Here is a 57671-nt window from a genome sequence, read left to right as displayed (position 1 = left end):
GCGGGCGTTCGCGCGGCTGGGGGAGAAGGGCGTCGACCTGTTCATGGTCGACTCCACCAACGCCGAGGTCCCGGGGTTCGTCGCGCAGGAGCGCGGCATCGGTCCGGTGCTCGACCAGGTGTTCGCCGAGTCGGGCAAGCGGATCATCGTCGCGTCGTTCTCGTCGCACGTGCACCGCGTGCAGCAGGTGCTCGACGCCGCCGCGGCGCACGGGCGGCGCGTCGCGCTCGTCGGCCGCTCGATGGTGCGCAACATGGCGATCGCGGCGGACCTCGGCTACCTCAAGGTGCCCGACGACGTACTGATCGACCTCAAGCGGGTCGGCGACCTGCCGGACGACGAGATCGTGCTCATGTGCACCGGCTCGCAGGGCGAGCCCATGGCCGCGCTGTCGCGCATCGCGAACAACGACCACAAGGTCTCGGTCGGACCCGGTGACACGGTGATCCTGGCGTCGTCGCTCATCCCGGGCAACGAGAACGCCGTCTTCCGCGTGATCAACGGCCTGACGAGGCTCGGCGCGCGCGTCGTGCACTCGGGCAACGCCAAGGTGCACGTCTCGGGCCACGCCTCGGCGGGCGAGCTCCTGTACTGCTACAACATCCTGCGGCCCAAGAACGTCATGCCCGTGCACGGCGAGGTGCGTCACCTCGTCGCGAACGCTGCGCTCGCGGTGCAGACGGGCGTGCCGGCGGACCGTGTGGTGCTCGCCGAGGACGGCGTGGTCGTGGACCTCGTCGACGGCGTCGCGTCCGTCGTGGGAGCCGTGCCGTGCGGGTACGTGTACGTCGACGGCTCGTCGGTCGGCGAGATCACCGACGCCGAGCTCAAGGACCGGCGCATCCTCGGCGACGAGGGGTTCATCTCGATCTTCGCGGTCGTGTCGTCGGCGGACGGCAAGGTGCTCGCGGGTCCGCAGATCCACGCGCGTGGGTTCGCCGAGCAGGACGCGGTGTTCGAGGAGATCCTCCCGGACGTGACGCGCGCGCTGGAGGAGTCGATCCTGGGCGGCGCCACGGACACGCACCAGCTCCAGCAGGTGATGCGTCGGGTCGTCGGACGCTGGGTGTCGAACCGTCTGCGTCGCCGGCCGATGATCATCCCCGTCGTGGTGGAGGCGTAGCGCCGAACGCGTCGCGGTGCCGGCTGGGGCTCGTGCCGTAGCGCGCCGAGAAGTGCTGCCGTAGCGCGGCCGCCGTCGTGTACCCGCAGGCGCGGGCGACGGACTCGACCGGCATCGTCGAGGTCTCGAGCAGCAGCCGGGCATGCGTGAGCCGCCGCTCGAGCAGCCACTGTGCCGGGCTCGTGCCCGTGCGGGCGCGGAAGCGGCGCGTGAACGTGCGTCGCGACATCGTCGCCTCGCGTGCCCAGCGGTCGAGGTCGAGCGGCGCGTCGAGCCGTGACGACGCCCAGGCCATCGCCGTCTCGAGAGGGTCGGGTCCCGGCGCAGCGGCGACGGGAGCGGGGATGAACTGTGCCTGCGAGCCGTCGCGGTGCGGTGCGAGCACGAGCGAGCGGGCCACGGCGGACGCGACCCGCTCACCGTGGTCCGAGCGGACGACGTGCAGGCAGCAGTCGAGCGCGGCGGCGACACCCGCGGACGTCACGACGTCGCCGTCGTCGCACCACAGCACGTCTGACCGCACCCGGACCGCGGGGTAGCGCGACGCGAGCTCGTCGGCGGCGTGCCAGTGGGTGGCGACCTCTCGACCGTCCGCGATCCCCGACGCGGCGACGACGAACGCACCGAGGCACAGTCCGACGACACGTGCACCGCGAGCGTGCGCGCCGCGCACGGCGTCGAGCAGCACCTCCGAGGGCTCGGCACCGAGGTCCCAGCTCGGCAGGACGACGGTGTCGGCCGTCGCGACCGCGTCGAGCCCGCGGCGCACGACGACGTCGTACCCGGCGGTGGTGGAGATCCCGCCGGGCCGCTCCGCGCACACGGTCACCCGGTACGGCAGCGTGCGCGCGGCGCGTTCGCCGGGCGTGCCGACACCGGGCGCGCCCGCGCCGGGCTCGAGGAGCGAGCCGTCGACCTGCGCGCCGAGCACGGCGGACGGTGCAGCGAGATGGAACGAGCTGATGCCGTGGAACGCGACGACCGCGACCTCGTGGAGCATGGCCCGATCTTATCGACAGACGTCTCCAGGGCCACTGTCGGCGGAGCAGCGGGGTGCGGCACCGTCGTCCCCATGACCACCACCACTGACGACGTCCTCACCACCGCCACCTTCGTCGGCGGTCCGACGATCGCGTTCACGTACGCAGGACGCACGTTCCTCACGGACCCGACCTTCGACCAGCCGGGCGACTACGACAACGGGGTCACGCTGCGCAAGCTCGTGGGCCCCGCCCTGCAGCCCGAGGCCCTCGGCCCGATCGACGTGGTCCTGCTCTCGCACGACCAGCACGCCGACAACCTCGACCACGCGGGTCGGGACGTTCTCGCACGCGTCCCGGTCGTGCTCTCCACACCGGACGCCGCGGCGCGGATCACAGGTGTTCGCGGGCTCGAGCCGTGGGAGCAGGTCGACCTGGGCGACGTCGTCGTCACTGCGGTCCCCGCGCGGCACGGTCCCGAGGGTGCCGAGGCGCTCACGGGTCACGTCACAGGTTTCGTGCTCGAGGCCACCGGGGAACCGACGGTCTACGTGTCCGGGGACAACGCGTCGATCGACGTGGTCGCCGCGATCGCCCGTCGCTTCGGAGGGATCGAGCTCGCGCTGCTCTTCGTCGGCGGGGCAGACGTGGGACGGTTCCCGGACGAGCCGCTCACGCTCGACGCCGCTCGCGCGAGCGCCGTCGCCGACCTGCTCGTCGAGGCGGTCGTCGTCCCCGTGCACCACAGCGACTGGGCACACTTCGTCGACCCGGTGTCTGCCGTCGTCGACCGTTTCGCGAGGGCAGGTCGAGCCGACCGGCTCGTCGTGGTCCCTCGCGGAGTCCCGACCGAGGTCCGGGGACGCCGTCGGCTCACGTGAGCGGGAGGTCGCTCGCCCACGCGCCGACGACGCCCGGCCCCGACCACCCGTGGACCTCTCGACCCTCGACGGTTCGGGCCGGCTCCCGGGGCGGCCGGTGCGTCGATCCCAGGACGTCGAGGTCGCGGACGTGCTCGAGCGATCCGGCTCCCGACTTCACCAGGGCCTCCTTGCGCGTCCAGAGGGCCGTGGCGTCGTTCTCGGGCCGGCCCCGGAGCCAACGACGTTCGCGGACGCTGAACGCGGAGGCGGGCACGGGACGCACGAGCTCGACGTCGATCCCCACCCGGACCGGGCCCGACCCGGCGCGTAGCGCGGCGATCGCAGCGACCCAGCCGCGCGTGTGGGAGAGGCTCACGCCGACGTCGGGCCGGTCCGCGAGCGCGGGGCGACCGTGCCCTCGCGCACCGCAGGTGTCGCAGCGCTGCACGAGGTCGACGTCGTGCGCCTCGATCCCGAGCGCCGTCGCCGCGCACTCGCGCACGAGCACGTGCGCCGCGGTGAACGCGGCGCGGTCGGCCGGGTGCACGAGCCGGTCGCGCCGGGTGCGTTCCGCGGGCGTCAGCAGGCGGTCGTCGGCCGCGTCGTCGGTGCGCACGAACCGGACGACCACGCGCTCGCTCACGTGACGAGCGCGGCGATCAGGGCGCCGACGTCGTCGGCGACCGGCCGACGGACCAGCTCGCCGTGCGACGCGGCGACCTCGACCACGCGCAGCTCGCCGCGCACGTGCGCGGCCCAGCCTCGCGGGTCGAGCCAGGTCTCGGGCCGCGGGGCGCCCGCGACCACGAGCGTCGCGTCGCCCTCCAGGACGTCGTGCGCCGACGTCCGCACGATCCTGCTCGCCTCGACGACCGAGACGACGCACCCTCGGAGCGTCGCCTCCGGGAGCGAGCCGACCGCGCTGCCGGACGTGCGCAACCGCTCGAGCACCGCGTCACGGTCCAGCGGCTCGTCGGGGGCCGCGTCGAGGCCACCGAGCCGCAGCACGCCCACGAGCGTGTCCTGCTCCGTGGGCTCCGCGAGGTGCGACCACTGCTCGGCCGGGTAGGCGTCGAGCAGGACGACCGCGCCCACGTGCTGCCCGTCGGCGCGCGCGGTCGCGGCGACCTGGTGCGCCGCCATGCCGCCGAGCGACCAGCCCGCGACGTGGAACGGGCCGTCGCCCACGACCGTGCGGATGGCCGCGAGCTGCCGTGCGGCGAGCGCGTGCAGGTCGGCCACGGGGTCGGGTCGTCCCTCGGCGAGCCCCGGGGCCTGGACGGTGTGCACGGGCAGGTCGGGCGGCAGCGAGCGCAGCAGACCGGCGTAGCACCAGCCGAGCCCGCCCGCCGGGGGCAGCAGGAACAGCGGCGTCCGACCGGCGCCCGGCCGCAGCGTGAGCACCTCGTCGATCGCGTGGCCGTCTCCGGCCCCGTCCCCGAGGAGTCGTGCCAGCGCGCGCGGGGTGGGGTGCGCGAAGGCGTCGGCGATCGTGAGCCGTCTGCCGAGGTCGTCGTCGAGCGCCGCCACGAGCCGCAGCACGGACAAGGAGTCGCCCCCGAGGGTGAAGAAGTCGTCGTCGCGCCCCGCGGACGCGAGACCGAGGACGTCGGCGACGGCCGCGCACACGCGTTGCTCGAGGAACCCGGTGGGCCCGGAGCCCGCCGTGGCCTCGGGGGCCGGCGGGTGGGTGCGCGCGAGCGCGGGGCGGTCCGCCTTGCCGCTCGTCGTGACGGGGACCGCGTCGACGGGCACCCAGTGGTGCGGAAGGAACGACGCGGGCAGGCGTGCCTCGGCAGCGGCGCGCAGCGCACCGACCACCGCACCACCGTCGGACCCGGCCGTCGGCACGAACCACACGACGAGCTGCTCGCCGACCATCCCCGCGACGACCGCGTCGGTGCCCGGCGTCCCGGCCACCGCCTGCTCGATCTCACCGAGCTCTACGCGCTGTCCCCGGAGCTTCACCTGGTCGTCGACGCGTCCGAGGTACCGCAGCGCGCCGTCGGGTCGCCACGCCGCGAGGTCGCCCGTGCGGTACATCCGACCGCCGGGCCGGAACGGGTCGTCCACGAAGCGCTCCGCCGTGAGGTCCGGCCGTCCCGCGTACCCGGCGGCGAGCTGGACGCCGCCGAGCCAGAGCTCGCCGGTGGCACCGACCGGCAGCGGGCGTCGCCGCTCGTCGAGCACGTAGCAGGCCGTGTTCCACACGGGGCGCCCGATCGGCACGTCGTCCTCGTCGCCGACGCAGTCCCAGCTCGTCACGTCGATCGCGGCCTCGGTCGGGCCGTAGAGGTTCACGGGCGTGACGCCGAACGACTCGCGCGCGCCCTGCACGAGGTCGGGGGCGAGCGCCTCACCGCTCGTGACCAGGGTGCGCACACGGCCCTGCGCGACGCGCTCGCGGCTCGTGCGGTCCGCCAGCAGCGCGCGCAGCATCGAGGGCACGAAGTGCAGCGTCCCGATGTGGTGCGTGACCACGAGGTCGGCGATCGCGCGCGGGTCGCGGTGGGCGCCCGGATCGGCCACGACGACCGTCGCGCCCACCTGCAGCGGCCAGAACAGCTCCCACACGGACACGTCGAACGAGATCGGGGTCTTGTGCAGCACCCGGTCGCCCGCGTGCAGCGGGAGGTGGTGCTGCATCCACGCGAGGCGGTTGTCGATCGCGCGGTGGCCGACGACGACGCCCTTGGGGCGACCCGTCGAGCCGGACGTGAACAGCACGTACGCGGGCGCGTCGACGTCGTCGGGGATCTCGACCGGGCCGGTGCCGGCGGGGACGTCGTCGGGGGTCACGACGATCGTCGCGCCGGCGTCCTGCACCATCGACGCCGTGCGCGCGGGCGGCAGGTCCGGGTCCAGCGGGAGGTAGACGGCGCCGAGCAGCGCGATCGCGTGGACCGTCTCGAACAGCGCGAACGACCGCGGCAGGGCGACGCCGACGACGTCGCCCGGACCGACCCCGCGGTCGCGCAGGCCCGCCGCGACGCGCTGCGCCGCAGCGAGCAGGTCGTCGTACGTCCGTGACGCGTCGCCGTGCACGAGCGCGGTCGCACCGGGCGTCGCCACAGCCTGCGCGGCGAACCGCCGGCCCAGGGTCGCGGACGTGCGCGGGTGGTCGGTGGCGTTGAACGTGCCGACGACGAGCTCGCGCTCGCGCGGGCCGACGAGGTCGAGGTCGTCGACCTCGTCGGCCCGGCTCGCCCCGGCGAGGGTCTCGAGCCAGTCCACGAGACGCTCGGCGTGGCGCCGGACGTCCTCCTCGTCGTGCAGCGCGGGGTTCGCGTCGAGCTCGAGCCGCACGTGCCGACCACGCCCTGGCACGCCGCGGAGCGTCACCGTCATGTCCTCGACCGGTCCGGCCACGAGGTTGCGCACGGTTCCCCGCACGACCTCCCGCTCGGTGCCCTCCGCCGCACCGGCCGGCCGATCGTCCGACGGCGCCGCGAGCACGAGCTCCAGGTCGAGCGGGACGAGGTTGACCTGCACGCCGAACAGGCGCGCCCCTGGCCGCTCGCGCTCGAGCTCGCGCGCGAGGTCCTCCTGCCGCACGAACGGGTGCAGCCGCAGGTCCGCCTGCGCGCGTGCGGTCGCGTCGAGGACCGCGCCCAGCGGACCCTCTGCGGGGACCTCGACCGGGAGCACGTTGACCGCGGTGCACACGGTGCGGGCGGTCACCAGGGCGCCGACGCCCGCGAGGGACCGGTTCATCAGCGCGATCCCCACGCGCGACGAACGTGCCCTCGTCATGCGTGCGACGTAGGTCGCGACAGCCGCGACCAGCACGTCCTGCAGGCTCGCGCCCAGCCGCCTCGCGCCCTCGGCGACACGGCGCTGCCGGTCCTCGTCGAGCACCACGGTGTGCCGCACGGGGGCCCCGGACGGCCGGGCGGTGCGCGCCGTGAGCGACCCTGTGCCGGTGGCGTCCCGCAGCCGCTCGTGCCACCACCGTCGCGCCGCGTCGTCGGGTGCAGGCTCGGCCGCGACGACCGAGGCGAGGCTCGGGACGCTCCCGGGGGCGGCCCCCGCGTACAGCTCGGCCGCGCGTCGCAGGAGCTGCTGCGCGCCGTACCCATCGAGGACCACGTGGTGCGCGGCGTGGTACCACCAGTGCCGCCCGTCGGGCAGGGCGACGAGCGCCGTCCGCGTGAGCTCGCCGGCCATGACGTCGAGCGGCCGCGCGAGGTCCGCGCGCAACCAGTCGTGGGCGTCCTGCTCGCACCGCGCCTCGACGACCGCGACGGGCACCGGTGCGGCCGCGCGCACGCGTTGCTGCGGCCCGTCGGCCGTGATCCGCAGGTCCACCCGGAGCTGCTCGTGCTCCGCGTAGGCCGCACCCAGCGCCGCGGCGAGCCGTGCTGCGTCGGGGCGCCCGTCGAGCTCGGCCACCTCCGCGGTCGTGCAGCACGGGTTCGTGGGGTCCAGCTGGTGCGCGAAGAACACGCCGCGCTGCGCCGCGGTGAGCGGGAGCCACGCGTGGTCGGAGTCGTGAGCACCCGTCCGGGCGTCGGTCTCGGCGGCGCCCGGCGAGCCGGGCTCCCGGGCGGTGGCCAGGAGCGTCATCGGGCCGTCGCGGCGTCGCGCTCGTGCCCGCGCTCGCGCAGGTGCTCGATCGTGGGCCTGCGGGTGAAGTCGCCGAAGTCGACATCGAGCCCGGAGTCGGCCAGGTCGTCGAGCAGCTCGAACGCGACGAGCGAGCTGAGCCCGAGCTCGAACAGGTCGGTCCCCGGCTGCGCGAACGCCCGCTCGACGACCTCGGGCGGGAGCACGCGAGCGAGCGCGGAGCGCAGCACGACGTCGAGCTCGTCGTCGTCCGCGCCATCGAGGGTGCTCCCCAGCGCGGCGGCCTCGAGTCGCCGCACGACGTCGTCCGCCGTGGTCACCACACCGCAGCACGCCGCGACGTGGTCGAGCGTGCGCGCGTGCTGCTCGGCCCCGAGGTCGGCGACCGCGTCGGCCACCAGGAACGGCCGCACCTCGCGCTGGAACGCATCGAGCGCGGTCGCGGTGATGCCGATGTGCGCGTACACCCCGGTCAGCACCAGCTGGTCGCGGCCGGCGGCGGCGAGCCGGGCAGCGAGGTCGCTGCGGGCGAACGCGCTGTACCGGTGCTTGACGAGCACGGTGTCGCCGGGCTGCGGCGCGACCTCCGGCAGGATCTCGGTGTCCTGCGGTGCCGACGACATGCCCCGTCCCCACAGCTCGCGCTGCAGCCCCCGCTCGAGCGGGTCCTGGTCGCCGCGCTGCGCGGTGTAGAGCACGGGCACACCCGCGCGTCGTGCCGCGTCGAGCACCGCGGCCGTCGCGGCCACGGCGTCGCCGAGCGCCGCGCTTCCCGGGGCGTACGGCCGCGTGAAGTAGCGCTGCAGGTCGTGCACGAGGACGGCTGCGCGCGCGGGCTCGAGCGCCCAGTCGGCTCGGCTCGTGGGCAGCGGGCGTCGCGGCGGGACGGGAGAGGCGTAGTCGATCGACGTCGGCAGGGCCATGCTGGGCTCCGGGATGTGCGGGCGGTCGGCGACCGCGTGCGGGTGGGGTGCGCGTCGGGTCAGCGTGCGACGAGGCGTTCGGTGAGCAGCCGTCGCAGGTCCCGGCGGCTGTTCTTGCCGACGTTCGTCGCGGGCAGCTCGTCGACGACGACCACCTCGTCGGGGATCTTGTAGGTCGCCAGCCCCGCGGCGCGCAGGTAGGCGGCGAGCTCGGCCGGGGCGTCGAGCGCCGCCGGGGCGTCCGGCTCGAGCCGCACGACGAGGCACGCCCGCTCGCCCAGGTACGGGTCGGGCAGCCCGACAGCCACGGCGTCGCGCACGGCCGGGTGCGTGAGCACCACGCCTTCGACCTCGGTGCACGACACCTTCTCGCCGCCGCGGTTGATCTGGTCCTTGTCCCGGCCGGTCACGACGAGGTGCCCCGACGCGAGCCGCCGCACGCGGTCGCCCGTGCGGTAGAAGCCGTCGGCGGTGAACGACGCCTCGTCGGCCTCGCCCGCGCCGTAGTAGCCGCGGATCGTGTACGGACCGCGCGTGAGCAGGCTCCCCTCTGTGCCGTCGGGCACGTCACCGTCGTCCGCGTCGACCACCCTGATCTCGTCGTCCGCGCTGATCGGCCTGCCCTGCGTCGTGCGGACCAGCTCGTCGGCGTCGTCGTCCCGCGTGTAGCAGACCAGGCCCTCCGCCATGCCGAAGACCTGCTGGAGCCGTGCGCCGAGCACGGGCTCGATCTCGCCCGCCACGGCGTCGGCGAGCCTCGCACCGCCGACCTGCACGGTGCGCAGGCTCGACAGGTCGGGCGACCGGCGCCGGGCCGCCGCGAGCCATGCCTGCGCGAGGGGTGGCACGAGGGCGGCGGTCGTGACCCGCTCGCGCTCGATCAGCCGGAACGCGGTGCGCGGGCTCGGGTCACGCGCGAGGACCACCGTGCCGCCCGCGTGCAGCACGCCGAGGACACCGGGCGAGCTGAGCGAGAAGTTGTGCCCGGCGGGCAGCGTGACCAGCGCGACCGTCGATGCGTCGACGTCGCAGATCTCCACCGACGCCCGGACCGAGTACAGGTAGTCGGCGTGCGTGCGGGGGATGAGCTTGGAGACGCCGGTGGTCCCGCCGGACAGCTGGAGCAGCCCCAGGTCGTCGGCGTGCGTGCGGGGGACAGGGGCGGGTACGACGGTGTCGGCCGGGCCCCACCGCTGCACGTCGACGACGACCGGTGGCCGCAGGCCGCGCTCGGCGACCCGGCTGCGCACGAGAGCCGCGATAGCGAGGTGGTCCGTCCCGTCGGTGTCGCCGCACACGACGAGCGCGGCGGCGTCGGCCACCGCGCAGAAGTGCGTGAGCTCGAGCTCGCGGTGACCGGCGAGCGCCATCACGGGGACGGCGCCGAGCAGGAAGCACCCGAGCACGACGGCGACGTGCTCGGCGACGTTGGGCAGCGCGACGACGACGCGGTCACCCGGTTCGACGCGTGCGGCGGCGAGGCGGCCGGCCGCGAGCCGGGCCTCCTGCCCGAGCCGGGCGTAGGTCCAGCGCACCTCGCCCCCGCGCGATCCCGTCGCGACGAGCGCGAGCCGGTCCGCGAACCGGTCCGTGCGGTCGGTCACGAGGTCGGCGAACGTCTCGTCGGTCCAGTACCCGGCGGCCCGGAACCGTCCGCGCTCCTCGACCGGCCACGTGACGAAGGGAGCGGGCGCCGACCTCACAGCCCCACCGCCCGCGCCATCGTCGACAGCTTGGCGCGCGTCTCGCGCACCTCGGCCCCCGGGTCGGAACCCGCCACGACGCCGGCGCCGGCGAACAGCCGCAGCCGGGCACCGTGCAGCACGCCCGCGCGGATCGTGACGGCGAACTCGCCGTCCCCCGCGCCGTCGACCCAGCCGACGCTGCCCGCGAGGTGGCCGCGCAGGTCGCCCTCGAGCTCGTCCACCGTGTCGAGCGCCGCCCTCGTGGGGACGCCGCCCACCGCGGGCGTCGGGTGCAGCATGCGGGCGAGCGCGAGAGCCGAGGGCGCCCCGGGCGCGAGCCGGCCGACGACCGGCGTCGCGAGGTGCCACATGGTGTCGGTGCGCACGAGGTGCGGCCGGTCGTCCGCGTGGAGCTCGACGCACAGCGGTCCGAGGACGTCGCGGATCGCATCGACGACGAACGCGTGCTCCGCGAGGTCCTTCGCGGAGTCCTGCAGCGCCTCGGCGCGCTCGGCGTCGACGCGCGGGTCGTCCGCGCGCGGGGCGGATCCGGCCAGAGGTGTGCTGCGGACCTCCGGGCCTGTGCGGCGCACCAGCAGCTCCGGGCTGGCCCCGAGCAGCAACGGCCCGCGCACGTCGTCGCCGAGCGGGAGGCAGAAGACGTGCGGACCGGGCGGGTCTGCGAGCAGGCGGGCGACGACGACGGCGGGGTCGAGCGGCGGCTCGCTGACGACGTCCAGGCACCGTCCCAGCACGACCTTCTCGAGCGCTCCGCGTTCGATCCGGTCCAGCGCGACGCGCACGTGCTCGGCGAACGTCGCCTCGTCGGGGACGGCCACGACGTCGTGGCGCAGCGCCGCGGCACCGGGGACGTCGGCGAGCGGCACCGCGGTGCCGGAGACGCGGACGGGCCGCGCCGCGACCCGGTGGGCCACGGCCGGACCGCCCGGTGCGAACGACAGCGACACGTACGCGCGCTCGTCGGTCCCGAGCCGGTCCGCGACCGCGCGCGCCCACGCCTCGTCCGAGCGGCTCGTCGTCCACGTGTCCAGGACGTCGCCGCCCGACGGGCCGTCCAGGCCGGTGAAGACGACGGGCGGCCGGGCGCAGGGCGCGTGCGCGGTGTCGCGCCGCGAGGTGGTCAGCGTCGTCACAGCGACGCACCTCCGTCGACGTAGAGCTGCTGGAGGGTCACGTGGCGGGCGTCGTCCGAGAGCAGGAAGCACACCGTGGCCGCCACGTCCTCGGGCTCGGCCAGCCTGCCGAGCGGGATGCCGACGCGGAACGACCCAGGGTCGCCCTCGACCGCCACGTGGGCTCCCACCAGCGGATCCGGCCACAGCGCTCGCTGCATCGGGGTGTCGGTGCTCCCCGGCTCCACGACGTTGCACCGGATGCCGCGCCCGGCGAGCTCGAGGCCCGCGCACCTCGCGAGCGCCGAGGTCGCGGCCTTCGACGCGGCGTAGGCGAGCATCCCGGTGCGCGGTACGCGGGCGGCGTTGGAGCTCACGACGACGACCGCCGCGCCGTCGCGCAGCAGGGGTGCGCCGCGCTGCAAGCAGTGCAGCACGCCCGTCGTGTTGACCGCGAGATGGCGGTCCCAGCTGGCCCGGGACACGTCGGCGAGACCGCCGGGCTCCAGCACCCCGGCGGCGGTGACCAGGCCCGCGAGCGGTCCGAACCGGTCGTGCGCCGTCCCCAGTGCCGCCGCCACCTCGCCGTCGGACGTCACGTCGGCCACCAGCGTCAGCACCGGGGCACCGGTCGTCCGCTCCGCCGCGGCGGCCGTCGCCGAGAGCCCCGTCGCGTCGCGGTCGACGAGCGCGACCGGCGCGCCCTGCGCCGCGAGCCGGAGTGCGACGGCGCGCCCGATGCCCGACGCCGCACCCGTGACGACGACGCCCCCTGGAGTCAACATATGACGATGATAAGGAGAGGCTTACCTACATCACAACGCCGCCCACGATCCGGACGGATGGGACGGCGGAGATCGAGCCCCGGCGCGTCGCGCGCGCGTGCCGACGCGTGGCGGCGCGCTGCAGCCCCTCGCGCAGCGACACGCACCGGCGCTCGCGGACGTGCGGATGCCGCCGGGCTACCTTGAGGACCATGGCGACTCGTACGTCCTCCTCAGGCGCCCGCCCCGGCGCTCGGTCCACGGCGTCGTCGTCGCGCTCGTCCGGCAGGAGCGCCGCCCCCGCGGCGCCCCGGTCGAGCTCCAAGCCCACGTCGAAGCCCACCTCCAAGCCCGCGGCCCCGCGCGGCGCGTCGAGCCGCCCCCAGAACCGCAAGCCCGCACCCCCCGCGCGTCCCGCGCTGCCCGTGCGGATGGTCAAGGGCGTCTGGATGGGCTGCGCGCACCTCATCGGCGGCACCGCACGTCGCATGGGTCACGGCGCTCGCGACCTCGATCCCGCGCACCGTCGCGACGGCGTCGCGTTCGCGCTGCTCGGCCTGGCGGTCGTGGTCGCCGCGCGCGAGTGGTGGGCGCTGAGCGGCACGGCCGGCGACGCGGTCCACTCGGTGGTCGCGGGCACGTTCGGCGTCGTCGGGGTCGTCGTCCCCGTGCTGCTGCTCATGATCGCGGTGCGCCTCATGCGGCACCCCGAGCGCGTCCAGGCGAACGGTCGCATGGGCATCGGCCTGGGCGCGATCCTGCTCGCCGTCTGCGGCATCGTGCAGATCTCGAAGGGCATGCCCGGGACCGACGACTTCCCCGCGCTGCGCGAGGCGGGTGGCATCGTCGGCTACGCGGTCGGCAACCCGCTCGCGAGCCTGCTCACCGCACCCGTGGCCGTGATCCTGCTGCTCCTGCTCGCGTTCTTCGGCGTGCTCGTCGTGACCGCGACCCCCGTGCACCAGGTGGTCCCGCGCCTGCGCAGCGGCTACCACCGCCTCACGGGCGCTCACCACGACGCCGACGGCGTGGCCGAGGACGGCGAGGACGACGACGCACCGCTCGTCATCAACGCGGGTCACACGGCGTTCGACGACGACGAGGAGCCCGCCCCTCGCAAGCGCCGCGGGCTCCTGCGGCGCAAGCCCGAGCGCGCGAGCGACGTCGACGAGCCCGACGAGGACCGCCTCGACGGGTACGACGGCGACGAGGCGTTCGTGCGCGCCGCGACGGTCGCGCCCGACGACGAGACGACGGTGCTCGAGCCCGCGCCCGACACCGTCCCGACGGCCGTGCTGGAGGAGCGTGAGCGCACCGGCGGCTCGTCGGCCCCGCTGGCCGCGCCCCCCACGACGCCCGTCCCACGCGGTGAGCAGCCGATGCTCGAGGGCGACGTCCTGTACACGCTGCCCTCGGAGGACTCGCTCGCGAAGGGTGCGCCGCACAAGGTGCGCTCGGCCGCCAACGACCGCGTCGTCGAGGCGCTCACCAACGTGCTCGAGCAGTTCGAGATCAACGCCCAGGTCACGGGCTTCACGCGCGGTCCGACGGTCACGCGCTACGAGGTCGAGCTCGGCTCGGGCACCAAGGTCGAGCGCGTCACGGCGCTGAGCAAGAACATCGCGTACGCGGTGGCCAGCGCGGACGTGCGCATCCTGTCGCCCATCCCCGGCAAGTCGGCGATCGGCATCGAGATCCCCAACACCGACCGCGAGACGGTCGCGCTCGGGGACGTGCTGCGGTCCGCGGCCGCGAAGCGCTCCGACCACCCGATGGTCATCGGCGTGGGCAAGGACGTCGAGGGCGGCTACGTCACGGCGAACCTCGCCAAGATGCCGCACCTGCTCGTCGCGGGCGCGACCGGCGCGGGCAAGTCCAGCTTCGTCAACTCGATGATCGTCTCGATCCTCATGCGCTCGACGCCCGACGAGGTCCGCATGGTGCTCGTCGACCCCAAGCGCGTCGAGCTGACGATCTACGAGGGCATCCCGCACCTCATCACGCCGATCATCACGAACCCCAAGAAGGCCGCCGAGGCGCTCGAGTGGGTCGTGCGGGAGATGGAGGCGCGGTACGACGACCTCGCGATGTTCGGGTTCAAGCACGTCGACGACTTCAACGTCGCGGTGCGGGCCGGCAAGGTCAAGCCGCTGCCCGGCTCGGAGCGCAAGATCGCGACCTACCCCTACCTGCTCGTGATCGTCGACGAGCTCGCGGACCTGATGATGGTCGCGCCGCGCGACGTCGAGGCCTCGATCCAGCGCATCACGCAGCTCGCACGCGCCGCGGGCATCCACCTGGTGCTCGCGACCCAGCGCCCGTCGGTCGACGTCGTCACCGGTCTCATCAAGGCCAACGTCCCGTCGCGGCTCGCCTTCGCGACGAGCTCGCTCACCGACTCCCGCGTGGTGCTCGACCAGCCCGGTGCGGAGAAGCTCATCGGGCAGGGCGACGCGCTGTTCCTGCCGATGGGCGCCGCCAAGCCGATGCGCACGCAGGGCGCCTGGGTCGCCGAGTCCGAGATCCACGCGGTCGTCGAGCACGTCAAGAAGCAGCTCAAGCCCGTGTACCGGCAGGACGTTGCGGTCGCGGCGGCGAAGAAGCAGGTCGACGAGGACATCGGCGACGACCTGGACCTGCTCCTGCAGGCCGCCGAGCTCGTCGTGACCTCGCAGTTCGGGTCGACGTCGATGCTGCAGCGCAAGCTGCGCGTCGGCTTCGCCAAGGCGGGGCGGCTCATGGACCTGCTCGAGTCGCGCGAGATCGTCGGCCCGTCCGAGGGTTCCAAGGCGCGTGAGGTGCTCGTGCAGCCCGACGACCTGCCGGGCACGCTCGCGATGCTGCGTGGCGAGCCCGGGGCGGACGAGGGCATGCCCGGCGACCCGCCCGTCGCGACGGACTACTTCGACGACGACGAGGGGGACGACGCCGGCTGGTCCGGCGCGGGCCGGTGAACGACCTCGTCGCGACGGGCGCCGCCCGGTCGTCGCAGCCGCCGAGCACGTCGCTCACGCCGCACGTCGCGGTGTCCGACACGGTCAGCACGGTGACGACCGTCATCGGCGCGATCGCGGTGGTGGCGCTGCTCGCGGTGCTCGTCCTGATGGCGCGGCAGCGGCGCGAGGTGCGGCGCGCGAACGAGGCGCTCGCGCTGTCCCGCGAGCTGCGGCACCGGTACGACGCGCTCCAGTCGGTGACCAAGGAGGGCGCGCTCGTCTCGTCGCTCACCGGCAAGGTGCTCGACATGTCGGAGCGGGCCGCGGCGATCCTCGGCCTCGAGGTGGCGTCGTCGAACGGGCGTCAGCTCACGGACCTGCCGATCGTCCTGGTCAACGAGGCGGGTCTCGCGATGAACCCCGCCGCGGTGCTCGGCCACCGCACGGGCACGGGGCACTCGGGCTTCACGGTCGATTCCGAGCTCGTCGGCATCGCACTGCCCGGAGGGGCGCAGGGCCAGGCGCGCATGGTGCAGGTGTCCAGCCAGCTGGTGCCTGCCGGCGACGGCGAGCAGCCGGCCGTGCTGACGACCCTGGTCGACGTCACGGGCCGACGCGAGGTCGAGGCCGCGCTGTCGCGCAGCGAGACGCAGTTCCGGGTCGCGATGGAGAACGCGCCGATCGGCATGGCGCTCGTCGACCTCGAGTGGCGTGTCGTCGAAGCCAACGCCGCGCTCGCCGAGCTCCTGGGCACGAGCGTCGCGGCGCTGCGTGGCTACCCGATGGCCGACCTGGGGACGCCCGAGACGCGTGACGCCGAGCGCGAGGAGGTCGAGCGGCTCCTGCAGGGCAGCCAGCACCGGTTCTCGCTCGAGAAGCGCTACCAGCGCGCCGACGGGCACCTCGTGTGGGTCGTGCTCGATGCCGCCCTCGTGCGCACGCCCACCGGAGCGCCCGACCACTTCGTCGTCCAGGTGCGCGACTCCACCGAGTCGCGGCTGCAGGCCGAGATGCTCACGCACCGCGCGATGCACGACCCGCTGACGGGCCTCGCGAACCGCACGCTGCTGCAGGAGGTGCTGCAGTCCGTGCTCGAGCAGCCCGGCGTGGTCGACCGCGTCGCGGTGCTCGCGTGCGACCTCGACGGCTTCAAGGAGATCAACGACCGCTACGGGCACGCTGCGGGCGACGAGGTCCTCGTGCACGTCGCCGGCGTGCTGCGGGCCGCGACCGCCCGGCGCGGGACGGTCGCGCGGCTCGGCGGCGACGAGTTCGTCGTCGTCGTGCAGGACATCGACGGCCCGAAGGCCGTGTTCGAGGTCGCCGCCGCGATCCACGCCGGACTGCAGGAGCCCGTGCGCGTCGCGCGCCGCCGGCTCGCGGTCGCCGCGAGCATCGGCATCGCGCTGGCGGACCCGGACATGGCCGACGGGGGAGCGCCGGCGATGCTCGCGGCCGCGGACGCCGCGCTCTACCGCGCCAAGGCCGCAGGGCGGGGCCGCACCGAGGTGTACGACCCCACGATGAGCCACATCTCCGGCGCCGGGCTGCAGAGCGAGCTCGCGGGCGCGCTCGAGGCCGGCGAGCTCGTCGCCCACTACCAGCCGATCGTCGACCTGGGCGACGCGCGCGTCGTCGGGTACGAGGCGCTCGTGCGCTGGCACCACCCGTACCGCGGGCTGCTGCTCCCGCAGGCGTTCCTGCCGCTCGCGCAGGAGGGCGGGCTCGCGGTCCAGCTCGGCCAGCACGTCGCACGGCAGGTCGTCGAGACCGTCGCGCGCATGCCCGACCCGACGAAGTGGGTGTCGGTCAACGTGTCCGCCGACCAGCTCGGCGACGGCGAGTTCGCGACGACGCTGCTCGCCGAGATCTCGCGGCACCGCGTCATGGCGGGACGGATCGTCGTCGAGCTGACCGAGACGTCGCTCGTCGCGTCCGGCACGCGCATCCGGCACGAGCTCACGCAGCTCTCCGCCGCCGGCGTGCCGGTGCTCCTGGACGACTTCGGCACCGGCCAGTCGCCGCTGTCCTACCTGCGCGACCTGCCGGTCGCGGGCGTGAAGCTCGACATGTCGTTCACGTCAGGGATCCCCGACGACCCCACCGCGGGCAAGGTCGCCCGCGCGCTCGGTGCGCTCGCGCGTGAGCTCGCGATGGTGACGATCGCGGAGGGCATCGAGCACATGGAGCAGGCGGACTTCCTGCACCGCAACGGCTGGCGGTACGGGCAGGGCTGGCTGTTCGGCAGCGCGCAGCCCGCGCAGAGCGTGCTGGCGGTCAGCCCTTCCGCATGACGACGACGGGCGCCGGTCCGGTCGGCGTCACGGGGATCGTGCGCTCGGGGGCCTCGTGCCCCGCGGCCTTCGCGACGCGTCCCTCACGCTGCGCGACCTGCTTGGCCGACAGCTTGCCCACCCCGTCGGTGATGTCCGGGAGCGCATGCACGCGGTGCCCGCCCAGGCGGTCCACCGTGACCCCGGTCCACTCCACCATGTCGATGCGCGCCGGTCCGGCCTTCGCGCCAGTGGCGGGATCGGCGGCGGGGCTCACGACGTGCGCCGTGAGGAAGATCCCCGAGTCGGTCTCCGGGACGCAGCACGCCGCGTCCTGGTTCGACACGAAGTTGCCGAGGCCGTAGGCCACCCACATGCCGCGACCGTCCGGGCCGCCCTGCAGGCGCGCGACCGGCTGCGGCACGTGCGCGTGGTGGCCGATGACCAGGTCGATCTCGCCCGAGTCGGCGAGCTGCTGGTCGATCTGCTCCTGCTCCGCAGTGGGCTGCGTCTGGTACTCGACGCAGCAGTGCACGCTCGCGACCACGAGGTCCGCACCCGCGGCACGGGCCTCCTTGGCCTGCTCGACCATCGTCGGCACGTCGATGAGCTCGACCGACCACGGCTTGTCGGCGTCGATCGGCATGCCGTTGGTCCCGTAGGCGGCCGCGATGTGCGCGACCGTGATCGTCTGCCCGGCGCGCTCGAGCCGGTAGAGCTGTGGCTGCGCCGCCTCCTTCGCGGTGCGTGCCGTCCCGGCGTGGCCCAGGCCGACGGCGTCGAACGCGTCGAGCGTCGCCGTGATGCCCGCGAACCCGCGGTCCACCGAGTGGTTCGACGCGGTCGAGCAGCCGTCCCAGCCCTGGTCCTTGAGCGCCTGCGCGATCTGCTTCGGCGCGCCGAACAGCGGGTACCCCGACGGCTTCTTGCCCGCGGGCGCGATCGGCACCTCCATGTGGCACAGCGCGAGGTCCGCGCCCGCCACCCAGTCGTCCATGCCCGCGAGGAGCTTGCCGAAGTCGTAGCCGTTCGCCGTCCGGGCCGATGCGTCCACGGGGAGGTGCGGCAGCACGTCACCCGCGGCGACGATCGTGAGCTGCGCGTCGGGCTCGGGCGTCGGTGCGACCGTCGGCGTCTCGTCCGGCGTCGCCGTGCTCGTCGCGCTCGGGACCTGCGGTCGGGCACCGGGCGACGGCAGCGCGGCGTCGGTCGCGGCGGGACGCAGGGCGACGGCGATGCCGCCGACGACGGCCAGGACGAGGGCGAGCGTGGCCAGGGACGCGACGAGTCGCGACCGGCGGTGCCGGCGGACGTGACGCGTCACATGGGGCCTTTCGTCGAAGGAGAGCCGCGGGGATTCTAGGCTGTGGGCGTGACCACCCCCGAATCGCCCTCGGTGTGGAACGCCGCGAACCTCCTGACGATGCTGCGCATCGCGCTCGTGCCGTTCTTCGCGTGGGCCATGCTCGTCGACGGTGGGCACAGCACCACCGGCCGCCTCGTCGCCGCCGGCATCTTCCTCGTCGCCGCCGTCACGGACCGCGTCGACGGCTGGTGGGCCCGGCGCACGGGGTCGATCACGGATCTCGGCAAGCTTCTGGACCCGATCGCCGACAAGCTGCTCATGGGCACCGCACTGGTCCTGCTGTCCTGGCTGGGCGACCTGTGGTGGTGGGTCACCGTCGTGATCCTCGTGCGCGAGCTGGGCATCACCGTCATGCGGCTGCGGCTCCTGCGCTACCTCGTCCTGCCGGCCTCGCGCGGGGGCAAGGTCAAGACGGTCCTGCAGTCGTTCGCGATCGGGCTGTACGTGCTGCCGTGGGACGCGCTGCCCGGCTGGGTCCACGTGGTGGCTGTGGTCTCGATGGTCGCGGCTGTGGTGGTCACCGTGGTCACCGGGGTCGACTACCTGCGGACCGCGGCACGCATCCGCCGGACGGCCGTCACCGTGCCGCCCGAGGTCTGACGCGACGTGCGAGGCGAAGCGCCCGACACGGCGGCCGAGCGCGCGCACGTGCTGCTCGACGCGCTGCGGGTGCGTGGGCTGACGCTCGCCGTGGCCGAGTCGCTCACGGGCGGGCTGGTCACCGCCCGCCTCGTCGACGTCCCGGGCGCGTCGACCGTGCTGCGCGGTGGAGTCGTCGCCTACGCGACCGACCTCAAGGCGACCGTGCTCGCCGTCGACCGCGACCTGCTCGACCGGCACGGACCCGTCCACCCGGAGGTCGCGGCCCAGATGGCCCGCGGCGTCGCGGTGGTGCTGGGTGCCGACGTGGGCCTCGCGACGACCGGCGTCGCGGGACCGGGACCGGCCGACGGGCACGATGCGGGCACCGTGCACGTCGCCGTGCACGTCACGGCACGTGCGGGCGACCCGACGACGGACGCGCACCGCGGCCTGGTCGTCGTCGGCACGCGCGACGACGTCAGGGCGGCCGCGACCGACGCCGTGCTGCAGCTCGCGCTCGACGTCGTCGGCACCCGCGAGGCATGAGGTCACCCGGACGGCCGTACGTCCGTGCGGCGGGGCGCGGGTGAAGATCTCGTGCCTGCGTCCCGGCCGCCACCGCGCACGGGAACACACTGGCCTGCCGCGTCGTTGCTAGGTCCGTGATGACAACCCGACCGCCGGCTCGGCCCGCACAGCGTCGTGTCGGTGGTGCAAGGTACGGTGACACAGCCGTGGTAGGCATGCACGGTCGGCGTGGTGCCGCGACGAGCGGTGACGTGGCCGGCGTCGGTGCACGTGATGAAGGTCGAGCAGTCGCGAGAGGGGGAGCCCCGATGGTCGTACTCCGTCGAGAGATCGGCGACGTGCTGCGGGATGCGCGGCAGCGTCAAGGGCGGACCCTGCGAGAGGTCTCGTCGGCCGCACGCGTCTCGCTCGGATACCTGAGCGAGGTCGAGCGCGGTCAGAAGGAAGCGTCGTCGGAGCTGCTGCACAGCATCTGCGAGGCGCTCGACGTCCCCATGTCGCTCGTGCTGCGCGAGGTGAGCGACCGGGTCGCGGTGGCCGAGGGGCTCCTGATCCCCGACACCGTGCCGGTGGACCTCGCGGCATCGCTCGACGGCGTGATCGACGCCGGTTGGGCGCGCACACGCGCGGAGCTCGCGCCGATCGGCTGAGCGCGGGCGTCTGCCGGACGCAGTCTCCTCGGACGGGCCGTCGACCTGTGTGGTCGGCGGCCCGTCCGTCGTTCCGGCCCCGGCTGCGCGCCCGGCCTGGACCCCGCCGGAACGGCTCAGGGGGACGGCCGGCGCTGGCACCTCGGGCAGTAGAAGATCGGGCGCTCCTGCGGCGGCCGGCGAGCCTGACCCACCGCGATCGGCGTGCCGCACCGCACGCACGGCCGACGCAGCCTGGCGTGGACCTTCTCGGGGCGCTCGTCGGCCAGGACCGAGCGCTGCATCTGGCGGCGCGCCACCAGCAGGAGCCGCGCGGGATCGGTGACCTGGTCCGCCGGGGTCCACGGCCAGATGCGCTCCGCGAAGAGTGACTCCGCGGTGTAGATCGTGCCGAGCCCCGCGGCGACCCGTTGGTCGAGGAGGACCTCCGCGACGGGCGTCGGTCCGGCGGCCGACCAGCGGCGCAGGATCTCCTCGACGTCGACCACGTCGTCCAGGAGGTCCGGCCCCAGGTGGCCGACGAGCGTGTGCTCCTGACGGGTCGGAACCAGGTCCATCATCCCGAGCAGTCGGCCGAACGCCGTCCAGGTGTCGTTGGCCAGCACGGCACGGACCTGCGGGGACCTCGCCGCGGCACGCGGCGACCCCGTCGGTGCCGAACGCCACGTGCCGTCCATGCGCAGGTGCGTGTGCAGCGTGCGCCCGTCGTCGAGCCGCGTCAGCAGGTGCTTGCCGTAGGGGCGTGTCCCGAGCACCGTCGCTCCGGTGAGGTCGGCGGTCGCGAGCGTGGGCCAGCGCAGCTCCGCTCGTACCAGCGCGCGCCCGGCCAGCGTGCGGTCCAGCATCCCGGCGGTCCGGCGCAGCACGTCGCCCTCAGGCATCCGTCGCCCCCGTGCGCCGCACCACGGTGCCCCTCACGACGGTGCCCCTCACGACGCTGTCCCTCACGTCGGGCCCAGGCGCATGCCGCGCGGTGTCGTGGTGAACCCGGCGGAGGTCAACGCCCGGCCGAGCGTCCCGCGCGCCGCTCCTCCCGCGAGGACCTCGGTCCCATCGATCCGCGCGATCGTGATCCGCCCGACGCGTCCGGCGCGGACCGTTGCCGCGAGCGCGTCGGCCGCGGCCGAGAGCGGTGCGTCGTCGTCGGTGAACGTGAGCGCGGTGCGGCCACCACGCTCGACGTAGAGGACGAGGACGCCGTCGACCAGCACGACGAGCGCACCGGCCTTGCGTCCCGGGCGGTGGCGGGGTGCGTCGGCGGTCCGGTCGCGCGGCGGTTCGGGCCACGCGAGCGCCGCACCGTACGGGTTCGCGGGATCGGTGGCCGCGAGGACCACCTCGTACGACGGCTCGGCGGACCCCGGCCCGACGCCGACCGCGGGGGCGGCCCCGAAGGGCCCACCCGCACGAGACGCGTCCGGGCCGGTCGTCGAGTCCCATGAACCGCCGTCCCATGCGCCGCCGTCCGACGCGCTGTTGTCCCACGAGCCGCTGTGCCCGGGCGCCGCGTCGTATGCCCGTGCGTCCGCGGCCCGTCGGGCCGCGGCCTCGACCAGCTGGGCGTCGACGCGGAGGCGGTCAACGGCACCAGGCAGGGCGAACTGCGATCCGCCGAGCCGCTCGACGAAGTACCCGCGCCGCACCTGGCCGGCCTGCTCGAGCGCGGCCAGGACCCGGTAGACGTCCGTGAAGCGGCCTCCGAGCCCCTCGGACGGAGCCACGGCGCGCGTGAGCACCCCGTGCCGGTCCAGCAGCTGCGCGGCGGCGGCATGGGCGCGCAGCGTCGGGTCGGGCTCGCGCGCGGGCAGCAGCGACCAGCGGCCGCCCGCGGCGCCGCCCGCCGGGTCCGTCGCCGCGGCGACACGCGCCGCCGCGCGCAGCCCGAGCCGCGGGCGCACGGCGCGCTGGCGGGGCGCGGCCGGACGGGTGCGGTGCGCGGTCGATCCCGTGCCGAGCCATGCGCGCAGCGGTGCGAGGCTGTCGTTGGTCACGAGTCCCGCCCACACCAGGTGCCACAGGGCGCCCGCGACGTCGACGCTGGACACGGCGCCCGCCGGGCCCCGAGCCGGCCCGGCGTCGACCTCGGAGCCGGGCCCAGCGTGAGGTCCCGCGTCAGGCACGGCGTCGAACCGGGCCCCGTCGGACGCGACCGCGAGCTGCTCACGCACGCGCTGCGTGAGCGGTCCGACGAACCATGCACCGCCTCCGTCGAGGGCGGCGAGCACCGCGCGGTGCAGCGGCGTCGACACGTCCACGCCGCGCTCGTCGCCGCCCGGCGCCGGAAGCGTGAGGTCGGCGACGGCGGTCGGGTGGAGCGACACCAGGCCGTCGTGCCCTGCGAGGGCCGAGTGCCCGGCCCACAGCACCTCACCGGCGGCCGTCAGCTCGTCGAGCATCGCGGGCGAGTAGTCGGCGACGCGCGCGGGCAGCACCAGCTGCTCGAGCGCGGACGCCGGCACGGGGTAGCCCGCGAGCTGCTCGACGACCCGCGCGACGCCGTCCACTCCCCGCAGCGCCGACCCGGCGGACGAGCGGACGGCACCCGTGACGGGCCGCACCCCGTGCCACCGGGGCAGGAACACCCCGAGCGTCGCGGGGTCGACCGGCTCGACCTGCGAGCGCAGCGCCGCGAGCGAGCGGCGACGCAGCGTGCGCAGCACCTCGGCGTCGCAGAACTCGTCGCCCGTGCCGCCCAGCACGTCCGGCCTGAGCCTGCCCTGGACCAGCACCCCCGAGCGCTCGAGCCGACGCAGCGACTCGGTCACCACCGCGACGCCCCAGCCGTGGTGCTCGGCCGCCTGAGCCGCCGCGAACGGGCCGTGCGTGCGCGCGTAGCGGCGCAGCAGGTCGCCCACGGGATCGGGCACGACCTCCGTGAACGCCTCCGGGACACCGACGGGGAGCGCGACGCCGAGCGCGTCGCGCAGCCGGCCGGCGTCCTCGATCGCGGCCCACTGCTCGGACCGCTCCGCGGGGACGCCGCCCAGCCGCACGCGGATCACGCGCCGCGAACGCTCGAGCTCGTCGAGCCACGCCTCGACGTGCTCGCGGACCTCGGGCTGCACGCGCTGGGCGAGCTCACGCGCGGGGAGCGGACCGTGGCGTCGGACGGCGTCGGCGAGCTGCTCGAGCGTGCCCGCCTGGCGGTCGGTCGAGCGGCCTGACAGCTGCGCCTCGGTGCGCACGACCTCGTCGGGGTCCAGCAGGTCCGCGAGCTGGGACTCGCCGCCCTGGCCGAGAAGCTCGGCGAGCAGCGTCGGGTCGAGCGTGAGCGCGGCCGCGCGTCGCTCGGCGAGCGGCGCGTCCCCGTCGTACAGGAACTGGGCGGTGTACCCGAACAGGAGCGTCTGCGCGAACGGCGAGGGCTGGCTCGTGGTGACCTCGACGACCTTGACCCGGCCCTGGGCGACGTCGCGCATCAGCTCGGTGAGGGCATCGATGTCGAAGTCGTCCTGCAGGCACTCGCGGACGGCCTCGAGCAGGATCGGGAAGTCGGGGTACTGCGCCGCGACCGAGAGCAGCTGTGCCGAGCGCTGGCGCTGCTGCCACAGGGGCTGGCGCCGGTCCGGCCGTCGCCGCGGGAGCAGCAGCGCACGCCCGGCCGCCTCGCGGAACCGTGCGCCGAACATGGCCGACGAGCCGAGCTCGGCGCGCACGGCGTCGACGACCTCGTCAGGGTCGACGAGCAGGTCGGCGATCCCCACCGAGGGGCCGCCCGCGTCGTCGAGCACGGGCTCGTCGGACCAGCCCGTGGCGGCGTCGAGCACGTCCGGCAGCCGTAGCACGATGCCGTCGTCGGAGTGCATCGCCGCGGCGTCCACGCCGTAGCGCTCGCGCAGCCGTGCGCCGACGACGATCGCCCACGGTGCGTGCACGCGCGCGCCGTAGGGCGAGTGCAGCACGATCCGCCAGTCGCCCAGCTCGTCGCGGAACCGCTCGAGCACCAGCGTGGTCTCCGACGGCACCGTGCCCGTCGCGGCCCGCTGCTCGCGCAGGTACGTCAGGAGGTTGTCGGCCGCCCAGGCGTCGAGCCCCGCGGCCTCGACGGTCGCGCGCGCGCCGTCGTCGTCCTGGTCCACCACCGAGCGCACCCAGCCACCCATGGCCCGGCCCAGCTCGGCGGGGCGTCCCGGCGCGTCGCCCTTCCAGAAGGGCAGCCGCCCGGGCAACCCGGGGGCGGGGGACACCAGGACCCGGTCGGGGGTGATCTCCTCGATGCGCCACGTGCTCGACCCGAGCGTGAACGTGTCGCCCGCACGCGACTCGTAGACCATCTCCTCGTCGAGCTCGCCCACACGCTTGCCACCGCGTACGCGACCGCCCGTGGTCTCCGGGTCGACGGGCACGTCGCTCGTCGTCGCGTCGCCCGCGAGGAAGACGCCGTACATCCCGCGGTCCGGGATCGTTCCGCCGCTCGTCACCGCGAGCCGCAGTGCGCCGGGCCGAGCGCTGAGCACGTCGGTCACGCGGTCCCACACGATGCGCGGCCGCAGCTCGGCGAACTCCTCGCTCGGGTAGCGCCCGGCGAGCATGTCCAGCACGGCCCGCAGCGTCCCGTCGCCCAGGGTCGCGAACGATGCCGCGCGCCGCACCACGGCCGCGAGCTCGTCGACCGTCCAGTCCTCGACCGCGACCATCGCCACGACCTGCTGCGCCAGGACGTCGAGCGGGTTGCGCGGGACGTGGAGCGCCTCGAGGCTGCCCGCGCGCATCCGCTCGGCCGTGACCGCTGCCGGGACCAGCTCGCCCCGGAACGTGGGGAACACGACACCGCGCGACACGGCTCCCACCTGGTGCCCGGCGCGCCCGACGCGCTGGAGACCCGAGGCGACGGACGGCGGTGCGCCGACCTGGACCACGAGGTCGACCGCGCCCATGTCGATCCCGAGCTCGAGCGAGCTCGTCGCGACGACCGCGGGCAGCCGGCCTGCCTTGAGCTCCGACTCGGTGCGCGTGCGCTCCGCGCGGCTCATCGAGCCGTGATGGGCACGCGCGAGGATCGTCGCGGCGTCCCGCGTGTCGACCCCGACGGCGGTGCCTGACTGGCCGGGGACCGCTGCCGCGTGCAGGTCCCCGGGCTCCGGGACGTCCTCACCCGTGCGGGCGGTCCACACCTCGTTCATGCGGGCGGTCAGCCGCTCGGCGCCGCGCCGGGAGTTGGTGAACACGAGCGTCGAGCGGTGCTCCGCGACGAGGTCGACGACGCGTTCCTCGACGTGCGGCCACACCGAGGCGCGCACGGGCGGCGCGCCCTCCTCCTCGTCCGCGGGCCGCGCGAGCTCCGTGAGGTCCGGCACGGGCACGACGACGTCGACCTCGATGCGCTTGTCCGACGGCGGCTGCACGACGCGCACGGGCCGACCGCCGGAAGCCGGTGACCGTTCGCCCGCGAGGAACTGCGCGACCGCCTCGACCGGGCGGACCGTCGCCGACAGCCCGATCCGCTGCGCGGGGCCGGGGCCTCCCTCACGGTCGAGGAGAGCGTCGAGCCGTTCGAGCGAGAGCGCGAGGTGCGCGCCGCGCTTGGTGCCCGCGACCGCGTGGATCTCGTCGACGATCACCGTGCGCACGCCCGCGAGGCCGGCACGAGCACCCGACGTCAGCACCAGGTAGAGCGACTCGGGCGTCGTGATGAGCACGTCCGGCGGTCGCGTCGCGAACGCCCGCCGCTCGGCGGGCGGGGTGTCCCCGGTACGGATCCCGACCCGGACCTCGGGCAGCACGAGGCCCGACCTCGTCGCGGCCTGGCCGATGCCGACGAGCGGCGATCGCAGGTTGCGCTCGACGTCGGTGGCGAGCGCCTTGAGCGGCGAGACGTAGACGACGCGGCACCGCTGCAGCGGGTCGTCGGGGACGGCACCCGTGAGCAGGTCGTCCAGCGCCCACAGGAACGCGGCGAGCGTCTTGCCGGACCCGGTCGGGGCGACGACCAGCGCGTGGTCTCCGCTCGCCACCGCGTCCCACGCTCCCTCCTGCGCGGCGGTGGGCGCGACGAACGCGCCCGAGAACCAGTCCCGGGCGGGCGCGGAGAAGCGGTCGAGCACCACCCGCACATCGTCGCAGGAGGCACCGACACGTGCCGCGGGCGCCGGCGCCGCGTGGAGTCGTCCGCACCTGTCGTGCGTGGGTGGCAGGCTGTGCGGCGTGAGGTTCCGAGAGTTCTGGCAGCTGGTCGACGAGGTCCTGGGCAGCGCCCACGGGCGCGAGCTCGTGCGCACGTTCGTCGTCGGTGGCCTGGGGGACCGCACGGCCCAGCAGGCGCTCGACGACGGGGACGAGCCGCGCACGGTGTGGCACGCGCTGTGCGACGCGCTCGAGATCCCCGAGCCGCAGCGGTGGGGGACCGACGAGCACCGTCAGGCACCGCCCCGCCGATAGCCCACGTCCCGCACATCGAGGAGACGCATGACCGAGCCGACGCCGAGCCCGGCCAGCCCGTCCAACCCGTCCAGCCCGGCCAGCCCGTCCAGCCCGACAAGCTCAGCCGCCTCGGGCCCGCCGCCCGTCGACGCGCGCTGGCGGCCCGACCTTGCCGACCTCGCCGACGCCGGGCTGAGCCTCGCCGTCACCGCGCTCGGGCTCGGGGCCGGGATCGCCCTCGTCGACGAGGTCGGTGCGCGCTCGTGGGTGGCGGTCGTCGGTGCGGCCGCGCTCGTCGCGCTCGGCGACCTCGCCCTGCGGGCACCTCTGCGCGTGCTCGCACGTGCGGCGGGGGCGGGCGGGGCGCTCGTCGCCGGTCTCGCGGCCCAGGTGGGCATCGCGTGGCTCGCTCTCGCGCTCGTGCCGGGCATCCGCGTGAGCTCGGGCTGGGGGGTCGTGCTCGTCCTCGTCGTGACCGCGCTCGTCATGGCCGTGGGGCGGTGGGTCTGGGGTGCGAACGACTCGGACTACGTCGTCGCCGACGTGCTGCGTCGCGCCCGTCGCCGGACCAGGCACGAGCGCGCCGCCGCAGCCGGCGCCGACGCCCTCCCGCCGGGGATGCTGGTGGTGCAGCTCGACGGCGTCGGCGCGCCGGTCCTGGCCGAGGCGATCGAGGCAGGCCTGACCCCGACGATGCAGCGGTGGCTCACCGACGGCACGCACACGCTCGAGACGTGGTGGGCGCGCGTGCCGTCGACGACGCCCGCGAGCCAGGCGGGCATCCTGCACGGCGACTCGTCGCAGATCCCTGCGTTCCGCTGGTGGGACCGGGACCTCGGGCGGCTCGTCGTGACGAACCACCCGGCGGACGCAGCGCTGGTCGAGGCGCGCATCTCGGACGGCGCGGGGCTGCTCGCGGGCGGTGGCACGACGGTGTCGACGATGTTCTCCGGCGATGCCGCGCGGACGTACGTCGTCATGAGCCGCACGCGCGCCCGCGGCCCCGACGGGAGCCCCGCGGGTCTCGGTCCCGGACCGGACTTCCTGCGCTTCTTCGCGAGCCCCTTCGTGCTGGCGCGCGCGGTCACGCTGACGATCGGGGAGATGGTCAAGGAGCTGTACCAGGCCCGCCGCCAGCGCGTGCGGGGGGTGCAGCCGCGGATGTCGCGCCGAGGCTGGTACGTGCTGCTGCGCGGCGTCACGAACGTCGCGATGCGTGACCTGTCGACGTCCCTGGTGGCGGAGTCGGTCATGCGGGGGGACCCGGTCGTCTACGTCGACCTCGTGGACTACGACGAGATCGCGCACCACGCGGGCCCGACGCGGCCGGAGTCGCTGCGTGCGCTCGAGGGTCTCGACCGCGTGCTGCACACGCTCGAGCAGGCGGTCGCCGCTGCGCCGCGCGCCTACCGCATCGTGGTCCTCTCGGACCACGGGCAGACCCTCGGCGCGACGTTCGAGCAGCTCGAGGGCCGCCCTCTGGTCGATCACGTGCGGGCGCTGATGGGCGAGCCGGGCGCCGACGGCGTGACGACCGTCTCGTCGGAGGACTGGGGGCCGCTGAACGCGCTGCTCAGCTCGGCGTTCGACAGCAGGCACGCCGTCCTAGGGCCGGTCGCCGCGCCCGACGCGACGCGTGCCCGCACCGGCGCCGACGTCCCGGACGTCGCCGTCGTCGGCTCGGGGAACCTGGGCCTCGTCTGGTTCCCGCGGGTCCCGCAGCGGCTGCGGTTCGAGGAGCTCCAGGCGCGGTGGCCCGGCCTGGTCGCGGGGCTCGCCGCGACGCCGACCGTCGGGGTCGTCGTGGTGGACACGCTCGCACGCGGGCTGGTGGCGATCGGTGCGGGCGGGATCGTCGGCCTCGAGGACGACGAGCCCGCCGAGGGCGACGACCCGCTCCTGGCCTACGGACCCCGCGGGCGGGCGGACCTCGCACGTGCCGCGCGACTCCCGCACACGGGCGACCTGCTGCTCGTCTCGCGCGTCGACGAGCGCGGGCACGTGCATGCGTTCGAGGAGCAGGTCGGCTCGCACGGCGGCATCGGGGGCTCGCAGAACCGCGCGATGCTCCTGCACCCGGTGGGCTGGCCCGTCGCCGACGACCTGCGCGAGCAGGTGGGCGACGAGGCGATGCTCGTCGGTGCCGAGAGCGTCCATGCCCAGCTCGTGCGGTGGGCCGCGGCGCAGGGGCTGCGGCCGTGACCGAACGGGTGCGCTGGCTCGGCCACGCGAGCGTCGTCCTCGACGTCGCGGGGAAGCGTCTGCTCACCGACCCGCTCCTGCGCGCGCACGCGGGCCTGCTGCGGAGGCGGGGCCGGACGCCCGCGCGCGAGCACTGGGCGGGACCGGATGCCGTGCTGCTCTCGCACCTGCACCACGACCACGCAGAGCTCGCCTCGCTCGAGCGCGTGCGCGACGTCCCGCTGCTCACGGCACCGGCCAACGCCAGGTGGCTGCGCGCGCACGGGCTGCCGCACGCGACGGGCGTCGCGACGGGGCGCTGGGTGGAGGTCGGCGCGGTGCGCGTCGCTCCCGTCGTCGCGGTGCACGGGCACCGGCCGATGCCGCACCGGCCCAACGCGGCCAACGGCTTCCTGGTCGACGCCCCGGGCCTGCGCGTGTGGTTCGCGGGGGACACCGAGCCGTTCGCGGCGATGGCGGACCTGCCGGCGCTCGCGGGCGGTGCCATCGATCTCGCGCTCGTGCCCGTGGGCGGGTGGGGGCCGCGACTCTCGGGCGGCCACATGGATCCCGTGCAGGCCGCGCGTGCGTGCGCCGTGGTGGGTGCGCGCGCCGCTGTCCCGGTGCACTGGGGGACGCTGCACGCACCGGCGTCGCGCCGACTGCCCCCGGGGTGGATGGACCGTGCAGGCCCGGCGTTCGGTGCCGCGCTCGCACGTGAGGCACCGGGATGCCGGGCGCTGGTGCTCGAGCCGGGCGACGCGCACGACCTGTGACGTGTCGCTGAGACGTCTTCTCGGCGTGTCGCTGACGTCGAACATGTGTACGGGTAGAGTCGCTCGCGGGTGACACGGTCGAACCGTCCACAGCCCGCGCCGACGAGGGTCCGCGCACAGGGCCGGGGCGTGACGGCCGTCGTGTCGGTGGTCGGGCATAGCGTCACCCGCGACGACAAGGACCAGCCCCCGCAGGCGCAGCGACCCGCTGCTCGAGACGACGAAGGTGGACACCATGCCCGCTCCCCAGGACCGCGAGAAGGCCCTCGAGGCCGCCCTCAGCCAGATCGACCGCCAGTTCGGCAAGGGATCCGTGATGCGCCTCGGTGACGAGGGGCGTGCTCCCGTCGAGGTCATCCCCACCGGCTCGATCGCGCTCGACGTCGCTCTCGGCATCGGCGGTCTGCCGCGTGGGCGCGTCGTCGAGGTCTACGGTCCCGAGTCCTCCGGCAAGACGACGGTGGCGCTGCACGCGGTCGCCAACGCGCAGCGTGCCGGCGGCATCGCGGCGTTCATCGACGCCGAGCACGCGCTGGACCCGGAGTACGCGAAGAAGCTCGGCGTCGACACCGACGCGTTGCTCGTCTCGCAGCCGGACACCGGTGAGCAGGCGCTCGAGATCATGGACATGCTGATCCGCTCCGGCGCGATCGACATCATCGTCATCGACTCGGTCGCGGCACTCGTCCCCAAGGCCGAGATCGAGGGCGAGATGGGCGACAGCCACGTCGGTCTCCAGGCCCGCCTCATGTCGCAGGCGCTGCGCAAGATCACCGGCGCGCTCAACCAGTCCGGCACGACGGCGATCTTCATCAACCAGCTGCGCGAGAAGATCGGCGTGTTCTTCGGCTCTCCCGAGACGACGACGGGTGGCAAGGCGCTGAAGTTCTACGCATCGGTGCGTATGGACATCCGTCGCATCGAGACCCTCAAGGAGGGCACGGAGCCGGTCGGGAACCGCACGCGCGTCAAGGTCGTGAAGAACAAGATGGCGCCGCCCTTCAAGCAGGCGGAGTTCGACATCCTGTACGGCGTCGGGATCTCCCGCGAGGGCAGCCTCATCGACATGGGCGTCGAGCACGGGTTCGTGCGCAAGTCGGGTGCCTGGTTCACGTACGAGGGTGACCAGCTGGGCCAGGGCAAGGAGAACGCCCGCAAGTTCCTGCGGGACAACCCGGACCTGGCCGACGAGCTGGACAAGAAGATCAAGGAGAAGCTCGGCGTCGGCGCCCGGCTCGACGCGCCGGCCGAGCCCGTCGAGGTCGACTTCTGACGGCCGGGCGAGCCGGCCGCGGGGCCTCCGGACGGCGCATGCGCACGTCGGAACCCGAAGCGACGGGTGACCCCCAGCAGGATCGCGAACCGGATCCTGAGGGGGTCGCCCGGGCGATCGCGTTGCGGCTGCTCACGGACGCGCCGCGCAGCAGGGCTCAGCTGCGCGACGCGATGGCCCGCAAGGACGTGCCTGAAGACGTCGCCGAGGCCGTGCTCGACCGGTTCGTCGAGGTCGGTCTGATCGACGACGCGGAGTTCGCCGGGATGCTCGTGCGTACCCGCCACCAGGAGCGTCACCAGTCGCGTCGGGCCATCGCGGTGGAGCTCCGCCGCAAGGGCGTGGACGACGAGACGGCACAGGTCGCGCTCGAGCAGGTCGGCTCGGACGACGAGGAGTCCGCGGCTCGGGTGCTGGTGCGTCGCAAGCTCGCGCAGACGGCGTCGCTCGACGCTCAGGTGCGTGCACGGCGCACGTATGCGGCCCTGGGGCGACGGGGCTACCCGCCGGCGATGGTGGGGCGCATCCTGCGCGAAGAGCTCGCGGCGCTCGACGGCGCCGACGAGGTCGTCCCGTTCGACGACTGATCGTGAGACCGGTGCTCGTCGCACGGGACTTGTCGGCACACTCAGGGCAGGTCGCCGCGTCGGGCCTGATCACGGGCTCGGCGTGAGTCACAATGTCCCCGGACCGGCGGCGGTGCGGCGAAGGGAGGTGCACGGTGGACTGGCGGACGACGACGACCATCATCGGCCTGCTGGGTGCGTGCCTCGTGGCGCTCATCCTCGTCCTCGTCGCACGGCGTGAGGCGTCGCAGCGGCGCGCGGAGGCGGCGCGCGACGTCGCGGAGATCCGCGAACGGGCACAGCTCGTGATCGCCGAGTCCGAGCGGCGCGAGCGGCGGCTCGCCGAGCGCGAGAAGGCCGTCGCCGACGAGCAGGACCGCGTCGACGAGCTCGGCCGGCGCGTGCGCGAGAGGTCGGACGCGCTCGCGCAGCGGGAGCGCGAGGTCGAGCGTGGGGCGGACGCCGCGGAGCGCGAGGCGAACCGACGGCTCGCGGACGCGGAGCGCGAGGCCGCCCAGCTGGTGTCGGACGCGCAGGCGCAGGCGGACGAACGCCGCGTCGCCGCCGAGCGCGAGGCGGTCGCAGAGCTGGAGTCCGTCACCGGGCTCACGGCCTCGGAGGCGCGCGAGGAGCTCACGCGCAGGATCGTCGAGCAGGCGCGCAACGACGCCGAGTCGGCGGTGCGGCGCGTGCAGGCACAGGCTCGTCGGTCGGCCGACGCCAAGGCGCGCCGGATCGTCGCGACGGCCGTCCAGCGCACCGCGGTCGGGACGAGCAACCCGCCGGCGGTCACGGTGCTGGCGCTGCCGAGCGACGACATGAAGGGCCGCATCATCGGCAAGGAAGGTCGCAACATCCGCACGTTCGAGGCCCTGACCGGTGTGAACGTGCTGGTCGACGAGCAACCCGGCTCGGTGCTGCTGTCGTGCTTCGACCCGGAGCGGCGCGAGGTCGCGCAGGTCGCGCTCGAGGCGCTCATGACCGACGGTCGCATCCACCCGCAGCGGATCGAGGCCGCGTACGCGGACGCGGTCGCCGGAGCGCCCGAACGCACGGTCGCCGCAGGCCACGACGCGGCGGAGCGCGCGGGCGTGCGCGGGCTCCACCCGGAGATCGTGAGCACGCTCGGGCGGCTGCGGCTGCGGACGTCCTACGGCCAGAACGTCCTGGAGCACCTCGTGGAGTGCGCGCTGATCGGGGCGTCCGTCGCCGCGGAGCTCGGCGCGGACATCGAGACGGCTCGTCGCGCGGCGTTCCTGCACGACCTCGGCAAGGCGGTCTCCGCGGAGGTGCCGGGCACGCATGCGCTCCTGGGCGCAGACATCGCCCGACGGCACGGCGAGTCCGACGTCGTCGTCAACGCGATCGCCGCGCACCATGACGAGGTCCCGGTCGAGACGGTCGAGGGCGTCGTCGTGCAGATCGCCGATGCGATCTCCGCATCGCGCCCCGGAGCGCGCCGCCAGGAGCTCGACCAGTACGTCGAGCGGATCGACAAGCTCGAGCAGCTCGTCGCGGCCCATGCGGGTGTCCGCCGCGCGCTCGCGATGTCGGCCGGCCGCGAGGTGCGGGTCGTGGTGGAGCCGACCGAGGTGTCGGACCGGGACCTGCCGCAGCTGGCCGTCGCGATCGCCCGGCACATCGAGCAGGACCTGGTGTATCCGGGCGAGATCACGGTCACCGTGGTCCGCGAGATCCGCGCGAGCGCGACGGCCGGCTGAGCGGGGTGCGCCGCGTCGTACCCTTGGCGGTGATGTCCACGACCCTCGCCCAGAGCGCCCCCCAGAGCGCCGCCCACAGCGCGGCCGCCGACCTGCCCGTCGCAGCGGAGCCGCAGCGCGCACGCACCTACGTCGTCAAGACGCTCGGGTGCCAGATGAACGTGCACGACTCGGAGCACATGGCCGGGATGCTCGAGCAGGCGGGTTACGTGGCGGCGACGCCCGCGGACGCGGCCACCGAGGACGCGGACGTCATCGTCATCAACACGTGCGCGGTGCGCGAGAACGCCGCGGACAAGCTGTACGGCAACCTCGGTCGGCTCGCAGGGACCAAGAGGCAGCGCCCCGGGATGCAGATCGCGGTGGGCGGCTGCCTCGCGCAGAAGGACCGTGCGGGGATCGTCGAGCGTGCGCCGTGGGTCGACGTCGTGTTCGGCACGCACAACCTCGACGTGCTCCCGGTGCTGCTCGAGCGCGCGCGCCACAACGAGGCCGCAGCGGTCGAGATCGCGGAGTCGCTGCAGGTGTTCCCGAGCACGCTCCCGACGCGGCGCGAGTCGGTCTACGCGGGCTGGGTGTCGATCAGCGTCGGCTGCAACAACACGTGCACGTTCTGCATCGTGCCGCACCTGCGCGGCAAGGAGCGCGACCGCAGGCCGGGGGAGATCCTCGCCGAGGTCCGGGCCCTCGTCGACCAGGGCGCGATCGAGGTGACGCTGCTCGGGCAGAACGTCAACTCCTACGGCGTCGAGTTCGGCGACCGCGGCGCTTTCGCGAAGCTGCTGCGCGCCGCCGGGGCCACGCCGGGCCTGGAGCGGCTGCGGTTCACGAGCCCGCACCCCGCGGCCTTCACCGACGACGTGATCGAGGCGATGGCGCAGACGCCCACCGTCATGCCGCAGCTGCACATGCCGCTGCAGTCGGGCTCGGACCGGGTGCTGCGCGCCATGCGCCGCTCGTACCGGTCGGAGAAGTTCCTCGGCATCATCGACCGTGTCCGCGCGGCGATGCCGCACGCGGCGATCACGACGGACATCATCGTGGGCTTCCCCGGCGAGACCGAGGAGGACTTCGCCGAGACGCTGCGGGTGGTCGAGGCGTCGCGGTTCTCGTCGGCCTTCACGTTCCAGTACTCGCCCCGCCCCGGCACGCCCGCTGCAGAGCTGCCCGAGCAGCTGCCCAAGGCCGTGGTGCAGGAGCGGTACGAGCGGCTCGTCGCGCTCCAGGAGCGCATCTCCCTCGAGGAGAACCAGGCCCAGGTCGGCCGGACGATCGAGGTGCTCGTGGCCGAGGGCGAGGGGCGCAAGGACGGTGCCACCGCGCGTCTGTCGGGGCGTGCCGCGGACAACCGCCTCGTGCACTTCTCGCTCCCGCCGGCAACGGCCGACGACGCGCGCCCCCGTCCCGGCGACCTCGTCACGGTGACCGTGACGCACGGCGCGCCCCACCACCTGGTCGCGGACGGCGACCACGTGACCGTACGGCGTACGCGTGCGGGTGACGCGTGGGAGCGTCGTGAGGCGGGCGACGACGAGCACGGCCACGGTGACGCGTGCGGGACGGGCGCGTCAGTCGGTCCTGTGGTGCTCGGGCTGCCGACGCTGCGCTGAGCGAGGGCGCACGGGCGCGACCGCGTCAGTTGTCGGGCACGTCCCCGGGCGGCGCGTCGTCGCCGGGCAGGAGCTGCTCGAGCGACGCGAACAGCTGCACCCCGGTGCCGAGCCCGCAGGCCAGCACCTGCGCGAGCTGCTGGTCGTTGACGCCTGCCTCGAAGTCGGCCGAGACCTCGCTGTAGAGCGCGAGCATCCCGTCCTCCTCGCGCACGTACGCCTTGGGCCAGATCCGCTCGCGGTTCCAGTCGTTGAGCGCGAGCGAGACCGCCGCACGCTGGTCCAGCGGGAGCTGACGGTGCCAGCGACCGCGCACCTGCACGATCTCGTCGGCCTCGCCCAGCAGCAGGAACCAGAACCGGTTGCCGTCCCACGTCCCCGTGAGGTCGCCGTCGTCGTCGACGACGAACCGGTACCCGTGCTCGAGCAGGTACTCGCCGAGCCGGTCACGGTGCGGCGCGCGGATCGGGTCGTCGTCGTCCGGCACGGACTTCGGCGGCTTGGGCAGGCCGCCGAGCACGCGCTGGAGCCAGCCCGGGGTACCGGTCACGGCGCGCTCCCAGCGGGGTCGGGGTAACGCTCGTCGAGCGCGTCGAAGAACATCGACCCGGTCGACAGGCCGCAGAACAGGAGCTGGCTGAGCTGCGCGTCGTTGACGCCGTGCTCGAGGTCGGTCGCGACCTCCGAGACGACGTGCACGCGGCCGTTGTCCCGGACGCGGACGTACGCCTTGGGCCAGATGCGGTCGGCGTTCCACTCGTTGCACACGTCGAGCACCTCCTCGAGGCGCTCGATCGAGACCTCGCGGTGCCACTGGCCGCGGACCTGCAGGATCTCGGCGTTCTCGCCGAACAGGAAGAAGTAGAACAGCCGCCCCCGCCACAGGCCGCCGAGGTCCCCGTCGTTGTCGACGAAGTACGAGAACTGGTTGTCGGTCATCCAGGCCGCGATGCGCGCGGGGGTGACCGGTGCGGGGTTGTCGGGCGCCGGCTCCGCGACGCCGAGCTCGCGTGCGAGGAGCTCGGCGACCTGCGCGTGCAGCTCGTCGTCGGTCCGCTCGTCGTCCGTCGGGCCCTGCGCTCGCGTGGAGCGTGACCTCCCGGCGGCAGCGGGACGCGAGCGCCGCCACCAGCGGCGGCCCCGGTCCTCGTGCGACGCCATGCGGCCGACAGTACCCGCGGAACCCGGGCGGTGGGGGACGACACCATGGTCCGCGCGCACGTGCGGGCGTGGGCACCAGCACCCGCCGAGGGACGTTAGGGTTCAGGGAGCACGAGATCCACGAGCGATCCACCCGGACACGATCCACGACCCGAGACACGGTGACGACGATGACCTTCGACCCCGCTGCGCTGCCCGACCTGGGCCCGGTGCCCGACCTCGCACCCGTCTCGCGCGACCGGGTGGCCGCACGCCTCGACGCGCGCGGCTACAACTACGGCATCGACGACGACGGCGACATCGGCGGCCGGTGGGACGACCACGTCTTCTTCTTCCTGCTCATGGGCAGCAAGAAGGAGTACCTGCAGGTGCGCGGCCGCTGGGCGCGCACGCTGCCCGCGTCGGAGCTCGGTCAGGTGCTCGTCGCCGCGAACGAGTGGGCCTCGAGCCGCATCTGGCCGAAGATCTACGTCAACGTCGAGGACGGCAACCTCGGGATCTACGCGGAGCACGCCGTGGACTACGAGTACGGCGTGACCGACGGCCAGCTGGACCTGCACCTGGGGTGCGCGATCTCGACGTCGCTCGCGTTCTTCGAGGCGCTCGACGCGCGGTACCCGCAGGAGGTCGCCGCTGCGAAGGCGGAGATCGCGCGCCTGACCGAGCAGTCGGGCGAGCAGCAGGGGTGAGCGCTGCCGCCCTCGTACCGGGCACGGCGCTGCTCGTGCCGGGAGCCGGGGGCACGATCGACGTCGCGGCGGCGTTGCGTGCAGCCGCGCTGGACGCCGTGGCGCACGTCGTCGCCGTGGCGCGCGAGAGCGCGGGCGTCGGGCACGACGCACGACGGGCGGCGGGTGACGAGGGCCACGGGGGCATCGTTGTCGTCGCCGCGGCGCCTGTGACTCGCGAGGCCCGCGGGCGGGTCCGGGCGTCGCTCGCCGCCGCGGGGGTTCCCGACGGGCAGCTCGGGTGGCCGGTCCCCGAGGTGGTGTGCGGCGACGACGACTGGGCGCCGGTCGGCGTCCCGGCGGCGGTCGGCCTGCACCTGCTCGCGCGCTCCGGGTGGCCCGGGCGTGTGCGCGTGCTCGAGGTGGGCGCGGACGCCGACGACGAAGCCGTCGCGGTCTGTGCGCGCGCGGCGGGTCTCGTGGTCGTCGGCTCGCTCAGCGGGCGGCACGGCCCGGACGCCCCGCTCGCCGACGACGAGCGCGCGCCGGCGTACGACGAAGCGCTCCTCGCGGACCTCGCGACGGGGTCCGACGACGCTCGCGCGCGCATCGCGCAGCTCGACCTCGAGCTGGCGCGTGGGCTCGCCGTGACAGGACTGCGTCCGTGGCAGGTGCTCGTCGCCGCATGGGCGGGACTCCCGGTGCGGGCAGGCCTGGTGCACGCGCAGGTCGTCGCGGGCGCGCAGCACGCCGTGGCGTCGTGGCAGGCGGGCGAGATGCTCGCCGGACCCACGGCGGTCGCGCCGTGAGCCTCGTCGTCGCCGTGGTCGGCCCCACCGCCACCGGGAAGTCCGATCTCGGGATCGCGCTCGCACGAGCGCTCGACGGCGAGGTCGTCAACGCCGACGCGATGCAGCTCTACCGCGGGATGGACGTGGGCACGGCGAAGGTGACCGCGGCCGAGCGTGCCGAGGTCGTGCACCACCTCCTCGACGTGCTCGAACCCGACGAGGACGCCACGGTGGCCGACTACCAGGCGCGCGCACGGTCGGCGCTCGAGGAGATCGCCGCCCGCGGTCGTCGCGCGGTCGCCGTCGGCGGGTCCGGTCTGTACGTGCGCGCGCTGCTGGACCACATGGAGTTCCCGGGCACGGACCCGGACGTCCGCGCGCGGCTCGAGGATCGGGTCGAGTCCGAAGGGGCACGTGCGCTGCACGCCGAGCTCGAGCGCCTCGACCCCGTGGCCGCCGCAGGCATCGGCCCGCGCAACGCGCGCAGGACCGTGCGCGCGCTCGAGGTCATCGAGCTGACCGGCAGGCCGTACTCGGCGTCCCTGCCGCAGCACGTCTACGAGGTCCCGGCGGTCCAGATCGGCCTCGACTGCGACCGCGCCATGCTCGATGCGCGGATCGCCTCACGGGTCGAGCGGATGTGGGACGGCGGGCTCGTGCAGGAGGTCGAGCGGCTGCTCGCGCACGGTCTGGGGCGCACGGCGTCGCGTGCCGTGGGCTACGCCGAGGTCGTCGCGATGCTCCGCGGCGAGATCGGGCCCGACGAGGCGCGCGCAGCGACGGCGGCAGGCACGCGCAGGCTGGCCCGCAAGCAGATGGGCTGGTTCGGGCGCGACCCGCGCGTGCACTGGCTGGACGCGCAGGACCCGCACCTGGTCGAGCGCGCGCTGGACCTCGTCGCGCGCGCGGACGCGGGCACGCTCGGACCGGGCTCCGACGACCCGGCCCCGCGCCGTACCCTGGGCTCATGACCGCCGCCTCCGCCACGCTGCGCGTGACCAAGGGCCACGGCACGCAGAACGACTTCGTGCTGCTCGACGACCGGGACGGCGATCTCGACCTCTCGCCGGAGCTGGTGCGTGAGCTCGCGGACCGCCGTGCGGGCCTCGGGGGCGATGGCGTGATCCGCGTGGTCGCGAGCCGCCGGCTCCCCGAGGGTGCGGCCGTGCTCGCGGACGAGCCGTCGGCGACGTGGTTCATGGACTACCGCAACGCGGACGGTTCGGTCGCCGAGATGTGCGGCAACGGCGTGCGCGTCTTCGCGGCGTTCCTCGAGCGGCTCGGCCTGTGGTCCGACGACGAGCTGGCGCTCGGCACCCGGGCGGGCGTACGGCGCGTGCGCCGGGTCGCCGCCCCGGACGGGGACGGCCCGTGGTTCGCGGTCGACATGGGGGCGTGGTCCGTGCCCGGCGGCGCGGACGCGGTCGCAGCCGGCTACGACGCCGAGGTCGACGTCCCCGGGCTCCAGGTCGCGCGTCCCGCGCTGAGCGTCGACGTCGGCAACCCGCACACCGTGGTCGTGCTGCGTGAGGAAGAGCTCGGCGCGGCCGATCTCACGCGCGCGCCGCTGGTCTTGCCCGTGCCACCCCACGGCACGAACGTCGAGCTCGTCGTGCCGCTCGGCGAGCGCGAGGTCGACGGCGTGGTTGCCGGTCACGTGCGCATGCGTGTGCACGAGCGCGGGGTCGGCGAGACGCGCTCGTGCGGCACGGGAGCCGTCGCCGCGGCGATGGCGGTGCGCACCTGGGCCGGGTCCGGGGCGCCGGACGTCTGGTTCGTCGACGTCCCCGGCGGCACCGTGCGGGTCACCGCGCTCGCGGACGGGCACGCCGAGCTCGCCGGCCCGGCGGTGCTCGTCGCGGACGCCGAGATCGACCTCGCGGCCGTGGTGGCCGGCCGACGACCGTGACGGATCGGCCCGAGCAGCCCGAGCGGCCGGGGACGGCCGTCCGGACCGCGACGGCTCCGTCAGGCGTCGTCGGTGCGGGTGCCGAGGGGCACGTCGTGCTGACGGCCGACGACCTGGGCTCCGACCTCGGTCGCAGCGCCACCGTGGTGCAGCTCTCGAGCACGTTCTGCCAGCCGTGCCGCATGACGCGGCTGGTCGTCGAGCGCGCCGTCGCGACGACGGCCGACGTCGCGTACGTCGACCTGGACGTCGCCGAGCACCTCGCTCTCGGTGAGCGACTGGGCGTGGACGTCACGCCGACCGTCCTCGTCCTCGATGCGGGCGGGTCCGTGCGGCACCGCGCGACCGGGGTGCCGCGCCTCGCGCAGGTGCGTGCGGCGATCGCCGCCGCGCAGGTCTGACCGGCGGGCGTCAGGCGGGCCCGACGGTCAGCACCCGGAAGCCGCGGCTGCTCGCCGTGCGCTCCACGGGTGTGCCGAGCTGGTCGGCCAGCCAGCGCTGCAACGAGTCGGCGCCCAGGTTCTTGCCGACGACGAGGTGGGCGACGCCGCCGTCGGCCAGGCGGGGGAGCCACCGCAGCAGCAGCTCGTGCAGCGCGGCCTTGCCGACGCGGATCGGCGGGTTGGACCAGATCGTCGTGAACCGCACGTCGTCGGGGACCTGGTCGGGGCGAGCGACGACCACACCGTCCAGGCCGTGCGCAGCGGCGTTGCGCACGACGAGGTCGAGCGCGCGGGCGTTGACGTCGACGGCCCACACGCGAGCGGCCGGGGACCGCAGCGCCATCGTGAGCGCCATCGGGCCCCATCCGCAGCCGAGGTCCAGCAGCTCACCCGACGCCGCGGGCGCGGGCACCTCGTCGAGCAGAACCTGCGTCGCGTGGTCGACGTGCCCGGGGGAGAAGATGCCGGCCGCGGTCTCGACGTCGAGCGTGCGGCCCGCGAGCTCCACGGTGATCGTGCGGCGCTCGTCGGCCGATGCGGGCTCCGCCGTGAAGTAGTGGTCGTGGCCGGTCACGCGCCGACCTTACCGGCGGGTGCGCGGTGCCGAGCCCGCCGGTACGCGCTCGGCCCGTGGCGAAAACGGTCGCACGGTCCTCCGGGTGCGTGCGACCCTGGAGGAGCCGCCGGCGCGAACCGCTCGGTCGGAGCTCGACCCGTCCAAGAACGAAGGAACCGCGTGAACGACCCGCAGCACACCGTCCGCGACCCGCAGGACACCCCGGTGACCCGCAGCGCGCAGGAGGTGGCCGACGACGTCGTCGCGCGGGTGCTCGCCCGGGCGGGCACAGCTGTCCAGGCCGGTGGGACGGTCCACTCGTCGTACGACGGCGACCAGCTCGACCTCGAGGAGCGCACGTCGCTGCGCCGCGTCGTCGGCCTGTCCACCGAGCTCGAGGACGTCACCGAGGTCGAGTACCGCCAGCTGCGACTCGAGCGCGTCGTGCTCGTCGGCCTGTGGGGCTCCGGGACGGTCCACGACGCCGAGGTGTCGCTGCGCGAGCTCGCGGCGCTCGCCGAGACGGCGGGCTCCGAGGTCCTCGACGGGCTGCTGCAGCGTCGTCGCTCGCCCGACCCCGGTACGTTCCTCGGCTCGGGCAAGGCCGCCGAGCTCGCGGGAGTCGTCGCCGCCGTGGGCGCTGACACGGTCGTCGTCGACGGCGACCTCGCACCGTCGCAGCGCCGTGCGCTCGAGGACATCGTGCGCGTCAAGGTGGTCGACCGGACCGCGCTGATCCTCGACATCTTCGCGCAGCACGCCAAGTCGCGTGAGGGCAAGGCCCAGGTGGAGCTCGCGCAGCTCGAGTACCTGCTGCCTCGCCTGCGCGGCTGGGGCGAGTCGATGTCCCGTCAGGCCGGTGGGCAGGTCGGCGGCGCGGGCGCCGGCATGGGCTCGCGCGGTCCCGGTGAGACGAAGATCGAGCTCGACCGCCGCCGCATCCGCAACCGCATGGCCAAGCTGCGGCGCGAGATCGCCGCGATGGAGCCCGCGCGCCAGACCAAGCGCGCGTCCCGCCGCAAGAACGCGATCCCCTCGGTCGCGATCGCGGGGTACACCAACGCGGGCAAGTCGTCGTTGCTCAACCGCCTCACGCACGCGGGCGTGCTCGTCGAGAACGCGCTGTTCGCGACGCTCGACCCGACCGTGCGGCGGGCCGAGACGACCGACGGCCGTGTGTACACGCTCGCCGACACCGTCGGCTTCGTCCGGGCGCTCCCGCACCAGCTGGTCGAGGCCTTCCGCTCGACGCTCGAGGAGGTCGCGGACGCGGACCTGCTGCTGCACGTCGTCGACGCCTCGCACCCGGACCCCGAGGGGCAGGTCGCCGCCGTGCGGCACGTGCTGGCCGACATCCCCGGCGCGATGGACGTGCCCGAGGTGATCGTGCTCAACAAGGCGGACCTCGCGGCCCCCGAGGTCATCGCGCGGCTGCGCTCGCGTGAGCTGCACTCGATCGTCGTCTCCGCGCACACCGGGGAGGGGATCGGCGAGCTCCAGGAGCTGATCGCGGACCTGCTGCCGCGCCCGGGCGTGCTCGTCGACCTCGTCGTGCCCTACCAGCGTGGCGACCTGGTGAGCCGCGTGCACGAGCACGGGGACATCGAGCACGAGGAGCACACGGCGGAGGGCACGGCCGTGCGGGCGCGCGTCGACGAGCAGCTCGCAGCCGAGCTGGAGGCGGTCGCGGTCCGCAGCGCCTGACGCGGCGGGAGGGGGTCTGACGACCTCATCGCGCGACTACGCTGACGCGGTGCCCGACGCCCCCGCCACCTCCACCGGACAGGTTCCGGACGACCGGTCGAAGGAGCGGGCCGACGAGCCCGGTGCCACCGAGCACGACGTCGCCGAGCGTGCTGCCGCCGCGGTGGCCGAGGTGGACGAGCTGCTCGAGGTCGCGGTCGGTGCGCTCGGGGGCCACCCCCGCGAGGGCCAGCAGCAGATGGCGCACGCGGTCGCGCAGGCACTGACGACGGGGGACCACCTGCTGGTCCAGGCTGGTACGGGGACGGGCAAGTCGCTCGGCTACCTGGTCCCCGCGGTGCGTCACGCGGTCGGCGCGGACGAGCGCGTCGTCGTCTCGACCGCGACGCTCGCGCTGCAGCGTCAGGTCGTCACGCGCGACCTGCCGCTCGTCGCGGACGCGCTCGCGCCGCACCTGCCCCGGCGGCCTGACATCGCGCTGCTCAAGGGGTGGCACAACTACGTGTGCGTGCACAAGGTCGCCGGCGGGTACCCGCAGGACGAGCCGGGCACGCTGTTCGACCTCGGCGAGCACACCGGTGCAGCCGAGCACCCTGCTCCCGAGGGCGACGGTCGGCCGGGCGAGCGCGAGTCGCTCGGCGCGCAGGTGCTGCGGCTGCGGGAGTGGGCCGACGACACGGGTACGGGAGACCGCGACGACCTGGTCCCCGGCGTGACCGACCGCGCGTGGAGGCAGGTGTCGGTCACGTCCCTCGAGTGCCTCGGGCAGAAGTGCCCCCAGATCGCGGAGTGCTTCCCGGAACGCGCCAGGGCCCGCGCCCGCGCGGCTGACGTCGTCGTGACCAACCACGCGATGCTCGGCATCGCCGCATCCGGCTCGCCCAACGTGCTCCCCGAGCACCAGGTGCTCGTCGTCGACGAGGCGCACGAGCTGACCGAACGCGTGACCGCGCAGGCCACGGCCGAGCTGTCGGCCGCGACGATCGAGCACGCCGCACGACTCACGCGTCGCCATGGCGCGATGGCGACGACCGACCTGGACTCCGCGGCGCAGGCGCTCGCGGCGCTGCTCGTCGCGACGCCCGAGGGCCGTTTCCCGCGCGGTCTGCCGGACGACCTGCGGACGGCCGTGGCCGCTGTCCGCGACGCGGCCCGGACGTTGCTCAGTGCGCTCAGGCCCGAGGGCGGCGGCAAGGACAAGGGAGACGCGGAGTCCGGGCTCAAGCTCGCCGCCTCGGCGATGCTCGTGCTGTTCGAGGTCGCCGAGCGCATGGCGGCGGACCCCGAGGACAACCGGCACACCGTGCTCTGGTGCGCGCGCGGGGACGACCGCCGCGGTGCGACCGTCACGCGCCTGCACGCCGCGCCGCTCGCCGTCAACGGTCTCATCCGCACGCACCTGCTCGCGGGTCGCTCGGCGGTGCTCACCTCGGCCACCCTGACGCTCGGCGGGTCGTTCGAGCCGACCGCGCGGGCGGTCGGCCTGGGGGAGCGGCCGTCGACCGACGGGCAGACCGGGGCCGGAGAGGCGCTCACGTGGCACGGCCTCGACGTCGGGAGCCCGTTCGACTACCGACGGCAGGGGATCTGCTACGTCGCACGACACCTGCCACCGCCGGGCCGCGAGCCCGCCACCGAGGCGCAGCTCGACGAGATCGAGGCGCTCGTGCGTGCCGCGGGCGGTCGCACCCTCGGGCTCTTCTCCTCGCGCCGGGCCGCGCAGGCCGCCGCCGAGGCGATGCGCGAGCGGCTCGACGTCCCGGTGCTCCTGCAGGGCGACGACCAGCTCCCGACACTCGTCGCGCAGTTCGCCGCGGACGAGCCGACCTGCCTGTTCGGCACGCTGTCGCTGTGGCAGGGCGTCGACGTGCCGGGCCGGTCCTGCAGCCTCGTCGTCATCGACCGCATCCCGTTCCCGCGGCCCGACGACCCCGTGCGCTCGGCGCGCGCGGACGCCGTCGCGGCGGGTGGCGGCAACGGCTTCATGGCCGTCTCCGCGACGCACGCGGCGCTGCTGCTCGCGCAGGGCGCCGGGCGCCTGATCCGGTCGACGACCGACCGCGGCGTCGTCGCGATCCTCGACCCGCGGGTCCGCACGGCGCGCTACGGCGAGTTCCTCGCGCGGTCGATGCCTGACTTCTGGCCGACGACGGACCGCGCGGCGGTGCTCGCGGCGCTCGGGCGGCTCGGCGCAGCCTGACACGACCCGCTAGCCTGCGAGGACGCCGTCTGACGCACCACGGAGGACCCATGACGCAGCCCGACGACCTCGACGAGCGGCCCCTGGTCGCGCCGCCCCAGCAGCCCAGGCGCACGTCGAAGCTGGCGATCGTCGGTGCCGGCGCGGTCGGCTCGACGATGGCCTACGCGGCCCTCATGCGTGGTGCCGCGCGGACGGTCGCACTGTTCGACATCAACCGCGCGAAGGTCGAGGCAGAGGCCCTCGACCTGGGTCACGGCATCCAGTTCATGCCGATGGCCGAGGTGATCGGGTCGGACGACGTCGCCGTGTGCGCGGACGCCGACGTCGTGATGTTCACCGCGGGCGCCAAGCAGAAGCCCGGGCAGACGCGGCTCGACCTCGCCGAGGCGACGATCTCGCTGGTCCAGAAGGTGCTGCCCGCCGTCGTCGAGGTCGCGCCGAACGCGATCTACGTCATGGTGACCAACCCCGTGGACGTCGTCACGTACGCCGCGCTGAAGATCGCGGGGCTGCCCCCGACGCAGCTGTTCGGCTCCGGGACGGTGCTCGACTCGTCGCGGCTGCGGTACCTCATCGCCCAGCACACCGGCGTCGCGGTGCAGAACGTGCACGCGTACATCGCGGGCGAGCACGGCGACAGCGAGCTGCCGCTGTGGAGCTCGGCGAGCATCGGCGCCGTCCCGCTGCTCGAGTGGGAGGGTCTCGGCTCGACCCCGCCGCTCACGGGTGCGGTGCGCGCCGAGATCGCGCGCGAGGTCGTCGACTCGGCCTACCGGATCATCGAGGGCAAGGGCGCGACGAACTACGCGGTCGCCCTGGCGGGTTCGCGCATCGTCGAGGCGATCCTCAAGGACGAGCAGCAGATCCTGCCGATCTCGACGCTGCTCGACGACTACTACGGCATCAGCGACGTGTGCCTGTCGGTCCCGACGATCCTGGGGGCCGCAGGGGTGGGTGCACGACTGACGGTCCCCATGTCGGTCGACGAGCTGCAGGGCCTGCGCGAGTCGGCCGACGCGGTGCGCTCGGTGGCGCGGCGCTTCGGGTACTGACCGTCAGAGGCTGCGCAGGACGCTGACGACGCGGCCGAGCACGACCGCGTCGTCGCCCGGGATGGGCGCGTACGACGAGTTCTGCGGCAGCAGCCACACGTGCCCGTCGGTCCGGCGCAGCGTCTTGACCGTCGCCTCGCCGTCGATCATGGCCGCGACGATCTCGCCGTTCTCTGCGACGGGCTGACGGCGCACGACGACCCAGTCGCCGTCGCAGATCGCCGCCTCGATCATCGAGTCGCCGCTGACCTTGAGCAGGAACAGCTCGCCGTCGCCGACCAGCTGGCGCGGCAGGGGGAAGACGTCCTCGACGACCTGCTCCGCGAGGATCGGGCCGCCCGCGGCGATGCGTCCCACCACGGGGACGTACGACGGTGTCGGTGCGCCGTCGCGCTCGGGCTCGTCGTCCGTGACGAACGGTGCACCGTCGCGCGCGCCCTCGCGCACCCAGCCCGGGCGCAGACCGACGCCGCGCGAGTCGTCGGGGTGCACGACCTCGATCGCGCGCGGACGGTTCGGGTCCCGGCGCAGGTAGCCCTTGCGCTCGAGAGCCATGAGCTGGTGCTTGACGCTCGACGGGCTGTTGAGCCCCACGGCCTCGCCGATCTCCCGCATGCTCGGCGGGTACCCGCGCGTCTCGACCGACGACCGGATCGTCTCGAGCACGAGCCGCTGCCGCGCGGTGAGCCCGTCGGGGCCCGCGGGTGCGTCGGGCAGGGCGTGCACCGTGGCCAGCTCGGGCTTCTCGTCGCTCACGTCGTCTCCTTCGCTCCGGCCACCGCGCCGGCCGAACGTGGGCCCGGTCCGCCGTGTCAGTGGTCGATGGTCTGCTGTCGCCTGCAGGGCCAGCCTAGGGGCGACAGCGGGTGATCTCAAACATCTGTTCGACGAGACCTCGACACGTGTCGCACCGGGGTGGTAGACATCGTACAGACGTTCTACGCACAAGCGTTCGATGGGCGTCGCCGACGAGGAGGGTTCGACATGAGCGCGATCGCGATGGGTCCCCAGGTGAGTGGCCGTGCCGGTGCCCGGGTGGCCGACGCGCGGCGGGTCTCGGTTCAGCACGTCGCCACGACGCGCGGCGCCGGGCTGCACGGCCTGACGCTGACCGGCCGGGGGCGCGCGCTGCTGCTCGTGATGGCGCTGGCGATGGTCGCGGTCACGGTACTCCTCGGAGGGCGCGCGCTCGCCGAGCAGCCGTCCGGCACGGGCGGGCTCGTCGAGCACGTCGTGGTGCAGGGCGAGACGCTGTGGGGCATCGCCAGCGCGTCGGTCGCACCGGGGGAGTCGGTCTCGACCGAGGTGCGCGAGCTCGTGCGCGTCAACCATCTCCCGAGCGCTGACGTGATGGCGGGTCAGACGATCCTGGTCCCCGCGGGCTGACCTGCGGGGGATCGTGCACGTGCAGGGATCCCGAGCGTGGAGCCGGCCTTGCACCACGGTCGCGCGCTGTGTAGGTTAGCCTTACCTCATTCGGTGAGCTGGGGGGCTTGCCGGAGGCGCGGGACCAGGGGGCACTGACGTCCTGCACCCGCAGTACCACGGCGGTCCGAGGCGAGTCGGACCGCACGGGACGGGGGCGTCCCGGCGGGGCGGTCGCCTGAAGGCGGCCGCCCCGTTCCTGTCTCATGTCCTGGTGCGACCGCACGCGACGGCGCCGAGGTGCTCTCGATCTCGGTTGCGACCGGTCGCGCGCGTGGCCTAGCGTCGCGCACGCGAGCCTGGCGTACGCGCGCGTGCGGGTCGCCGACCGCCCATGCGAGAGGAACGCCCGTGCACTGTCCCTTCTGCCGTCATCCTGACTCACGAGTCGTCGACTCGCGCACGTCGGACGACGGCGCGTCGATCCGCCGTCGCCGTCAGTGCCCGTCGTGCAACCGCAGGTTCACGACGGTCGAGACGACGAGCCTGTCGGTCGTCAAGCGTTCCGGTGCCACCGAGCCGTTCAGTCGCGACAAGATCGTCGGCGGCGTCCGCAAGGCGTGCCAGGGGCGTCCGGTGAGCGAGGACGACCTCGCGCTGCTCGCCCAGAAGGTCGAGGAGACGTTGCGCTCGTCGGGCTCCGCCGAGATCGACGCCTACGAGATCGGTCTGGCGATCCTCGGGCCGCTGCGCGACCTCGACGAGGTCGCGTACCTGCGGTTCGCGAGCGTGTACCAGGCGTTCGAGTCGCTCGAGGACTTCGAGGCCGCGATCACGGTGCTGCGGGCGGAGCACGAGGAGCAGCGCGACGACGAGCACGGGGAGCCCGGTGTCGGCGACGTCGGCGTCACGGGCTCCGAGGCCGGCGCAGCCCGCGGGCACGGCGCAGAGCAGGTCGACTGACGGACCGTGCGCGACCGCGCGAACGGTGGCGCGTGGCCGGTCGGTCGGCCACGCTGAGAGATGACCCGGCGACCCCGCCGGGCCGAGGAAGGAGCCACGATGGCCGAGGACGACAAGCCCGCTGCTGCGAGCGACGACGCGAAGGCGAAGTTCCGCGAGGCGCTCGAGCGCAAGCAGGCCGCCAGCCACCGCACGGCGGACGGGAGCCGCAACACGGGTGCCGTGCACGGCTCGGAGACCACGGGGCCGGCGCAGCGCAGGTTCCAGCGCAAGTCCGGCTCGGCCTGACGGTCGCACCGGCAGCGACTGGCAGCGACCGGCAGCGACAGGCGCGGACCGGGGGCGGCCCAGGCGGGAGTGCTCGCCTGGGCCGCCCTTCGTCGTCCGGGGGTCAGCTCCGGGCGCGCCGTCGGGCTGCCGCGAGCGCGAGCCCGGCGAGGACCGCCAGCAACGCCACGGCCAGGACGTCCTGCACGTCGGAACCCGTGGTCGCCAGGCCGCCGGGACCGGTCGACGGGTCGCTCGGGTCAGCAGGGTCCGTCGGCGCCGGGTCGCAGCCCGCGCAGCCGACGGTGCTCGACGCGGTCGCCTGCTCGGAGGAGACGACCTCGCCGCCCGCGGTGCCCGCCGCGGTCGCGACGTTCGTGACGGAGCCGGCGAGCGCATCGGCCTGGGTGACGGTGTAGCGAGGCCCGGCGCACGTCACCTGGGCGCCCGGGGCGAGCTCGTCGACCGGGCAGGCGTAGACCTTGCCGCGGTCGCGAACCACGGGGTTCTCGACGGTCACGTTGCCGGTGTTGGTCACCGAGAACGTGTAGACGAGGACGTCCCCGACCTTGATGCCCGCGGTGGCCGACACGGTCTTGACGAGGGACAGCTGCGGGTCGGCGTCGACGGTGCCCGACGTCGCGGTGGACGGGTCGGACGACACGGGCGTGCCGTGGGGGTCGGTGCCCGCCGCGGTCGCGGTGTTGTGGACCGAGCCCGCGTCGACGTCGGCCTGCGTCACGGTGTGCCGAGGGCCGTCGCACGTGGTGCTCTCGCCCGGCGCGAGGGTCGCGACGGGGCACGGGTACGAGGTGGCGCCGTCGATCACGTGCGGGTCGCTGATCGTGACGTTGCCCGTGTTGGTCACGACGAACGTGTACGTGAGGACGTCGCCGACGTCGGCTCCCGTCGTGTCCGAGACCTTCTTGACGAGGGAGAGCGACGCGTCGGCCGGCACCGTGGTGGAGGTGACGGTCGAGGGCGACGACTGCACGGGGTCGCCCTGCGGCGGGTTCCCGCTCGCCGTCGCGGTGTTCGTGACCGTGCCGGCGTCGACGTCCGCCTGGGTGACCGTGCGGGACGGTCCGGCGCACGTCGTGGTGGCACCGGGTGCGAGCGACGCGTCGGCGCACGCGTAGGACGTGCCGCCGTCCTCGACGGTCGGCACCGCGATCGTGACGTTGCCGCTGTTCGTCACGGTGAACCAATAGCTCAGGACGTCGCCGACGGCGAGGTCCGCGCTGGCCGAGACGTGCTTGACGAGCGTCAGCGCGGGTGACGCGCCCTGCGTCGTGACGACCGCGCTGACGCTCGGCGACTGCACGGGTGACGCGTCGGGTGTCGTCCCGGACGCGATCGCGGTGTTGGTGAAGCTGCCCGCGTCGACGTCGGCCTGGGTCACGACGTGGCTCGGACCGGTGCACGTCGTCGATCGGCCCGGGGCGATGCTCGTCACGGCGCACGCGTAGTCGGTGCCGGCGTCGCTCACGACCGGGTCGGTGACGGTCACCGTCCCGGTGTTGGTCACCGTGAACGTGTAGGTCACGGTGTCGCCGAGGGCGACGTCCCGCTCGGGCGCGGCGGTCTTCACGAGGGCCAGCCCGGCGCGCACGTCCGTCGTCGTGGTGGCGGTGGACGACGGGGAGGTCACCGTCGCGCCGGGCGTGCTGCTGCCCGGAGCGGGTGGTGCCGTGCCCTGCGCCGTCGCGGTGTTGACGACCTTGCCGGCGTCCACGTCCGCCTGTGTCACGACGTGCGTGGGCCCGTCGCACGTCGTGGACGCGCCGGGCGCGAGCGCCGTGACGGGGCACGCGTAGGTCGTGCCGGCGTCGAGCGCGACGGGGTCGTGGATCGTGACGTTGCCGAGGTTCGTGATCTCGAACGAGTACGTCAGCACGTCGTCGACGGCGGCACCTGACCGCGGGTCGACCGACTTCTCGAGCCCGAGCACCGGTGCGGCCGCGACAGTGAGGACGTCGACCGTCGCGTCGGGGGAGTCGACGGTCGAGCCGTCGGGCGCGAGCGCGGCGGCCGCCGCGGTGTTCGACACGGTCCCCGCGTCGACGTCGGCCTGCGTCACCCGGTGGGTCGGGCCCGCACAGGTCGTCGAGTCACCGGGTGCGAGCGTCGCGTCGTCGCAGCTCGCGTACGTGGTGCCGTGGTCGAGCACCGACGGGTCGTGCAGCGTCACGTTGCCGTTGTTGGTGAGCGTGAACGTGTAGACGACGTCGTCACCCACGGCGACCCCTGCGCTGGGTGCTGCCGACTTCACGAGCGTGAGCGCCGGCGCGGCCTGGACCGTCGAGACGTCCACGGTCGTCGGCCCCGCGTCGACGTCGTCGCCGTCGGGGTCGGTGGCCGTCGCGCTCGCGGTGTTCGACACGTTCCCGGCGTCGACGTCGTGCTGCGTGACGGTGTGGCTCGGTCCGCGGCAGTCGGTGGAGTCGCCCGGGGCGAGCGAGTCGTCGTCGCAGTCGTCGTACGTGCCACCGTCGTGGACCGCCAGGTGGTCGAGCGTGACGTTGCCGGTGTTCGTGAGGGTGAAGGAGTAGACGATCTCGTCGTCGACGTCCACGGCAGCCGAGGGCGACGCGTGCTTGACCAGCGCGAGACCGGGTGCCGCGGCGACGGTCGTGGCCGTCGCTGTCGAGTCGTCGGAGTCGATGCGGGCGCCCGCGGGGCTGGTCGCGGATGCGGACGCGGTGTTGCGCACGTCTCCCGCGTCGACATCGGCCTGGGTCACGGTGTGCGTGGGCCCGGCGCACACCGTGCTCGCGCCCGGGGCGAGCGTCGCGTCGTCGCATGCGGTGTACGTGGTTCCGCGGTCGGTGACCGACAGCCCGTGCAGGGTCACGTCCCCGGTGTTCTCGAGCGTGAACGAGTACGTGACGACCTGGCCGACGGCGAGGTTCGACGACGGCGACGCGTGCTTGGTGAGCACGAGCCCCGGAGCGGGGGCGGTGGTCGTCGTCGTCGCGGTCGCCTCGGGCGAGCGGTACGTGGTGCCGTCGTAGGTCGCGTCGGCCGTCGCCGTGTTGACCACGCGGCCGGCGTCGTACTCGGCCTGCGTGACCGTGTGCACGGGGCCCGCGCACGTCACGGAGTCGCCCGGGGCCAGGACCGTGACCGGGCAGGTCCAGGACGACGCCCCGTCGCGGACCGTCGGGGCGAGGAGCGTGACGTTCCCGGTGTTCTCCACGACGAACGAGTAGGTCACGAGCGAGCCCACGGTGGCCCCGGAGGCCGGGGAAGCCGACTTCGTGAGCTTCAGGGCGGGCGCCGCGGCGACGGTCGTGGTCGTCACCTTCGCCTGCGGCGACGTCACCGGCGTCGCGCCGAACGTGCCGGACGCCGTCGCGACGTTCACGACGGATCCCGCGTCGAGGTCGCCCTGCGTCACGACGTGCTGGGGACCGGCGCACGTCGTGCTCGCGCCGGGTGCCAGCGTGGTCGCGGGGCAGGAGTACGTCGTGACGCCGTCGGCGACCGTGGGCGCCGTGACGGTCACGTTGCCGGCGTTCGTCACGGTGAACGAGTACGTGATGGTGTCCCCGAGGTGGACGCCCGCTGCCGGCGCGCCGCCGACGGTCGCCTGCTTGACGAGCGTGAGCGCGGGATCCGGTGCGACGGTCGTCGTCGTCGCGACGGCCTCGTCCGAGCTGACCGGTCCGGAGCCGCGCGCGGGCACGGCGCTCGCGGTCGCCCGGTTGACGTACGAGCCTGCGTCGACGTCGCCCTGAGTGACCGTGTGCGACGGGCCGGCGCACGTCGCGGACGCCTGCGGGGCGAGGGACGTCGGCGTGCAGGCGTAGGTCTGGCCGGCGTCGGTGACGGTCGGCGACGTGACGGTCACGTTGCCCGTGTTCTTCACGGTCAGCGAGTACGTGAGGACGTCACCGACCTTCGCGCCGCTGGTCATGGAGGCGGTCTTCGTCAGCGTGATCGACGGGGTCGCCGCGATCGCGGGGATGCTGAGCGACGCGGTCACGCCCGCCAGGGGCGTGCCGTTGGTGCGGTTCGCGTGCCCGGTCGCGACGTTGTCGACCTTGCCCGCGTCGACGTCGGCCTGCGTGACGGTGTGCGTGGGCCCGGGGCACGTCGCGCTCTGGGCGACGGCGAGCGAGGTCGGTGCGCACACGTAGGTGGTTCCCTGGTCGACCACGGTGGGGTTGCGCAGGGGGACGTTGCCGTCGTTGGCCACCGTGAAGCCGTAGTGGATCACGTCGCCCACGTGCACGACGGTGGCGTCGGCCGTCTTCGTGACGCTGAACGACGGGGCGTCCGCGACCGTCGTGACCGTGACGGTCGCGGTGGCCGTCGGTGCTGCGACCCCGGCCGGCGGTGTCGCGGTCACGGTCGCGGTGTTCACGACCTGGCCCGCGTCGACGTCGTCCGCCGTGACGGTGCGCGTCGGTCCGGCGCAGGTGGCCGAGGCGCCCGGGGCGAGCGTGCTCGGCGTGCAGCTCGAGTACGTGGTGCCCGCGTCGGTGACGACGGGCGCCGAGAGCGTCACGTTGCCCGTGTTGGTCACCGAGAACGCGTACGTCAGGACGTCGCCAGGCGAGACGGGGGCCGCGGGCTGGCCGCCCTTCGTGGCCGTCTTGACGAGTGCGATGCCCGCCGTGCGCGTGCTCGTCGTCGTCGCCGTGCTCGGCGTCGACGTGACCGAACCCGCCGAGCCGGGCGCCGTGCCCGTGGCGGTCGCGGTGTTCACGGACGAGCCCGCGTCGACCTCGGCCTGGGTGACCGCGTGCGACGGGACCGCGCACGTCGCCGAGGCACCGGGTGCGAGCGTCGACGGTGTGCACGCGTAGGTGGTGCCGTCGTCGATCGCGGTCACGCCGGTGAGCGTCACGTTGCCCGTGTTCTTCGCCGTGAGCGAGTAGGCCACGACGGTGCCGAGCGTCGCGCCCGACGTCGGCGACGCCGTCTTCGTCATCGTGATGGCCGGTGCCGGGGCGACGGTCGTGGACGTCGCGCTGTCGGTGGCGGTGTACGTCGAGCCGCCGAACGTGGCGGACGCGGTCGCGGTGTTGGTGACGACCCCGGCGTCGACCTGGGCCTGGGTGACCGTGCGCACGGGGCCGGTGCAGGTCGTCGAGGCACCCGCGACGAGCGACGTCGCGGGGCACGTGTACGTCGTCCCGCCGTCGACGACCTTCGGGCCGGTGAGCGTCACGTTCCCGGTGTTGGTCACGGTGAACGTGTACGACACCTGGTTGCCGACGGCGAGTCCCGCCAGGACCGAGGCGGACTTGACGAGCGAGAGCGACGGGACGTCGTTCAGGTTGACCGTCGCGGTGGACGGATCGGTCGTCACGCTCGAGCCGTCCGGGGCCTTGCCGGTCGCGGTGGCGGTGTTCGCGTAGGCGCTGCCCGCGGCCTGGTCCGCGGAGGTCACGACGTGCGACGCGGTGCAGATCGTCGAGGCGCCCGCGACGAGCGTGGTGGCCGGGCACACCAGGTTGGTCACCTTGGGGTCGCTCACCGCGATGTTCGTGAGTGTCTGCGTGCCCGTGTTGTAGACGACGAACTGATAGCTGATGGTGTCGCCGACCGCGTACTTCGCCTTCGGGGCGACGACCTGCTTGGCGATCGTCAGGTCCTTGAGCGCGTCGACCGTGGAGACGTCGACGTTGCGGATGAGGTGGATGTCGGACGCGCCGCCGGTCGACGCGGCCCAGCCGAGCTTGTAGGTGGCGGGAGCGCGCGTGGGCATCGTCGTCGTGACGGCGTGGCCCCACGACGTCTCACCGGGGAACTTCAGCTCGACCGTGACGTCCGGGCCCGTGGTCCCCGACGCGGGCTGAGGCTGGATCGTCACGCGCACGTCGCGGACGAAGGTCGCCTCCGTCGCCGGCGTCGGCTTCACGGTCGAGGCGTTCCAGAACGACGGCTGCACGTTGTACGCCGAGCTCAGCTGCGTCGTCGTGCCGACGCGGCAGTACCCCTGCGACCACGCGGTGCCGGACTGGCGCCCCGGCCCGCGCAGGGTGATCGCGTTGGGCGTGCGGGTCCCCGCCGACGCCGCGGAGCAACCGGTCCCGCGGCCCTCCTCGTCGTTCGCGTAGTTGCCGTACACGTCGAGACCGACACCGAGATAGCCGCCGACGACGCCGTCGGTGCCGTCGTTGCGCTGCGCGTACCCGAGTGCACCGCCGTACGAGCCCGCCGACGTGAGGGAGTACGCGCCGTCCGTGAGGAAGAACCCGATGCCGTCGCCCGGCGCGGGGTTGCTCCCGGGGTTGTACACCGAGCCGCCGTACTGAGCCTGCTGGAACTGCACGACGAGCCCCGCGGCCGCGGGGATCGCGCGGTTGTACACCACGCCGCCCTTGACGTTGGTGGTGGCGTCGGTGAGGCGCAGCCAGCCGTTGTCGCCCGAGGTCGGGACGGGCCCGTTCGTGGTCGCGCACTTGCCGAGGGCCGTGCCCGTGGCGGTCGTCGTCGACCTGGTCAGGCACGCCGAGTTCAGGGCGAGGAAGGCGGGGTCGGCGACCGTGGCGCCCGAGAACGACTCCGTGAGGAGGGACGTGCCTGCGGCCGAGGCGGACGTGGACGCGCCGACGACGGCGGCGAGGGCCGTCACGAGGACGAGGACGACGGCGCTCACGGCGGCGACGGGGGAGGAGGAACGGCGCAGGCGCACGGAGAGCATCGGGTGGCGATCCCTTCGCCGTGCACCGGCTCGAGGTGGACGGCTCGGCGGCAACGGCAGGAGCATCGCGAGCATATGGACCCGTGCTCGGCCCGATCCGGACATCGCGGACGCGACTCGGACCATCGTCCAGTTCGCACCGAGATTTCACCCGGTGCGTTCACCCGTCCGGCTCAACGGCCCCGGGTCGTCCGGGGCGACCCGCCCGCGCCTCAGGACAGCAGGCGCAGCCTGATCGCCTCGGCCTGCGACGACAGCGCCTCGACCACCGCCTGGTCGACCTCCGAGCCGACGTCCGTCACCACGTAGCCGAGCTCGCCGCGCGTCGAGAGCAGCTGGGCCTCGATGTTGACGCCGTGCTCGGCGAGCGTCGCGTTGATGCCTGCCAGCACACCGGGGCGGTTGTGGTGCAGGTACGCGAGCCGGTGCACGCCCGGCGGCTGGTCGAGCGCCACGTTCGGCAGGTTCACGGACAGCGTGGTGGAGCCCGTGGCGATGTAGTCGCGCAGCTTGTGGGCGACGAACTGCCCGATCGCCTCCTGCGCCTCCTCGGTCGAGCCACCCGTGTGCGGCGTCAGGATCACGTTCGGCAGGCCGCGCAGCTCGGACTCGAAGGGGTCGCCCTTGCGCTTGGGCTCGACGGGGAAGACGTCGACCGCGGCGCCGGACAGGTGCCCCGAGACGATCGCCTCGCGCAGCGCGGCGGGGTCGACGACGAAGCCGCGCGAGAGGTTGAGCAGGATCGCACCCGGCTTCATGCGAGCGATCTGCGCCGCGCCGAAGAACCCGGCGTTGCCCGGACGTCCGTCGACGTGCAACGTCACGACGTCCGCCGTCTGGAGCAGCTCGTCGAGGGAGTGCATGCGACGCGCGTTGCCCAGCGCGAGCTTCTCCGCCGTGTCGTAGAACACCACCGACATGCCGAGGTTCTCGGCGAGGACCGACAGCTGCGTGCCGATGTTGCCGTAGCCGATGATGCCCAGCGTGCGGCCGCGCACCTCGTGGGCGCCGACGGCCGACTTGTTCCAGACGCCGTCGTGCATCTCCTTGTCGAACTCCGTCAGGCGGCGCGTGAGCCCGATGATCTCGGCGATCGCGATCTCGACGACCGAGCGCGTGTTCGAGAACGGCGCGTTGAAGGTCGCGACGCCTCGAGTCGCGGCTGCGGCGAGGTCGATCTGGTTGGTCCCGATGCAGAACGCACCGATCGCGACGAGGTCCGGCGCCTGCGCGAGCGCGGCAGCCGTGACGTTCGTCTTGGACCGGATGCCGAGCAGGTGCACGCCGTCGAGCGCGTCGACCAGCTCGGCCTCGTCGAGCGCGCCGGTGCGCGTCGTCACGTCGAAGCCGGCGGCCTCGAGGATCGTGCGCGCCTGGGGGTGGAGGTTCTCGAGCAGGAGGGCCTTGAGCACGGGGTCATCGTGCGCCTGCCCGCGCCTCGGGCACAGGCATGTCCGACCTGCGGACAACGGGACCGTCGTCGTCGCCCTCCTCGAACCCGCGAGGCAGGTCGCGCGAGTGCAGGACGTGCAGGACCCGCGTCGGTCGCGTCATGGCGACGAACAGGTCGCCTGCCGACGCCGCGAGGACGTCCGCCGGCTCGACGAGCACGACCGCGTCGAACTCGAGCCCCTTCGCCTCGCGCGCGCCCATCACGACGAGCGGGGCGTCCAGGTCGGTCGCCGGACCACCCGCACCCGCGAGCCGCTCGCGCAGCTCGTCGACCGTCCCGTCCGGCGCCAGCACGGCCACCCGCCCCGCACCGGACTCGTCCCGGACGTCGTCGAGGGCGAGCTTCGCCGTGGCGACCGTCTCGTCCACGAGCGCCGCCGCGGCCACACGACGGACCTGGAGCGCATCCGGCACCTCGCGCGCGGACGTCAGACGGCTGACCGGCAGCCCCGCGGCCGACGCGACCCGTCGTGCCGCGTCCGCCACGGCGGCCGGGGTGCGGTAGTTCACCGTGAGCTCGGCCAGCCGCCACGACGCGCGCAGCACGGGGTCGAGCATCGTCGCCCAGTCGCGCGTGCCCGCGGCGGCCGACGTCTGGGCGACGTCGCCGACGATCGTGAGCGAGCGCGTGGGCACCCGTCGCAGCAGGGCCCGCCACGCCATCGCCGACAGCTCCTGCGCCTCGTCGACCACGACGTGCCCGTAGGTCCACGTCCGGTCGGCCGCCGCGCGCTCGGCGGTCGTGAGCGCGGGGCCGCCCGCCGTGAAGCGGTCCGCGAGGAGCTCCGCCGACACCAGCGCGCCCGAGCCTGTCGACTCCAGCACCCGGCGCGCGTACGCGAGCTCGTCCGCGCGCTGCTGTGCTGCGGCGCGGGCCTGCGCGCGCGCGGCCTGGTCGTCCTCGCCGAGGAGCTCGGCCGCCTCGTCGAGCAGCGGCACGTCCGCCTCGGTCCACGGCGAACCCGCGTCGCGAGCGAGCGAGCGGCGCTGCGCGCGGGACAGCTCCGGTGCCGCGAGGTCCAGCCGCCAGGGCTTGGCCCACAGGTCCTCGAGCAGCTTCTGTGGCGTGAGCGGCATCCACGCGAGGTTGAGCGCGACACGCACGTCCCGGTGGCTGCGCAGGTCCTCGAGGATCTCGCCGCGCTCGTCGGGCGGGACGTCGAACGCGAGCTGGGCGACGTACTGGTCGGCCAGCCGCGACAGCATGTCCCTGACGAACGCGACACGGGCCTGGTTGTGCGGGCGGTGGTTGCGCCGCGCGCGGGCGATCGCGCCTGCGACGTCGTCGGGGCGGATGACGACGGTGCGACCGTCGATGCGGACCGTGACCGCCTCGGCGGGGACGCGCTCGCGGTCCCGGACGGCCTTGGCGATCACGCGCGCCATGACCGCCCGGCCCTTGAGCTCCGCGACGGCGTCGTCCTCGGTGCCCGTCGCGCGCACGCCCGGCACGAGCTCGGCGACCGTCGTCGTCACGACGCCGGTCTCGCCCAGGGACGGCAGCACCTGGTCGATGTAGCGCAGGAACGTACGGCTGGGGCCGACGAGCAGCACGCCCGAGCGCTCGAGGGTGCGCCGGTGCGCGTACAGCAGGAACGCGGCGCGGTGCAGCGCCACGGC

Annotated in this window: 42 protein-coding genes (2 of these 42 cut by a window edge); 25 read left to right on the top strand and 17 right to left on the bottom strand. The window is 74.2% G+C overall.

The annotated features are described in order from the left end of the window. Window positions 1-1123: the 3' portion of a ribonuclease J gene (locus tag AW16_RS0105645; RefSeq protein WP_029288864.1), read on the top strand. Its footprint begins 563 nt before the window's first position; the window shows 1123 of its 1686 coding nt (coding positions 564-1686); its start codon lies beyond the left edge, outside the window; its stop codon occupies window positions 1121-1123. Here the strand turns inward: AW16_RS0105645 and AW16_RS0105640 are convergent. Beyond that, on the bottom strand, window positions 1098-2123 hold the full coding sequence (locus tag AW16_RS0105640) for a GlxA family transcriptional regulator (RefSeq protein ID WP_029288862.1): 1026 nt from the start codon (window positions 2121-2123) through the stop codon (window positions 1098-1100). The two genes, AW16_RS0105645 and AW16_RS0105640, sit on opposite strands and share 26 nt — an antisense overlap. A gap of 72 nt (window positions 2124-2195) precedes the next feature. Between AW16_RS0105640 and AW16_RS0105635 the strand changes: the two genes are divergently transcribed. After that, entirely contained in the window at window positions 2196-2984 is a 789-nt protein-coding gene (locus tag AW16_RS0105635; RefSeq protein WP_029288860.1) for an MBL fold metallo-hydrolase, read from the top strand. Here AW16_RS0105635 and AW16_RS0105630 read toward each other — a convergent pair. The 6 genes from AW16_RS0105630 to AW16_RS0105605 are packed head-to-tail and all read right to left on the bottom strand — an operon-like array spanning window position 2977 to window position 12058. Further along, entirely contained in the window at window positions 2977-3609 is a 633-nt protein-coding gene (locus tag AW16_RS0105630) for a 4'-phosphopantetheinyl transferase superfamily protein (protein WP_051681692.1), read from the bottom strand. The genes AW16_RS0105635 and AW16_RS0105630 overlap by 8 nt on opposite strands. Further along, window positions 3606-7532, bottom strand: a complete 3927-nt coding sequence (locus AW16_RS0105625) for a non-ribosomal peptide synthetase (RefSeq protein WP_034648157.1) — start codon at window positions 7530-7532, stop codon at window positions 3606-3608. Before AW16_RS0105625 ends, AW16_RS0105630 begins: the two co-directional genes overlap by 4 nt. Beyond that, the gene (locus AW16_RS16900; RefSeq protein WP_081861476.1) at window positions 7529-8455 is read right to left on the bottom strand and encodes an isochorismatase family protein; all 927 of its coding nucleotides are present in this window, start codon (window positions 8453-8455) and stop codon (window positions 7529-7531) included. The genes AW16_RS0105625 and AW16_RS16900 overlap by 4 nt, the downstream gene beginning before the upstream one ends. Window positions 8456-8514: 59 nt before the next feature. Further along, the gene (locus AW16_RS0105615) at window positions 8515-10158 is read right to left on the bottom strand and encodes a (2,3-dihydroxybenzoyl)adenylate synthase (protein WP_029288852.1); all 1644 of its coding nucleotides are present in this window, start codon (window positions 10156-10158) and stop codon (window positions 8515-8517) included. Further along, entirely contained in the window at window positions 10155-11294 is a 1140-nt protein-coding gene (locus tag AW16_RS0105610) for an isochorismate synthase MenF (protein ID WP_051681691.1), read from the bottom strand. The genes AW16_RS0105615 and AW16_RS0105610 overlap by 4 nt, the downstream gene beginning before the upstream one ends. Further along, window positions 11291-12058, bottom strand: coding sequence for a 2,3-dihydro-2,3-dihydroxybenzoate dehydrogenase (locus AW16_RS0105605; protein WP_029288849.1), 768 nt, complete (start codon window positions 12056-12058; stop codon window positions 11291-11293). Before AW16_RS0105605 ends, AW16_RS0105610 begins: the two co-directional genes overlap by 4 nt. Before the next feature lie 191 nt (window positions 12059-12249). Between AW16_RS0105605 and AW16_RS0105595 the strand changes: the two genes are divergently transcribed. Beyond that, window positions 12250-14991, top strand: a complete 2742-nt coding sequence (locus tag AW16_RS0105595; protein ID WP_081861474.1) for a DNA translocase FtsK — start codon at window positions 12250-12252, stop codon at window positions 14989-14991. Further along, complete coding sequence (locus AW16_RS0105590) at window positions 14988-17267, top strand: bifunctional diguanylate cyclase/phosphodiesterase (protein ID WP_081861473.1); 2280 nt, start codon at window positions 14988-14990, stop codon at window positions 17265-17267. Before AW16_RS0105595 ends, AW16_RS0105590 begins: the two co-directional genes overlap by 4 nt. On the opposite strand, the gene AW16_RS0105585 is transcribed toward AW16_RS0105590, so the two are convergent. After that, the gene (locus tag AW16_RS0105585; RefSeq protein ID WP_029288842.1) at window positions 17251-18570 is read right to left on the bottom strand and encodes a CapA family protein; all 1320 of its coding nucleotides are present in this window, start codon (window positions 18568-18570) and stop codon (window positions 17251-17253) included. The genes AW16_RS0105590 and AW16_RS0105585 overlap by 17 nt on opposite strands. 99 nt (window positions 18571-18669) lie before the next feature. Between AW16_RS0105585 and pgsA the strand changes: the two genes are divergently transcribed. The 3 genes from pgsA (at window position 18670) to AW16_RS0105570 (ending at window position 20372) form a co-directional block, all read left to right on the top strand. Further along, window positions 18670-19212, top strand: coding sequence for a CDP-diacylglycerol--glycerol-3-phosphate 3-phosphatidyltransferase (gene pgsA, locus AW16_RS0105580; protein ID WP_051681697.1), 543 nt, complete (start codon window positions 18670-18672; stop codon window positions 19210-19212). Between the two features lie 6 nt (window positions 19213-19218). After that, window positions 19219-19740 carry a CinA family protein gene (locus tag AW16_RS0105575; RefSeq protein ID WP_029288839.1) on the top strand — a complete coding sequence of 174 codons (522 nt, stop codon included), beginning with the start codon at window positions 19219-19221 and terminating at the stop codon, window positions 19738-19740. A gap of 290 nt (window positions 19741-20030) precedes the next feature. Then, the gene (locus tag AW16_RS0105570; RefSeq protein ID WP_029288838.1) at window positions 20031-20372 is read left to right on the top strand and encodes a helix-turn-helix domain-containing protein; all 342 of its coding nucleotides are present in this window, start codon (window positions 20031-20033) and stop codon (window positions 20370-20372) included. A gap of 116 nt (window positions 20373-20488) precedes the next feature. On the opposite strand, the gene AW16_RS0105565 is transcribed toward AW16_RS0105570, so the two are convergent. Beyond that, window positions 20489-21253: a DNA-formamidopyrimidine glycosylase family protein gene (locus tag AW16_RS0105565; RefSeq protein ID WP_029288837.1), complete on the bottom strand. Its 765-nt coding sequence runs from the start codon at window positions 21251-21253 to the stop codon at window positions 20489-20491. 63 nt (window positions 21254-21316) lie between these two features. Further along, the gene (locus AW16_RS0105560; RefSeq protein WP_029288836.1) at window positions 21317-26419 is read right to left on the bottom strand and encodes an ATP-dependent helicase; all 5103 of its coding nucleotides are present in this window, start codon (window positions 26417-26419) and stop codon (window positions 21317-21319) included. Window positions 26420-26516: 97 nt separating this feature from the next. On the opposite strand from AW16_RS0105560, the gene AW16_RS0105555 reads away from it, so the two are divergent. The 7 genes from AW16_RS0105555 to miaB all read left to right on the top strand — a co-directional run bounded on the left by AW16_RS0105555 (window position 26517) and on the right by miaB (window position 34859). After that, window positions 26517-26750 (top strand): DUF3046 domain-containing protein, encoded by a 234-nt coding sequence (locus AW16_RS0105555; RefSeq protein WP_029288835.1) that lies wholly within the window; start codon window positions 26517-26519, stop codon window positions 26748-26750. A gap of 27 nt (window positions 26751-26777) precedes the next feature. After that, window positions 26778-28934: an alkaline phosphatase family protein gene (locus AW16_RS0105550; RefSeq protein ID WP_081861471.1), complete on the top strand. Its 2157-nt coding sequence runs from the start codon at window positions 26778-26780 to the stop codon at window positions 28932-28934. Continuing rightward, window positions 28931-29689, top strand: coding sequence for an MBL fold metallo-hydrolase (locus AW16_RS0105545; RefSeq protein WP_029288829.1), 759 nt, complete (start codon window positions 28931-28933; stop codon window positions 29687-29689). The genes AW16_RS0105550 and AW16_RS0105545 overlap by 4 nt, the downstream gene beginning before the upstream one ends. A gap of 235 nt (window positions 29690-29924) precedes the next feature. After that, window positions 29925-30962 carry a recombinase RecA gene (gene recA, locus AW16_RS0105540; RefSeq protein WP_029288827.1) on the top strand — a complete coding sequence of 346 codons (1038 nt, stop codon included), beginning with the start codon at window positions 29925-29927 and terminating at the stop codon, window positions 30960-30962. 122 nt (window positions 30963-31084) lie between these two features. Then, on the top strand, window positions 31085-31549 hold the full coding sequence (locus AW16_RS0105535; RefSeq protein WP_231495957.1) for a regulatory protein RecX: 465 nt from the start codon (window positions 31085-31087) through the stop codon (window positions 31547-31549). A gap of 134 nt (window positions 31550-31683) precedes the next feature. Continuing rightward, window positions 31684-33249, top strand: coding sequence for a ribonuclease Y (rny, locus tag AW16_RS0105530; RefSeq protein WP_029288823.1), 1566 nt, complete (start codon window positions 31684-31686; stop codon window positions 33247-33249). Between the two features lie 32 nt (window positions 33250-33281). Further along, window positions 33282-34859, top strand: a complete 1578-nt coding sequence (miaB, locus tag AW16_RS0105525) for a tRNA (N6-isopentenyl adenosine(37)-C2)-methylthiotransferase MiaB (RefSeq protein ID WP_029288822.1) — start codon at window positions 33282-33284, stop codon at window positions 34857-34859. Between the two features lie 25 nt (window positions 34860-34884). Here miaB and AW16_RS0105520 read toward each other — a convergent pair whose 3' ends face one another. Next, a complete protein-coding gene (locus AW16_RS0105520) occupies window positions 34885-35409 on the bottom strand; it encodes a YbjN domain-containing protein (protein ID WP_029288820.1) in 525 nt (174 codons plus the stop codon). Next, window positions 35406-36020 carry a YbjN domain-containing protein gene (locus AW16_RS0105515; protein WP_029288819.1) on the bottom strand — a complete coding sequence of 205 codons (615 nt, stop codon included), beginning with the start codon at window positions 36018-36020 and terminating at the stop codon, window positions 35406-35408. The genes AW16_RS0105520 and AW16_RS0105515 overlap by 4 nt, the downstream gene beginning before the upstream one ends. 170 nt (window positions 36021-36190) lie before the next feature. On the opposite strand from AW16_RS0105515, the gene AW16_RS0105510 reads away from it, so the two are divergent. From AW16_RS0105510 to AW16_RS0105490, 5 genes are read left to right on the top strand one after another with little or no spacing between them, the layout of a single operon-like run. Further along, window positions 36191-36709 (top strand): YbjN domain-containing protein, encoded by a 519-nt coding sequence (locus AW16_RS0105510; RefSeq protein ID WP_051681696.1) that lies wholly within the window; start codon window positions 36191-36193, stop codon window positions 36707-36709. Continuing rightward, window positions 36706-37497, top strand: coding sequence for a hypothetical protein (locus AW16_RS18730; protein WP_029288816.1), 792 nt, complete (start codon window positions 36706-36708; stop codon window positions 37495-37497). Before AW16_RS0105510 ends, AW16_RS18730 begins: the two co-directional genes overlap by 4 nt. Continuing rightward, window positions 37494-38450 carry a tRNA (adenosine(37)-N6)-dimethylallyltransferase MiaA gene (miaA, locus tag AW16_RS0105500; RefSeq protein ID WP_029288814.1) on the top strand — a complete coding sequence of 319 codons (957 nt, stop codon included), beginning with the start codon at window positions 37494-37496 and terminating at the stop codon, window positions 38448-38450. Before AW16_RS18730 ends, miaA begins: the two co-directional genes overlap by 4 nt. Continuing rightward, entirely contained in the window at window positions 38447-39388 is a 942-nt protein-coding gene (gene dapF / locus AW16_RS0105495) for a diaminopimelate epimerase (protein ID WP_034648156.1), read from the top strand. Before miaA ends, dapF begins: the two co-directional genes overlap by 4 nt. Then, window positions 39385-39789 (top strand): thioredoxin family protein, encoded by a 405-nt coding sequence (locus AW16_RS0105490; protein WP_231495956.1) that lies wholly within the window; start codon window positions 39385-39387, stop codon window positions 39787-39789. The genes dapF and AW16_RS0105490 overlap by 4 nt, the downstream gene beginning before the upstream one ends. Before the next feature lie 10 nt (window positions 39790-39799). On the opposite strand, the gene AW16_RS0105485 is transcribed toward AW16_RS0105490, so the two are convergent. Continuing rightward, window positions 39800-40405, bottom strand: a complete 606-nt coding sequence (locus tag AW16_RS0105485; protein WP_029288805.1) for a class I SAM-dependent methyltransferase — start codon at window positions 40403-40405, stop codon at window positions 39800-39802. Window positions 40406-40567: 162 nt separating this feature from the next. Here AW16_RS0105485 and hflX point away from each other — a divergent pair, with 162 nt between their 5' ends. From hflX to AW16_RS0105470, 3 genes are read left to right on the top strand one after another with little or no spacing between them, the layout of a single operon-like run. Next, entirely contained in the window at window positions 40568-42091 is a 1524-nt protein-coding gene (gene hflX, locus AW16_RS0105480; RefSeq protein WP_029288803.1) for a GTPase HflX, read from the top strand. 49 nt (window positions 42092-42140) lie between these two features. Next, window positions 42141-44291 carry an ATP-dependent DNA helicase gene (locus AW16_RS0105475; protein WP_369794756.1) on the top strand — a complete coding sequence of 717 codons (2151 nt, stop codon included), beginning with the start codon at window positions 42141-42143 and terminating at the stop codon, window positions 44289-44291. Window positions 44292-44341: 50 nt separating this feature from the next. Continuing rightward, window positions 44342-45346: an L-lactate dehydrogenase gene (locus AW16_RS0105470; RefSeq protein WP_029288799.1), complete on the top strand. Its 1005-nt coding sequence runs from the start codon at window positions 44342-44344 to the stop codon at window positions 45344-45346. Window positions 45347-45349: 3 nt separating this feature from the next. Here the strand turns inward: AW16_RS0105470 and lexA are convergent, their stop codons facing one another. Then, window positions 45350-46102, bottom strand: coding sequence for a transcriptional repressor LexA (lexA, locus tag AW16_RS0105465; RefSeq protein ID WP_029288797.1), 753 nt, complete (start codon window positions 46100-46102; stop codon window positions 45350-45352). A 228-nt stretch (window positions 46103-46330) separates the two neighbouring features. Between lexA and AW16_RS0105460 the strand changes: the two genes are divergently transcribed. From AW16_RS0105460 to AW16_RS0105450, 3 genes are all read left to right on the top strand, one after another. Beyond that, the gene (locus AW16_RS0105460) at window positions 46331-46732 is read left to right on the top strand and encodes a LysM peptidoglycan-binding domain-containing protein (RefSeq protein ID WP_051681689.1); all 402 of its coding nucleotides are present in this window, start codon (window positions 46331-46333) and stop codon (window positions 46730-46732) included. Between the two features lie 390 nt (window positions 46733-47122). After that, complete coding sequence (gene nrdR, locus AW16_RS0105455; protein WP_081861468.1) at window positions 47123-47674, top strand: transcriptional regulator NrdR; 552 nt, start codon at window positions 47123-47125, stop codon at window positions 47672-47674. A gap of 99 nt (window positions 47675-47773) precedes the next feature. After that, window positions 47774-47962, top strand: a complete 189-nt coding sequence (locus AW16_RS0105450) for a DUF5302 domain-containing protein (protein ID WP_029288791.1) — start codon at window positions 47774-47776, stop codon at window positions 47960-47962. A 103-nt stretch (window positions 47963-48065) separates the two neighbouring features. Here the strand turns inward: AW16_RS0105450 and AW16_RS18335 are convergent, their stop codons facing one another. From AW16_RS18335 to AW16_RS0105435, 3 genes are all read right to left on the bottom strand, one after another. Beyond that, window positions 48066-54554: a hypothetical protein gene (locus AW16_RS18335; protein ID WP_197021565.1), complete on the bottom strand. Its 6489-nt coding sequence runs from the start codon at window positions 54552-54554 to the stop codon at window positions 48066-48068. Window positions 54555-54811: 257 nt separating this feature from the next. After that, window positions 54812-56011 (bottom strand): phosphoglycerate dehydrogenase, encoded by a 1200-nt coding sequence (gene serA, locus AW16_RS0105440; RefSeq protein ID WP_029288787.1) that lies wholly within the window; start codon window positions 56009-56011, stop codon window positions 54812-54814. A gap of 4 nt (window positions 56012-56015) precedes the next feature. Then, window positions 56016-57671, bottom strand: the 3' portion of a protein-coding gene (locus tag AW16_RS0105435; protein ID WP_051681688.1) for an AAA family ATPase. 633 nt of this gene lie beyond the right edge of the window; only the last 1656 of its 2289 coding nucleotides appear in the window; its start codon lies beyond the right edge, outside the window; its stop codon occupies window positions 56016-56018.

The sequence above is a fragment of the Cellulomonas sp. HZM genome (assembly GCF_000708885.1).
Lineage (GTDB): Bacteria > Actinomycetota > Actinomycetes > Actinomycetales > Cellulomonadaceae > Cellulomonas.
The sequence above is the reverse complement of the archived record's forward strand: the minus strand, read 5'-3'. Positions and strand labels throughout refer to the sequence as shown.

Bases quoted from the DNA above. Each gene is read 5' to 3' on its own strand.
- AW16_RS0105640 (WP_029288862.1), bottom strand. From the start codon at position 2,123: ATGCTCCACGAGGTCGCGGTCGTCGCGTTCCACGGCATCAGCTCGTTC.
- AW16_RS0105635 (WP_029288860.1), top strand. From the start codon at position 2,196: ATGACCACCACCACTGACGACGTCCTCACCACCGCCACCTTCGTCGGC.
- AW16_RS0105625 (WP_034648157.1), bottom strand. From the start codon at position 7,532: ATGACGCTCCTGGCCACCGCCCGGGAGCCCGGCTCGCCGGGCGCCGCC.
- AW16_RS16900 (WP_081861476.1), bottom strand. From the start codon at position 8,455: ATGGCCCTGCCGACGTCGATCGACTACGCCTCTCCCGTCCCGCCGCGA.
- AW16_RS0105605 (WP_029288849.1), bottom strand. From the start codon at position 12,058: ATGTTGACTCCAGGGGGCGTCGTCGTCACGGGTGCGGCGTCGGGCATC.
- AW16_RS0105595 (WP_081861474.1), top strand. From the start codon at position 12,250: ATGGCGACTCGTACGTCCTCCTCAGGCGCCCGCCCCGGCGCTCGGTCC.
- pgsA (WP_051681697.1), top strand. From the start codon at position 18,670: ATGCTGCGCATCGCGCTCGTGCCGTTCTTCGCGTGGGCCATGCTCGTC.
- AW16_RS0105570 (WP_029288838.1), top strand. From the start codon at position 20,031: ATGGTCGTACTCCGTCGAGAGATCGGCGACGTGCTGCGGGATGCGCGG.
- AW16_RS0105565 (WP_029288837.1), bottom strand. From the start codon at position 21,253: ATGCCTGAGGGCGACGTGCTGCGCCGGACCGCCGGGATGCTGGACCGC.
- AW16_RS0105550 (WP_081861471.1), top strand. From the start codon at position 26,778: ATGACCGAGCCGACGCCGAGCCCGGCCAGCCCGTCCAACCCGTCCAGC.
- recA (WP_029288827.1), top strand. From the start codon at position 29,925: ATGCCCGCTCCCCAGGACCGCGAGAAGGCCCTCGAGGCCGCCCTCAGC.
- miaB (WP_029288822.1), top strand. From the start codon at position 33,282: ATGTCCACGACCCTCGCCCAGAGCGCCCCCCAGAGCGCCGCCCACAGC.
- AW16_RS0105515 (WP_029288819.1), bottom strand. From the start codon at position 36,020: ATGGCGTCGCACGAGGACCGGGGCCGCCGCTGGTGGCGGCGCTCGCGT.
- AW16_RS0105510 (WP_051681696.1), top strand. From the start codon at position 36,191: ATGACCTTCGACCCCGCTGCGCTGCCCGACCTGGGCCCGGTGCCCGAC.
- dapF (WP_034648156.1), top strand. From the start codon at position 38,447: ATGACCGCCGCCTCCGCCACGCTGCGCGTGACCAAGGGCCACGGCACG.
- AW16_RS0105470 (WP_029288799.1), top strand. From the start codon at position 44,342: ATGACGCAGCCCGACGACCTCGACGAGCGGCCCCTGGTCGCGCCGCCC.
- AW16_RS0105460 (WP_051681689.1), top strand. From the start codon at position 46,331: ATGAGCGCGATCGCGATGGGTCCCCAGGTGAGTGGCCGTGCCGGTGCC.
- AW16_RS0105450 (WP_029288791.1), top strand. From the start codon at position 47,774: ATGGCCGAGGACGACAAGCCCGCTGCTGCGAGCGACGACGCGAAGGCG.